We start from the raw sequence: 57,671 nt of genomic DNA, 5'->3' as shown, positions 1-57,671 counted from the left end.
GACAACGTGGTTATCTATGAAGGCGAGCTGGAATCCCTGCGTCGCTTCAAAGATGACGTTAACGAAGTCCGTAACGGCATGGAATGTGGTATCGGCGTTAAGAACTACAACGACGTTCGCGTTGGCGATATGATCGAAGTGTTCGAGATTATCGAGATCCAACGTACTATCGCTTAATCTTCGTCGTCTTTTGGGCCGCAATTTGCAGCCCAAAATCCTTAGAAGATGATTAGGTGTAGGCCGGGTAAGCGAAGCGCCACCCGGCAAGAAATTTAAAAAGGGGCTGATAGCCCCTTTTTTGTCTTTATTCTGGAGAATTTATTATGGCGAAAGAATTTGGTCGCCCGCAGCGTGTCGCGCAAGAGATGCAGAAAGAGATCGCACTCATCCTGCAACGCGAAATCAAAGACCCGCGTGTTGGTATGATGACCACCGTATCGGGCGTTGAGATGTCTCGTGATCTGGCATATGCCAAAGTATTCGTGACTTTCCTCAACGATCAGGACGAAGCTGCTGTGAAAAACGGCATCAAAGCACTGCAGGAAGCCTCTGGTTTTATCCGCTCTCTGCTGGGTAAAGCAATGCGTCTGCGTATCGTGCCTGAGCTGACCTTCTTCTACGACAACTCGTTGGTTGAAGGGATGCGCATGTCCAACCTGGTGACCAGCGTGGTGAAACATGACGATGAGCGTCGTGTGAACCCAGCGGACGACAGCAAGGAGGACTGATGAGTCGTCCTCGTCGTCGTGGTCGCGACATTCACGGTGTCCTGCTGCTGGATAAGCCGCAGGGCATGTCCAGCAATGATGTACTGCAAAAAGTAAAACGCATCTACAATGCCAATCGCGCGGGACATACCGGCGCACTGGATCCGCTGGCGACAGGCATGCTGCCAATCTGCCTCGGTGAAGCGACTAAGTTTTCACAGTATTTGCTGGATTCTGACAAACGCTATCGTGTGGTTGCCCGTCTGGGCCAGCGTACAGACACTTCCGATGCCGATGGGCAAATCGTGCAGGAACGTCCGGTAACCTTCACCGCAGAACAACTGGCGAGCGCGCTGGAAACTTTCCGCGGCGATATCGAGCAGATCCCGTCAATGTATTCGGCGCTGAAGTATCAGGGTAAGAAGCTGTACGAATATGCGCGTCAGGGTATTGAAGTGCCGCGTGAAGCGCGACCGATTACCGTCTATGAGCTGCTGTTTATCCGTCACGAAGGTAACGAACTGGAGCTGGAAGTTCACTGTTCCAAAGGCACCTATATTCGCACCATTGTTGACGATCTCGGTGAGAAGTTGGGCTGCGGCGCGCACGTCACGTATCTGCGTCGTTTGACGGTCAGCAAGTATCCGGTGGATCGAATGGTGACGCTGGAACATCTGCGTGAGCTGGTTGAACAGGCCGAGCAGCAGAACATTCCGGCGGCACAGCTGCTTGATCCTTTGCTGATGCCAATGGACAGTCCTGCATCGGACTATCCTGTTGTTAATTTGCCTTTAACATCCTCGGTTTACTTTAAAAACGGTAACCCGGTACGGACATCAGGCGCGCCGCTGGAAGGGCTGGTCCGCGTGACGGAAGGCGATGACGGCAAGTTTATTGGCATGGGGGAGATGGACGATGAAGGTCGTGTCGCCCCCCGTCGCCTGGTGGTTGAGTATCCTGCATAGCGCTCTCTGTCTTGCGATAAAAGGGCGCTGCGAGTAGAATACTGCCGCTTAACGTCGCGTAAATTGTTTAACAATCTACGCGACGTATACACAAAATCATTCGAGCTGCATCAAGGCGGCAAGTCTGAGAATCCTCAGGAGCTTACTTAAGTAAGTGACTGAGGTGAGCGGACGCAGCCAACGCAGAGTCAGTTTGAAGGATAAAGTGTATACACTGGGATAGCTGAATTAGAGATCGGCATCCTTTCATTCTTATCACTTTGGAGTTTTAAAATGTCTCTAAGTACTGAAGCTACCGCTAAAATCGTTTCTGAGTTTGGTCGTGATGCAAACGACACCGGTTCTACCGATGTTCAGGTTGCACTGTTGACTGCACAGATTAACCACCTGCAGGGCCACTTTGCAGAGCACAAAAAAGATCACCACAGCCGTCGTGGTCTGCTGCGCATGGTTTCTCAGCGTCGTAAACTGCTCGACTACCTGAAACGTAAAGATGTTGCACGTTACACCGCGCTGATCGAGCGTCTGGGTCTGCGTCGCTAATTCTTTCGAGTTTCAGAAAGAGGGGGCCTTCATGGCCCCTTTTTTCCAGCAGATGGCAGCAATTCGCTGGAAACTAATGTATTGTTGCTATGAATGATCTTCCGTTGCAGAGGTTCGCGCGGCTAATGAGAGGCTTTACTCATGCTTATGGGTTAGGGTTGTCATTAGTCGCGAGGATGCGCAGAAGATCGGGTATTAACGATGGCGCAAAATGTGCCGTCAAAAAAATAGAGAAAGGATATTATTTTGCTTAATCCGATCGTTCGTAAATTCCAGTACGGTCAACATACCGTTACGCTGGAAACCGGCATGATGGCGCGTCAGGCGACTGCCGCTGTTATGGTTAGCATGGATGACACCGCGGTATTCGTTACCGTTGTTGGCCAGAAAAAAGCGAAACCAGGCCAGGACTTTTTCCCGCTGACCGTTAACTATCAGGAGCGTACCTACGCTGCTGGCCGTATCCCGGGTAGCTTCTTCCGTCGTGAAGGCCGTCCGAGCGAAGGCGAAACCCTGATCGCGCGTCTGATTGACCGCCCGGTTCGCCCGCTGTTCCCGGAAGGCTTCGTGAACGAAGTTCAGGTTATCGCGACCGTTGTTTCCGTTAACCCGCAGGTTAACCCGGACATCGTGGCAATGATTGGTGCATCTGCTGCGCTGACTCTGTCTGGTATTCCATTCAACGGCCCGATCGGTGCTGCACGTGTTGGTTACATCAATGACCAGTACGTACTGAACCCGACTCAGGACGAACTGAAAGAAAGCAAGCTGGACCTGGTTGTTGCGGGTACTGAAGCAGCCGTACTGATGGTTGAATCCGAAGCAGAACTGCTGAGCGAAGATCAGATGCTGGGTGCTGTTGTGTTTGGTCACGAACAGCAGCAGGTTGTGATTCAGGCTATCAACGAGCTGGCGAAAGAAGCTGGCAAACCGCGTTGGGACTGGCAGCCAGAAGCCGTCAACGAAGCGCTGAACGCACGCGTTGCCGCACTGGCAGAAGCTCGCCTGAGCGATGCTTACCGCATCACTGACAAACAAGAGCGTTATGCTCAGGTTGACGTAATCAAATCTGAAACCATCGCGACTCTGGTGGCTGAAGACGAAACCCTGGACGCTAACGAACTGGGTGAAATCCTGCACGCTATCGAGAAAAACGTTGTTCGTAGCCGCGTACTGGCAGGCGAGCCGCGCATCGATGGCCGTGAAAAAGACATGATCCGTGGTCTGGACGTGCGTACTGGCGTTCTGCCGCGTACCCACGGCTCCGCACTGTTCACCCGTGGCGAAACTCAGGCGCTGGTTACTGCGACCCTGGGCACCACTCGTGATGCGCAGAACCTTGACGAACTGATGGGCGAGCGCACTGACAACTTCCTGTTCCACTACAACTTCCCTCCGTACTGCGTAGGTGAAACCGGTATGGTCGGTTCTCCGAAGCGTCGTGAGATTGGTCACGGCCGTCTGGCGAAACGTGGCGTACTGGCAGTAATGCCGGAACTGGATAAATTCCCGTACACCGTGCGTGTGGTTTCTGAAATCACCGAATCTAACGGTTCTTCTTCCATGGCTTCCGTATGTGGTGCTTCCCTGGCGCTGATGGACGCAGGCGTGCCGATCAAAGCCGCCGTTGCGGGTATCGCGATGGGTCTGGTGAAAGAAGGCGACAACTTTGTTGTTCTGTCTGATATCCTGGGCGACGAAGACCACCTGGGCGATATGGACTTCAAAGTGGCGGGTTCCCGCGACGGTATCTCTGCACTGCAGATGGATATCAAAATTGAAGGTATCACCAAAGAGATCATGCAGGTTGCTCTGAACCAGGCTAAAGGTGCGCGTCTGCACATCCTGGGTGTGATGGAACAAGCGATCAACGCACCGCGTGGCGATATCTCTGAATTTGCTCCGCGTATCCACACCATCAAGATCAGCCCGGACAAGATCAAAGACGTTATCGGTAAAGGCGGTTCTGTTATCCGTGCTCTGACCGAAGAAACCGGCACCACCATTGAAATCGAAGATGATGGTACCGTGAAGATTGCTGCGACCGACGGCGAAAAAGCGAAATATGCTATCCGTCGTATCGAAGAGATCACCGCAGAGATCGAAGTAGGCCGTATCTACAATGGTAAAGTGACCCGTATCGTTGACTTTGGCGCATTCGTTGCCATCGGTGGCGGTAAAGAAGGTCTGGTACACATCTCTCAGATCGCTGATAAGCGCGTTGAGAAAGTGACCGACTACCTGCAGATGGGCCAGGAAGTACCGGTCAAAGTTCTGGAAGTTGATCGCCAGGGCCGTGTACGTCTGAGCATTAAAGAAGCAACTGAGCAGTCTCAGCCTGCAGGCGAACCGGAAGCTCCGGCAAGCCAGGGCGAGTAAGGTTGCCATTGCCCTCCGTGAAAGCGGAGGGCCTTTAACCCGGCAGGATGCCTTGTTAGCAACCGGGGAACCTGGACGTTCATTCAATCGTTGTCTTCGGGAGTGGGAAATGAAGCCTTTTTTGCGCTGGTGTTTCGTTGCGACAGCACTCACGCTGGCTGGATGCAGTAATTCCGCCTGGCGAAAGAGTGAAGTCCTCGCAGTACCATTGCAACCGACTTTGCAGCAGGAAGTGATTCTGGCACGTATGGAACAAATTCTTGCCAGTCGGGCTTTAACCGATGACGAACGCGCACAGCTTTTATATGAGCGCGGAGTGTTGTATGATAGTCTCGGTCTGAGGGCACTGGCGCGAAATGATTTTTCACAAGCGCTGGCAATCCGACCAGATATGCCTGAAGTATTCAATTACTTAGGTATATATTTAACGCAGGCAGGCAATTTTGATGCTGCCTATGAAGCGTTTGATTCTGTACTTGAGCTTGATCCAACTTACAACTACGCGCACTTAAATCGCGGTATCGCATTGTATTACGGCGGTCGCGACAAGTTAGCGCAAGATGATCTGCTAGCGTTTTATCAAGACGATCCCAATGATCCTTTCCGTAGTCTGTGGCTTTATCTTGCCGAGCAGAAGCTCGATGAGAAGCAGGCGAAAGAAGCGTTGAAGCAACGCTTTGAGAAATCGGATAAAGAGCAATGGGGATGGAACATTGTCGAGTTCTACCTGGGCAACATTAGCGAAGCAACGCTGATGGAACGCCTGAAGGCGGACGCAACGGATAACACCTCGCTCGCTGAGCATCTCAGTGAAACCAACTTCTATTTAGGTAAGTACTACCTAAGTCTGGGGGATTTGGACAACGCTACGGCATTGTTCAAACTGGCGGTGGCTAACAACGTTCATAACTTTGTTGAGCACCGATACGCATTGTTGGAATTATCGCTCCTGGGCCAGGACCAAGATGACCTGGCAGAATCGGACCAGCAATAGCTGACGTACACATCAGCCCGTAATCTTTTTTGATTGCCATCACCTTCACGGGTGAGGGCGTTGTTGTTCGTTAATACACCTACTTTGAGCCGGTTCACACTTTTCAATGAAAATTGCAGATCAATTTCATGATGAGTTATGTAGACTGGCCGCCATTAATTTTGAGGCACACGTACTACATGGCTGAATTCGAAACCACTTTTGCAGATCTGGGCCTGAAGGCTCCTATCCTTGAAGCCCTTAACGATCTGGGTTACGAAAAACCATCTCCAATCCAGGCAGAGTGCATTCCGCATCTGCTGGGCGGCCGCGATGTTCTGGGTATGGCCCAGACAGGTAGCGGCAAAACTGCAGCGTTCTCTTTACCGCTGCTCAACAATCTTGATCCTGAGCTGAAGGCACCTCAGATTCTGGTGCTGGCACCGACCCGCGAACTGGCGGTTCAGGTAGCAGAAGCCATGACGGATTTCTCTAAACACATGCGCGGCGTGAATGTGGTTGCCCTGTACGGCGGCCAGCGTTATGACGTGCAATTACGTGCCCTGCGTCAGGGACCACAGATCGTCGTCGGTACGCCGGGCCGTCTGCTGGATCACCTGAAGCGCGGTACTCTGGACCTCTCCAAACTGAGCGGTCTGGTACTGGACGAAGCTGACGAAATGCTGCGTATGGGCTTCATCGAAGACGTTGAAACCATCATGGCGCAGATCCCGGAAGGTCATCAGACCGCTCTGTTCTCTGCAACCATGCCGGAAGCGATTCGTCGTATTACCCGTCGCTTTATGAAAGAGCCGCAGGAAGTACGCATTCAGTCCAGCGTTACCACGCGTCCTGACATCAGCCAGAGCTACTGGACTGTGTGGGGCATGCGTAAAAATGAAGCGCTGGTGCGTTTCCTGGAAGCAGAAGATTTTGATGCGGCGATTATCTTCGTTCGTACCAAAAATGCGACCCTGGAAGTGGCAGAAGCGCTGGAGCGTAGCGGTTATAGCAGCGCTGCACTGAACGGCGACATGAACCAGTCCCTGCGTGAGCAGACTCTGGAACGTCTGAAAGATGGCCGCCTGGATATCCTGATTGCTACCGACGTTGCGGCCCGTGGCCTGGACGTTGAGCGTATCAGCCTGGTTGTTAACTACGACATCCCGATGGATTCCGAGTCTTACGTTCACCGTATCGGCCGTACCGGTCGTGCGGGTCGTGCTGGCCGTGCGCTGCTGTTCGTTGAGAACCGTGAGCGTCGTCTGCTGCGTAACATCGAACGCACCATGAAGCTGACGATTCCGGAAGTAGAACTGCCGAACGCAGAACTGCTGGGCAAACGCCGTCTGGAAAAATTCGCCGCTAAAGTACAGCAGCAGCTGGAAAGCAGCGATCTGGATCAGTACCGTGCTCTGCTGGCGAAAATGCAGCCGGAAGAAGAGCTGGATATCGAAACGCTGGCAGCCGCACTGCTGAAAATGGCTCAGGGCGAACGTCCGCTGATCCTGCCGCCAGATGCACCAATGCGTCCGAAACGCGAATTCCGCGATCGTGATGACCGTGGTCCGCGCGATCGTAACGATCGTGGCCCTCGTGACCGTAATGACCGTGGTGGTGAAGATCGTCCGCGTCGTGAACGTCGTGACGTTGGTGACATGCAGCTGTACCGCATTGAAGTGGGCCGTGATGACGGTGTTGAAGTTCGTCATATCGTTGGCGCGATTGCTAACGAAGGCGATATCAGCAGCCGTTACATCGGTAACATCAAGCTGTTTGCTTCCCACTCCACCATCGAGCTGCCGAAAGGTATGCCGGGCGACGTGCTGCAGCACTTTACCCGTACTCGCATCCTGAACAAGCCGATGAACATGCAGCTGGTTGGCGATGCAGTTCCGCACACCGGTGGTGAGCGTCGTGGTGGTGGCCGTTTCAGCGGCGAGCGTCGTGAAGGCGGTCGTGGCGAAGGTCGTAATTTCAGCGGTGAGCGTCGTGAAGGCGGTCGTGGTGATGGTCGTCGTTTTAGCGGCGAACGTCGTGAAGGCAATCGTGGTCCGCGTCGTGACGATTCTTCTGCTCCGCGTCGTGATGACTCCGCTGGTCGTCGTCGTTTCGGCGGTGACGCATAAGTTTCGCTGCGTAAAGTAATATATACAGCCCCGATCTCAACAATCGGGGCTTTTTTTATTTCATTTGTACTCGTGTACTGGTACAGTGCAGCACATTGAGATGTAGTCACAATATAAATGACTGGAGAGATGGCTAAATGGCAACACTAACCACCACCCAAACGTCACCTTCGCTGCTCGGCGGCGTGGTGATTATCGGCGGCACCATTATTGGCGCGGGGATGTTTTCTCTGCCAGTGGTCATGTCCGGGGCGTGGTTTTTCTGGTCAATGGCGGCGCTGATCTTCACCTGGTTCTGCATGCTGCACTCCGGGCTGATGATCCTTGAAGCTAACCTCAATTACCGCATTGGCTCCAGTTTTGACACCATCACGAAAGATCTGCTGGGTAAAGGTTGGAACGTAGTGAACGGCATCTCGATCGCCTTCGTTCTCTATATCCTGACTTACGCCTATATCTCAGCGAGCGGGTCGATTCTGCATCACACCTTCTCCGAGATGTCGCTGAATGTTCCGGCGCGCGCGGCAGGTCTTGGCTTTGCGCTGCTGGTGGCATTTGTGGTGTGGTTAAGCACCAAAGCGGTTAGCCGCATGACGGCGATTGTGCTGGGCGCAAAGGTGATTACCTTTTTCCTGACCTTCGGCAGTCTGCTGGGGCACGTGCAGCCCGCAACACTGTTTAACGTGGCGCAGAGCAACGCTTCGTATACGCCGTATCTGCTGATGACGCTGCCGTTTTGTCTGGCTTCATTCGGCTATCACGGCAACGTCCCGAGCCTGATGAAGTACTACGGCAAAGATCCGAAGACCATCGTTAAGTGTCTGGTGTACGGCACGCTGCTGGCGCTGGTGCTGTACACCGTATGGTTGCTGGGAACAATGGGCAACATTCCGCGTCCAGAGTTTATCGGTATTGCGCAACAGGGCGGTAACATTGATGTGCTGGTACAGGCGCTGAGCGGCGTACTAAACAGCCGCAGTCTGGATCTGCTGCTGGTGGTGTTCTCCAACTTTGCGGTGGCGAGTTCATTCCTCGGCGTTACGCTCGGTCTGTTTGACTATCTGGCGGATCTGTTTGGCTTTGATGACTCGGCAATGGGACGTTTCAAAACGGCATTGCTGACGTTTGTCCCGCCAATTATCGGTGGCCTGCTATGGCCGAACGGTTTCCTGTACGCCATTGGCTATGCAGGACTCGCAGCAACCATCTGGGCTGCCATTGTTCCGGCGCTGCTGGCACGTAAATCCCGCGAGCGTTTCGGTAGCCCGAAATTCCGTGTCTGGGGCGGTAAGCCGATGATTGCGCTGATCCTGGTGTTCGGTATCGGCAACGCGGTCATCCATATTCTGTCGAGCGTGGATCTGTTACCGGTCTATCAGTAAAACCGTTGCCCGGTGGCGCTGCGCTTACCGGGCCTATGGTATCGTGTAGGCCGGATAAGGCGTAGCCGCCATCAGGCACAAACCGCGCTACCCCAACAATTCCTGCTTCACATCCATCGCCAAATCAAACGAATGTAGACGTGCCTGATGATCAAAAATCTGGCCGTTAACCATAATTTCATCGGCCTGGGTTTCACGCAAAATGGCATCAAGACCGTGACGCACTTTTGCCTTATCACCAACCAGCGACATGCTCAGCGCCTGTTGTACGCCGTACTGTTCTGAAGCGGACCACAGCTGATGCATATTCTCTACCGGCGGTGGTAGCTGGCCCGTTTCGCCACGACGCAGTTTCATAAACGCCTGCTGCATCGAGGTGAAAAGAAACTCGGCGTCGCGATTGCTGTCAGCGGCAATGATGTTGATGCACACCATTGCATACGGCTTTGCCAGCCGCGCTGAGGGTTTGAACTGGGTGCGATACAGATGCAGCGCCTGATGCAGCATATCCGGAGCAAAATGCGAGGCGAAGGCAAACGGCAGGCCGAGCTGGGCCGCCAACTGTGCGCTGTACAGGCTGGAGCCTAATAACCAGACCGGGATCTGCTCGCCGTAGCCGGGAACCGGGCGTACATGGGGGTTAGGATCGCGGGCGTCGAACCAGTCCACCAGTTCAGCGACGTCGCGAGGGAAGTTATCGATATCACCGCTCATATGGCGGCGCAGCGCACGCATCGTTGGCTGATCGCTCCCCGGCGCGCGGCCAAGCCCAAGATCGATGCGTCCCGGATACAGCGTATTCAGGGTACCGAACTGCTCGGCGATCACCAGCGGCGAATGGTTGGGCAGCATCACGCCGCCAGACCCGAGATGCAGCGTGGTGGTATTGGCAGCCAGATAGCCAATCAGCACTGAAGTTGCCGCGCTGGCGATACCGACCATGTTGTGATGTTCTGCCAGCCAGTAGCGGTGGTAGCCGCGCTTTTCGGCCAGTCGGGCGAGATCAAGCGAGTGCGTGAAGGCCTCTTTTGCCGAAGACCCTTCAGGGATTGGCGCCAGATCCAGCACCGAGAACGGAATAGTTTTGTCAGTCATAACGGCTCACTTTGTTACCGGTTAATCTTTTAATACTGCATTAAAATTTGATGACCGTTGTTAACAAAGTGAGCTTTTTTACGCCTGCAGCTCCAGACCAGCCAGTCGCTTCCAATAGCCGTTGCAGTCACTGTGGGCGGCAAGCGGTAATGGAGCACTGCCATTTTCATTGGCACGGAAGGCGTCAAGCATGGCGAATGTCTCTGTCCCCAGCGGGGAAAGGCGCACAATATCAACCAGCCCCTGCATGGATGTCAGCTCGTTACCGAGGTTGTAGACATAGCCGCTCATGGTCTGGATCCCGTTGAGCACAAAGACCTGCTGATTCTCCTGCGACAGCACATCGCGTCCGTTCGGGTATTTGATGCAGCAGGTTTCACATTCGTCTTTTGGACGATCTTCAGAGCGTGCGGTAAAGCATCGGGCGGAGTATGCCAGCGGCAGATGCCCATAGCTCAGTACCTCGACTTCAAACTGATTGCGAATACCCAGCTCATCACACTGGTTGAGCAGGTTTACCAGCCAGTCGCGGGATAACTCTACCGGCATACACCAGCGCACCATGCCCTGCTTGAGCAGAATACGCAGCGTGACGGCGTTGTAGCAGTTGAGCGCGTGCCCGGCGACAAACGGCAGCTTACGCTCGGCGCACATATTCACCACGCCGAGATCGCTGGCTTCCAACAGGAAGTCGCCGTTTTCGACATAGCGCTTCAGCTCTCCCAGTTCAGAGGAAGCCTGCACCAGCGCCAGCGTCGACAGCACCACCTGCTTACCGCTACCGGCGAGAGACTTCGCCATATCCAGCCAGTCGCCCACTTTGGTCGCACGGCGTTTGCTGCATACCGCTTCGCCAAGATAGATAACGTCAGCATGACTGGCGGCGGCCTGCTGGTAAAAATCTTCCAGCGTTTCTTTCGACCAGTAGTAGAGCACGGGTCCTAATGAATATTTCATTGCTTTTCTCACTGCCATTTACGGTGATACGCGCCAAGCGTGGTCTGCGTGCCTTCGGACATTGAACCGAGCGTTTCCATCCACGCGGCCTGCGGGACGTAGTTTTGCGGGTCGGCCATACAGCGGTCGATTGCCTGACGCCACACTTTCGCCACCTGGCTAACGTAAGCCGGGCTGCGCTGGCGACCTTCGATTTTCACCGAGGCAATATTGGCAGCCAGCAGTTCCGGCAGCAGTTCGAGCGTGTTGAGGCTGGTGGGTTCTTCCAGCGCATGGTAGCGCTCGCCATCCACCAGGTAGCGCCCTTTACACAGCGTTGGATACCCGGCGTTTTCGCCATCCTGGTAGCGATCAATCAGCACTTCGTTCAGGCGAGATTCCAGACCCTGTGGGGTCTGCTGCCAGCGCACAAAACGGGCAGGGGAGCAGGCACCGACGGTATTAGGAGATTCGCCCGTCAGGTAAGACGAAAGATAGCAACGGCCTTCCGCCATAATGCACAAGCTGCCAAAGGCGAACACTTCCAGGGGAACTGGTGTGACGCGAGCAAGTTGCTTCACCTGATGAATAGACAGCACGCGCGGCAGAACCACGCGGGCGACGTCAAAGTTGCGATGGTAGAAATTAATCGCCTCTTCATTGGTTGCAGATGCCTGAACAGAGACATGGCGCTCAATATGCGGGTAGCGCTCTGCGGCATACTCAAGCATGGCGAGGTCGGCGAGGATCAGCGCGTCTGCACCCAGTTGCGCTGCCATATCAACGGCACGCTGCCAGCGTGCGTAACCATCCGGGTGCGCAAAGGTGTTAATCGCAATGTGCAGCTTACGGCGATGTTGATGAACGAAACTCACCGCTTCCTGCAATTTTTTCTCGGTAAAATTAAGGCCGGCGAAATGACGGGCGTTGGTATCATCTTTCAGCCCGATGTAGACAGCATCAGCGCCGTTCTCGATGGCCGCCTTAAGCGCCGGGAGGTTTCCGGCAGGGCAGAGCAGCTCCATAATTTATCCTGAACGTTGCGCCATGTAGGGCGCAGAAATGTTAACGAAGAGGGATTTTAGTTAACCTTGCTGAGACAATTTTTGATTTGAGGCAGTTAAAGTCGTATTGGTGACACCAATAAAGAGGTAACAATTTCGTAGCGAATTGTTGATTTATGCCGCTATGTCGTTTATTTGATATGGCAAAATAGCAGGACTATTGAAACAGGGAGTAAAGCTCGTGTTGGATAAACTGCGTTCACGCTTAGTACATTTAGGTCCTTCTCTGATGAGTGTACCGGTTAAACTGACGCCCTTTGCGCTGAAGCGCCAGGTTCTGGAGCAGGTCCTGAGCTGGCAGTTTAGTCAGGCGCTGGCCGATGGGGAGCTGGAGTTTCTCGAAGGTCGCTGGCTGAGCATTCATGTGCGTGACATTGACCTCAAATGGTATACCTCTGTTGAGAACGATAAACTTATCGTCAGCCAGAATGCAGATGCGGATGTGAGTTTTAGCGCCGATGCCAGCGATCTCCTGATGATCGTGGCCCGCAAGCAGGATCCGGATACGCTTTTCTTCCAGCGTCGCCTGGTGATTGAAGGTGATACAGAATTAGGGCTATACGTAAAAAATCTGATGGATGCCATCGAACTGGAGCAGATGCCTAAAGCGTTGCGCGTCATGCTGATGCAGTTGGCGGATTTTGTTGAGGCGGGGATGAAAACGTCGCCAGAAACCAAACAGACCTCGGTAGGTGAGCCATGCTGATTCGAGTTGAGATTCCCATTGATGCCCCTGGTATTGATGCGTTGCTGCGCCGTTCATTTGAGAGCGATGCGGAAGCAAAATTAGTCCACGACCTGCGTGAAGATGGTTTCTTAACGTTGGGTTTGGTTGCTACCGATGATGAAGGTCAGGTAGTGGGTTACGTCGCGTTCAGTCCTGTCGATGTTCAGGGTGAAGATCTGCAATGGGTCGGCATGGCGCCGCTCGCGGTGGATGAAAACTACCGGGGGCAAGGCCTGGCGCGTCAACTGGTCTATGAAGGACTCGATTCCCTGAACGAGTTTGGCTACGCCGCGGTGGTTACGCTGGGCGATCCGGCACTGTACAGCCGCTTTGGCTTTGAGCTGGCAGCGCATCATGACCTGCATTGCCGCTGGCCGGGCACCGAAAGCGCGTTCCAGGTTCATCGCCTGGCGGACGATGCGCTGGAGGGCGTGACGGGCCTGGTGGAATACCACGACCACTTCAATCGTTTTTAACATCCGGGGCTTGCAGGCTGCTCAGTAGAGCCTCAAGCCCTTCGCCTTCTACAAGGCGCTCTTTCTGACGCTTTGTGAGCTGTTTGACGCGATACTCTATGCGCAGGGCCAGCGAACGGTCGCCAACTTGCGCCGCAAATGCCAACGTGAGTTCCCCCTTTCCACGTAGCGCCTTCGCGCCTTTCCCACTTTGATGCTGCTTATAGCGGCGCTGCACATCGGTGGTTATTCCGGTGTATAAGGCGTTGTCAGCGGTACGGATCAGGTACAGATACCAGGGTGTCATTGTCACCATCGACGTGATAATTTTCAGGCCTACAGTATAAAAGAGAACAGAAATGGAAACACTGACTGCGGTGTCTCGCTGGCTGGCAAAACAGCACGTCGTGACCTGGTGCGTACACCACGAAGGTGAATTGTGGTGCGCCAATGCGTTTTACCTGTTTGATGCGCAGAAGATGGCATTCTATGTGCTGACCGAAGATAAAACGCGCCATGCGCAGATGTCGGGACCGTGTGCACCGATTGCCGGCACGGTAAATGGTCAGCCCAAAACGGTCGCCCTGATTCGTGGCGTGCAGTTTAAGGGGGAGATTCGCCGTCTTGAAGGGCAGGAGAGTGAAGCCGCGCGTAACGCCTACAACCGCCGTTTCCCCGTCGCCAGAATGTTGCCAGCGCCCGTGTGGGAGATTCGACTGGATGAAGTCAAATTCACGGACAACACGCTGGGCTTCGGTAAAAAGATGCACTGGCTACGTGATCTATAGTTAAAAGAGTGATTGAAGCGTCAGGGGAAAATAAACGATGAGTCAGGTGTTAATAACCGGTGCAACGGGTCTGGTGGGTGGACATTTATTGCGGATGCTACTGAATGAACCCCGGATCAATGCCATTACGGCGCCGACGCGTCGACCGCTGGCTGATACGGTTGGCATCTATAATCCCCACGATCCGCAGCTAACCGATGCTCTGGCGCAGGTTACCGATCCGGTCGATATTGTCTTTTGTTGTCTGGGAACGACCCGACGTGAAGCGGGCAGCAAAGAAGCATTTATCCACGCTGACTATACGCTGGTAGTGGATACAGCTCTGACGGGGCGTCGGCTGGGGGCACAGCATATGCTGGTGGTGAGTTCGATGGGCGCTAATGCCAATTCACCGTTTTTTTATAACCGGGTGAAAGGTGAAATGGAGCAGGCGCTGATTGCGCAGAATTGGCCTCGGCTGACCATTGCCCGGCCTTCAATGCTACTGGGTGATAGGGACAAACAGCGGGCGAATGAGATGTTTTTAGCGCCGTTGTTCAGGCTGCTGCCGGGTAACTGGAAGTCGATTGAAGCGCGTGATGTTGCGCGGGCAATGTTGGCAGAAGCGCTGGCGCCTGGGCATGAAGGGGTTTCGATCCTGACCTCTTCCGAGTTACGCGAAAGGGCTAAATAAAATGCCGGATGGCGCTGACGCTTATCCGACCTACAAACGATAACGTCCTGTAGGCCGGATAAGACGCTCAGGCGTCGCTATCCGGCATCAGTATTACTTAATAAACGTAAAGGCCGTCGTGACGCGTTTCACGCCGCTTACCCGGCTGGCGATGTCTGCCGCCGCCTTCGCTTCGCGTTCGGTCACCAGACCTAACAGGAACACTTCTCCATTCTCGGTCGTGACTTTCACGTTAGTGGATTTCACCTGATCGCTGGTCAGTAACTGGGAACGTACTTTGGTGGTTATCCAGGTATCGTTGGACGCATCGCCCAGACCGATTGGCTGGCCCTGACGGATCTCATTAAAGACCTCAGTCGTACCTTCTACGCCCATCGCAATCTGTTTTGCTCGTGCAGACAGTTCGCTATTTGGCGACTGACCGACCAGCAGCACTTTACCCTGATATGCGCTCACGTTGATTCGCGCTTCTTTCTTGATCTGGGCATCTTTCGACAACGCCGTATTGACGCGTAATTCCAGGGTTCCATCATCTACCTGGGTGCCGACGCTGCGAGGATCCGTCGCGGCTTTGGTGCCGACAGCAGCAGTTCCGACAACGGCAGCAGCGACACAGCCTTGCAGCAGCAGTGCAGCGATAATCACAGCAAGCGGCGAAAATGCCTTCATGTGTACTCCTTAATCATCCTGGTGAGGGAAAAGCGTGTTATCGATGAGATCGCAAAGGCAGTTGACCGTCAGCATGTGCATTTCCTGAACGCGGGCGCTGTGGTGTGAGGGGATACGGATTTCAACATCCTGCGGCCCCAGTAATCCGGCCAGTTCCCCTCCGTCATACCCGGTCAGCGCGACGATTGTCATGTCGCGTGTCACGGCGGCTTCAACGGCTTTTACGATATCGCGGCTATTACCACGCGTAGAGATTGCCAGCAGAACATCTCCTGCATGTCCCAGCGCACGGACTTGTTTTGCATAAACTTCGTCGTGCAGGCGATCGTTGGCAATCGCAGTTAAGACCACATTATCAGTGTTTAGTGCAATCGCAGGTAAACTTGGGCGTTCTGTTTCAAAACGATTGATCATGCTGGCAGCAAAATGCTGTGCGTTGGCAGCGGACGTCCCATTACCACAACAGAGAATTTTGTTGCCATTGAGCAGGGACTGAACCAGCGTCATGGCGGCACGGGAGATCGCATCCGGAAGTGCTTCAGCCGCAGCTATCTGAGTTTGAATGCTTTCTGTAAAGCAGACTTTAATTCTATCTAACACGCTAATCCTTAAGAACCAGGCTCTGAATCTTCAACTATGAGCGGTCGTTGAACGCGTCCTTAAACCACTCAACATCATTTCCGGTGAAGGCTAACACATCGAACCGGCAATCCACAGTATCAAAACTCCCATTGTGGCGCGCAAGCCACAAGCGGGCGGTCTGTAATAATTTGTGTTGTTTGCTCCGGGTCACACTCGCCGCTGCGCCGCCAAACTGGGCCGAGCGCCGATAGCGGACTTCAACAAAGACGGTGGTGCTGCCTTCACGCATTATCAGGTCGATTTCGCCGCCACGTTCACGCACGTTGGCGGCGATAAAATGCAGTCCCTTGCTTTGCAACCAGTCACGCGCGGTGGATTCCCACGCGTCACCGGTCTGTTTACTCGTTAACTGGCGGGGACGACTTGTCCTTGCTGGTATTTGAGCCATGATAACTTCCTGTTAATCACACAATCCGGCGTTGCGGTTAAGGCCCCGGTGTTGCCGTTAATTTCGAAACCCTGTACCTGACGCATTTGCGAGAAGTGGTTGGCAAGTGACCAGGCATCGACGCCCATCGCATACATACGTGCCAGTGAGTAGTCGTTACGAACCGCGCCAAGCGCCTGCTGCATGAGAGGAGTGTTAGCACCTGCAAGCATCGGTATTTCGCTGTACTGCAAGCCTTCCATCTCCAGACGGAAATCCGGGCCAGCAGTTCCCTGCGCGCTACGGGAGCTGGCGTACAGCGTCGCTCCGCTCTGGCTGCCGTTGCGCATAGCGATCATCGGCTTAATAAAGGCAATTTCTTCCGGCGTCGCCAGAATATACACGGCATCAACACGGCCGCTGCCGCCGGTGATCTGCGCATCGGTGGGCGCAGCCGGAATCGTCAGGCCGCCAATCGTCACGCCAGGTTGCGCAGGTACAGAGGAGGCCACCGGGCTGCCCGTCAGGGAAATTCCCGAGCCGCCGTTGACGCCCATTTTCAGCTCGGCGGTGGAGCCAAACTTCTGCTGCAACACTACGCCGCCGCCCAGCTTTTGCCATTCCTGTGCAAAGGCGTTGGCAACGCGATCGCCTAATGAACTCCGAGGGATCAACAACAGCGGCGTCTGTTTTCCTTGATCGCGGATGTGACGCGCGGCGTCGCGCGCTTCATCTTCTGGCGACAAAGCGAAGTAGCAGACGTTCGGCAGGTTTTTCACCGACTCCGGCTGATTAAGTGCCAGCACGTTTAATGGCGTATTGCTTTTCATCAGCTCTTCAACATTGTTCTTCAGCAGTGGGCCAACCACGATGCTGGCGCCATCCTGTTGAACCTGAGTCAGAATTTGGTTCAGAGGCTGTGATGAAGTGTCGTAGATTTTCAGCTCTGCTGATGGATTCGCCGGTGCGCTGGCGGTTGTTGGCTGAGCGGGTGCTGCGGGCTGCGCAGCAGGTGTTTCTGGCTGTGCTGGCGTCTCGTTGGTCAGATCGCTTACTGACGCCTGAGAAGGGCTGGCAACGCCGTCAGTCGTTTGCGGCTGTTCTGTGGTCGTCGCAGATGTTGTATCCACCGCAGGCGCAGCTACAGCAGGGGCCGCTACGGGTTGAGTACCCATATTTTTTGCCGCTTCAAAGCCTTGCTGAATAGTCCGGCCAAATACAGCGGCCTGACCGTTCAGCGGCAGCAGCAGCGCAATTTTGCTGGTGGAGGCGGGCTTAAAGCTCTGGACGTTAACCAACTGCGTTGGCAGTATTTTTGCGCCCGGGTTTTGCGGATAACGTTTCTGCCAGTCCGCAATACCGGCTTTCATCATGTCTGGATCGTTACGGTTATCGAACCAGACGCGCTGGAGATCCAACCAGCCTTGCAGCACGTTTTCATCCGCATTGATGACCAGTGCCTGTGCTTGCTCCTGGGTCATGGATGACAGCGCCTGCCAGGTGGCATCGATGTTTTTCTGCTTAGCATTCGCGGCCAGCAGCGGTTCCTGGGAGATCAGGGCGCGCAGTAGTGTCAACGATGGACGACCCTGGTTGACGTCGATTTGCGCCTGCCAGTATCTGGCCTGCTGGTTTTGATCGAAATCGGCAGGAGTGAGTTTATCCAGCAGGGCCTGAGCGCCAGCGATATCTTTCTGTGCGAGCTTGATCTCGACGGCCAGCAGAGACTGCTCACGACGCTGAGTGTCGTTTAGTTTCTGCGGCAGCTGGTTGAACAGCTCGCTAGCCTGCTGGCTCTTGCCTTCTTTCAGCAGTGCACGAATGGCGAGTAATTGCCAGTTGGTCTTGCTATCATCTGAGCTTTGCTGCATTTGTTGCAGATAAAAGCCGGAATCAGCCTGCGCAGTGCCCTGCATATGGGCTGCACTCTGGTCTGGCGCCTGGGTGCCACAGCCTGCGAAAATCAGTGCTGCCAGAATGACTGGTAGCGCGCGCGCGGCTTTCAAACGAGAAAATGTTGAGGGTACCATACTGTATCCAGTGATATTTTTTTACTCAATGCTCAATATTAAATCGGCAATACGGACGACACAATGAAACAACACGAATCGGCGGATAATTCTCAAGGCCAACTCTTTATTGTACCTACTCCTATAGGAAATTTGGCTGATATTACCCAACGAGCGCTCGAAGTTTTACAAGCCGTTGATTTGATTGCCGCTGAAGACACTCGTCATACAGGATTATTGTTACAACATTTCGCGATTAACGCCCGTTTGTTCGCGTTACACGATCACAATGAGCAACAAAAAGCGGAAACGCTGGTGGCGAAGCTCAAAGAAGGGCAAAACATTGCGCTGGTTTCCGATGCCGGAACGCCGTTGATTAACGATCCTGGCTACCATCTGGTGCGCACCTGTCGCGAAGCGGGGATCCGCGTTGTTCCTCTGCCGGGCCCTTGCGCGGCGATTGCTGCCCTAAGCGCTGCTGGTTTGCCTTCAGACCGCTTTTGCTATGAAGGTTTTCTGCCTGCCAAATCGAAAGGGCGTCGTGATGCGATGAAAGCCATTGAGGCAGAGCCGCGTACGCTTATTTTTTATGAATCTACCCACCGCTTGCTGGATAGCCTGGAAGACATGGTTGCCGTCTGGGGCGAATCCCGTTACGTGGTGCTGGCGCGCGAGCTGACCAAAACCTGGGAAACCATTCACGGCGCACCGGTCGGCGAACTGCTTGCGTGGGTCAAGGAAGATGAAAACCGTCGTAAAGGTGAAATGGTGCTGATTGTCGAAGGGCATAAAGCGCAGGAAGACGATCTCCCTGCCGATGCGCTGCGTACGTTGGCTTTATTACAGGCAGAACTGCCGCTGAAAAAGGCCGCCGCGCTGGCCGCTGAAATCCACGGCGTGAAAAAGAATGCACTGTATAAGCACGCACTGGAACAGCAGGGAGAGTAAGCCCGATTGTTGATGGCCAAACCGACAAGGGTATGGCCATAAGCTAACACAGAGCTTAAGACTGAGCGGCAGTTTCACTGATTAATAAGCGGTTTGCTGACCCGCATACAGTGATTTTACTTCGCACGACTTCTTTCATCGCATCCATACCGACCCGCATGTAATAGCGAGGATCGTTGCCCTGCGGATTTTCCGCAAACCACGCTTTGACCGCATCGGCAAAAGCGATTTTCAGTTCAGTAGCGACGTTAACTTTGCACACGCCAAGCTCGATCGTGCGGCGGACGTATTCGTCAGGAACATCGCTTGCGCCATGTAGTACCAGCGGAATATCCACCACTTCACGAATTTCACCCAGCCGTTGGAAATCGATTTTGGGCGTTTTGGTATATAAACCGTGTGCTGTGCCGATGGCAACAGCAAGGCTATCTACGCCAGTACGCTCAACAAACCGTTTAGCTTCTTGGGGATCGGTGAGGAAGGCGCTTTCTGCATCCACGCTCATATCATCTTCTACGCCACCGAGGCGACCCAGCTCAGCTTCCACGCTGCAATCTTTGGCATGGCAAAAATCCACAACGGATTTCACCAGCTTCACGTTTTCTTCAAATGGAAAGTGGCTGCCGTCAATCATTGCGCTGCGCACTCCTGCATTCACTTTACGACGGATATCGTCCAGCGACTCATGGTGATCGAGGTGCAGCGCCAGCGGTATACCGTAGCTGGTGGAATAAGCGCTGCACAGCGCGTAGATCTCTTCCAGCGCGATATGCTTAAAGGTGCCTGGTGTTCCGGCAAGGATCACTGGCGATTGCATTTCATAGCACACCTCAAGGATCGCCTGGATCGTCTCGGCGTTATGAATGTTAAAGGCGGGTACGGCATAGCCCTTTTTTTGGGCATCCAGCAGGAGGTATTTCGTGGAAATAATGCTCATAAAACGATCCTTTTAGGCGTTCCAGGGATGAATAACAACGCCCTGTACAACGCGGTTCACAGTGCCGCTGGCAGAAGGCGTATCCGGTGTATTGCCGATATTGATGGATTGCGTCAAAGCAAAGACCTGGGCGTAGATCAGGAAGCAGAATGCCAATTCCATATCGATGAAAGAGCGTGCTGGTGGCAGCAGAATATGTGGGCCAGCTTCAATCGCCTCATGGGTTTGTGCTGCAATCGCGACAACCCGCAATGCCTGCCGATCGCGGCGTAACTCTGCCAGCAGATCGAGATCGTATTGACGTGTATAGGGATGGCTGGAAACAAAGACCACTACCAGCGTTTCATTATCAACCAGCGACTTTGGACCGTGACGAAAGCCTGTAGGGGAGTCATAGAATGCGGCCAGTTTGCCTGCTGTCAGTTCCAGGACTTTCAGTGCCGATTCCCGCGCAGCTCCCTGTAATCCACCGCTACCGAGGTAAACGATCCGTTTCCAGGGTTCATTGCCAAATACGCCGTCGCTGAAATCACCCAGTGAAGTCAGAATCGCCTGGCACCGATCGGCCACGTCGCGGAAGGTCTGACTGTTGATTTTTTCCGGGGCGAATACTGCCAGGCAGCTGGCCATCATGGTGGTAATGCTGCTGGTCATGGCGAAACCACGGTCATGTGTCTCTGCGGGCATCAACAGAGCAAAGGCATTGTCGCTTGCGACTGCGTTTTGATAGAGGCTACCTGCTTCGTTGCAGGTGATTGGCAGGTGATAGCACTCAGGTACAAACTGATTAGCCAGTTCCACTGCCGCAACACTTTCAGGGCTGTTTCCTGAGCGAGCGAAAGAAATGAGCAGCAGCGGATGTGCGGGATTCAGGTAATCCATCGGATTAGTGACCAGATCGGTGGTTGGCACAGCGCTGATGTTTTTACCGGTATAGCTTGCCAGCCAGGGGGCGATGATGTCGCCAATGAATGCTGATGTTCCGGCCCCAGTCAGTATGATCCGCAGATCGTTTTTGCGCAGTAATGGTGCGAGAAAGCTGTCAATGGCAGAGCGAATGTTGTCGATATTCGTAAGGGAACGGATCCAACTGGCAGGTTGTTGACGGATCTCTTCTTCGGTCCAGGTGCCCGTTACCGCGGTAACAGGGGTATAGGTTTCTGGCATAACTTAAGTCCTTAGTCTTGTAAATTCCACATAAGACGCTGGCGAGAATGTCGCTATCTTTCGTTTCGTTTCACTTGTTCATCTTGTCGATTGATTAAAATCTATAGGAAAGAAATCGAAAGAGCAATGATCCAAAATGAAATAAAACGAAATTTGTGATCGTGAGAACGAAAGTGGCGATTATCTTATTGATCTATAAGAAGTACGCTTGTTGAATGATGGTTAGGTATTTACTCAAGCGAAAGGAAAAGAAAGGCCTTGCGATCGAAGATCGCAGGCCAACACGAGACAAAATGAAAGGTCAAAGGGGGAGAGCCTGACCCTGAATCCAGATCTGTTGTAAATGCAGCCCGCTATTAAGCGCGATCGCGTCGGCACGTTTTCCCACTGCTAACGATCCCAGGTGGCGATCGATACCCAACAGACGTGCGGGGTGGAGAGAGGCCATATGAATTGCCTCTTCTGCCGTTATCCCGGTGAGCTCGACCATATTACGTACGGCGGCATCAACCGAGAGCGTGCTACCAGCCAGACCACCGGAAGCGGTACGCACAATACCACTGTGCATTTCCACTTCCTCACCGCAGAGCGTATATCGCCCGTCTGGCATTCCTGCAGCCTGCATGGCATCGGTGATCAGCACCAGCCTGTCTTTGGCGCAACAGCAGCAGAGCTTCATGGCCGCTGGGTGGACATGGTGTCCGTCAGCGATAAGTTCCAGCCAGGCGCGAGGGTCGGTTAACCCTGCGCCAACCATTCCTGGCTCCCGATGATGTAAGCCGGTCATACCGTTATAGCAGTGCACCAGTCCGTCAGCACCGGCGTCAAAGGCCGCGTGGGTTTGTTCCCAGGTAGCAGCGCTGTGTCCCAGCATCACCCGTACGTTGCGCTGCTTCAGATGTTCGATGGCCTGTAATGCACCGGGTTTTTCTGGTGCCAGCGCAACGACGCGCAATGTTTGCTGGGAAATCGCAATCAGTTCATCCAGTTCACTGAGTTCCAGTTCCCTGAAAAGCTCAGGCGGGTGCGCCCCTTTGTTCTGCGGCGTAAAGTACGGGCCTTCAAGATAACTGCCCAGCACCTGTGCGCCGGGTCCTCCGGAATGGTAACGATGGGCGATACGCTCAAGCGCCTTGCGAATATCTGGTAGTGGAGCGGTGACGGTAGTGGGTAGCCAGTTGGCTACCCCTTCACGTGCTTTGTGCATCGCCAGTTTGTCGAGCGTATCTGGTGCTTCATCCATCACATCGACGCCCGCACCGCCGTGCACGTGGATATCAATGTAAGCCGGACAAAGCAGGTCTGCATCGTGGACCATAACGCCAGAGGGGATTGGCTCTATTTCTGCAATGATGCCGTCTTCAATGTGTATTTGATGATCGTCCAGCCAGCCCCGTTCGGTCAGTAGACGTCTGGCGCGAAGTAGCTGTCTCATATCCCTTCCTCAACGGGCTTTTCCTCACGACAGCGTCCCAGTTCGTCCACCAGGCTAGTTAAACCACGATGCCCGCACTCCAGCGCCTGCAAGCGAAATGCTTCGCTGGTCAGGCCATCGCGCTCCAGCACCATTTCCAGCAGTAGTTGCAGATTAGTGCCAGTGATCACCTCGGTGCCTTGCCTTTGCATGGCCAGGGTGGAAGCGACGCGAAATGGTGTCCCGCCTAACAGGTCTGTCAGAAACACGATGTCTTGCTGCGCATCCAGTTCACTCACCGCCTGTTCAAGCTGCGATGTGAGTAAGGCGGTGGTTGAGGTTTCCGGAAAGTCGATGGCGATGAACTGTGATTGTTCACCCAGAATCTGTTTCATCGCTTTTTCCATTCCGCTGGCAAACCCGCCATGACCCGTCAAAATAATACCTAACATCTACAACCCCTTATGTTTACAGGAAGTGACAGAACTTACCTACGACGCCGAGCACCACGGTAATGGCGATAAGGCGCAGAGGACTCCAGCCACGGCGGACCAGCCAGAACATGGTTAATGTGTAGACCAGCGGTAAAAAAGCAGGCATCAGCTTGTCTATCACATCTGTTTGCAGTTTCACCACTGCATCGCCAGCAGTGATTTCCAGCGTAGTGCTCAGGCGAACATAGGTCGCTACCAGCGCGCCGATCACCGTCATCCCAACGATGGATGCCGCATGTCCAACCTTTTTGGTGTTAGCTTTAATAAGCGGGATGGCAGCAACGCCCATTCGATAAGCATAGTGTGCCAGCCCAAAGCGCAGACCAAGATGAACCACGTTGAACATAACAATAAAGACAACAGCGCCAAGAATAGAGCCTTGCAGCGCCAGGCTGGCCCCGATACCGCCGCAAATAGGCAGTAACGTTAACCAGAACATGGCATCACCGATACCGCCAAGTGGCGCACCCACGGCAATCTTGGTGCTTTGAATACTGTTCACATCCTGCTTGGAGCGTTCCATCGCCAGGATAATCCCGATAACAAACGTGACCAGGAATGGGTGCGTGTTGAAGAAGCCCATATGGCCTTTCATCGAACGCGCCAGATCGCGCTTATTGGTGTGGATCTTTTTCAGAGCAGGTAACAGGCCGTACAGCCATCCTGATGCCTGCATACGTTCGTAGTTAAAAGAGGCCTGCAACAGCATTGAACGCCAGGCAACACGGTTGATATCTTTTTTCGTCAGCTCGGCACCGATATTCTGGTCTTCGTAGACGTTTTCATTGGTGCCGGACAGCAGCGTTTCTTCGGTTTCGGAAACGTTCGGCAGAGCCGTTTGATTAGATGCCATCTTCGAATTCCTCTTTTTGTGCTGCGGGAGCTGTAGGTTCAGGTGATTTACGCAGAAAATCGATCAGCGCCATTGCCAGTGCTGCGGCGGCGATTGCCAGCACAGGGAGTTTGAGCCAGGCTGCGGCGACAAAACCCAGGATGAAGTAGGGGATATAGACGTTTTTCATCATGATTTTCAGCAGTACGGCGAAGCCGATAGCTGGCATGATGCCGCCTGCCACGCCGAGGCCGTCAATCAGACGCGTCGGCAGAACATCTATCGCGGTTTTGGCATGTTCCGCGCCAAAGTAAATTGGCAGGAACGCGCATAAAAAGTAGAAGGTCCCCAGCGCGAGCAACGCCAGATAGTTGACCCGCTCAATCCCGGCTGTATCGGCATTCGCTGCCATGCGATCGCAGCGAGCCATCACCCCGGACATCACAGAGAACAGGAAGGTAATCCCCATCTGTACTGCTACGGCGAACGGTACCGCCACACCTACGGCAACTTCAGGTTTCACTCCGGTCGTTATGGCAAACGTGGTTCCCACGATAGTGCCGATAATCACGTTTGGCGGCTGAGCTCCTGCCAGTGGGGCCAGACCCATCCACACCAGTTCCAGCGTACCACCTGTTAAAATACCGGTATGCAGATCGCCCAGAATCAGGCCGACCAGCGGCCCGAGAACAACCGGGCGGTGCATGTGCGTTAACCCGTTGAACATATCCAGGCCTGCAATAAAGGCGAGAATACCCAACGCAAAAGCCTGCAACAGACTGATTTCCATTGTGAATCCCTCAGAGAAGTTTATAGAGGTCCTGGGCGGGTTCTGTTGGAACGCCCTGAACGAAGCATTCCACTCCAGCGGCTTTGAGCCCGTTGAACGCCGTAATATCGGCAGCGTCTACAGAAACCGTTTTGGCGATTTGTTGTTTGCCGTTGGCGTAGTGCATATTGCCAACGTTGATACGGTTAACAGGAACACCGCCTTCGACCAGACGGAAGAAATCCGCAGGCGATTTGCAGACCAGCAGAATTTTCTGGCGATCGGCGGCACGGTGAATATTGTCGATCACCTTTTGTAGTGACCAGAAACGTACGGCGATCCCTTCTGCAAGTACCATTTCCATCAGGTTTTGCTGCACTGGATCTTCAGCCACCTCATCATTAGCGACCAGCACCAGGTTTGCCCCCGCAAACCCGACCCATTGCACACCGACCTGACCGTGAATCAGACGTTCATCAATGCGACTTAATACAATGTTTGGCATGGTATTTTTCTCTTTTTTGTTATGCGTTACGAGCTGGAGCACCCAAGCAGGCGCAGTGATATTGCTGCAGTATGTCCTGAATATGGTTAATGATGAGTTCTCGCGGCGTGGCGCTGAGATCTCCCTCGCGCACTTTTACGTACTGCAAGGGTAAATACTGGCTAATCAGCGGCAGTGGAATGGGGTCATCCGCCAGGTTACGTACCAGACGTTCGAATGCTTCATCAATCTGGCTGTCCGGCCAGTAGTAACGAACCCGATCGGAGTAGCTGTATCCGCGAGCCAGACGGCGTGCGTTGCCATCACCGTGATAGTGGCTCTGCCAGTACTCTGGGCGATCAAGCATCACGCTTTCCAGCACATGTCGTAGGCCTGAACAAGCTTTTGCAGGCAGTAATTCTTCTTCAATGGCGGCTAATGAAAACAGCGCTTCGCGCAGAGCGAAGGTCAGCGCAGGTCCCACTTTCAGGATAGCGAAGTGATCTATCACCAGTTGGCGCAAGGACTGTGGCGTTTGGTAATCGGTAGAATGCGCTTCAAACACGAGTGTGTCGTAGTCTTCCACCATTTTGCTGAGTGCCACAGCTTTCTGTGGTTGATAATCAATGATGTGTGTGTGGTCGAATTCAACGCCAGGTTGCACCACCAGGGCGATAATACGCGGCCAGATACCTTCCAGACCGTGCTTTTCAAAGGCGTGATAGTGAGCCTGAAGCGTTGCGCGTGCGGCATCGGGCGTTGTTACCGCCAGGTCGGTTAACGTTTCGTGAGCGCCACCTGGAACCGGCACTTCTGTGCCAATCACATAGACCAGGTCAGACTCGCCAAAATGTGCCATACAGGTTTCTTCGGCGACTTTTGCCAGACGTGCGGTGCGCTCAGCGACAATTTCATCCGTCAGTGGAACCGGGTCGTTAGCACAAGACATGCTGCAATCGAGGTGGATTTTTTTAAAGCCTGCGGCGACATAGCTCTTGATCAGATCGTCTGCATTGGCCATTGCCTGTTCCGCAGGCAGATTTTGCCAACGGTTTGGCCCGAGATGGTCTCCGCCGAGAATCAGCATATCCTGAGAAAAATCAAGCGAGTCGGCTAAACGGCAGACAAAACTGCGAAAATCGGCTGGTGTCATACCCGTATAGCCGCCAAACTGGTCAACCTGATTAGAGGTTGCTTCGATCAACAGCGGTGTATGGTATGCATGGGCGTAGCGTATTGCGGCTTCCAATACGATTGGATGCGCGGAACAAACGGCATAAATCCCGTTTGCCTTCCCCCGTTTATGCTGCTCGACCATTTTAGTTAGATGTTTCACTTTCCTCTCCAGGTCAGATTACTGCGACATCAATCTTTCGTTTTGTTTCATTTAATACTGCATCATGGTGTTATAAAAATAAAACGAAAGATAATAGTTTTCCGATCTGTTTCACAAAAGAAACACAATGAAAGGTTTCAGCGTAAGTTCGTCCGGCTCTTCCCTGCTTGCGGGGCTTGCATTCGCGCAAAAGAAAGGCGTTAATAGACAAAACGAAATAAAACGAAAGGTTTAACTAAAGGATTTCTTATGAGTAACACCGAGTCCTCTGCAGACAAGCGCGTTATTGGCACCAGCGAAAGACGTGAGCAGATCATCCAGCGGTTACGGCAGCAGGGAAGCGTTCAGGTTAACGATCTTTCCTTATTTTTTGGCGTCTCCACGGTCACTATTCGCAACGACCTCGCCTTTCTGGAAAAGCAGGGGATTGCTGTACGTGCCTATGGCGGAGCGCTAATATGCGAGAGCAATGCGCCTGTTGTGGAGCCTTCTGTAGAAGATAAGAGTTCACTTAATACGGCAGTAAAACGCAGTATTGCCAGAGCCGCCGCAGAGTTAATTCAACCGGGACACCGCGTGATTCTTGACTCCGGCACCACGACCTATGAAATTGCCCGCCTAATGCGCCAGCATACCAATGTCATTGCTATGACCAACGGCATGAATGTCGCCAATGCGCTACTGGAAGCCGAAGGGGTTGAGCTGCTGATGACCGGCGGTCATTTGCGTCGTCAGTCACAATCGTTTTATGGCGATCAGGCTGAGCAGTCGCTACAAAATTATCACTTCGACATGCTGTTTCTTGGCGTTGATGCTATCGATTTAGAGCGTGGTGTTAGCACGCACAACGAAGATGAGGCGCGTCTCAACCGCCGGATGTGTGAAGTGGCTGAACGTATCATTGTCGTTACCGACTCGACGAAGTTTAACCGCTCCAGCCTGCATAAGATTATTGATACCCAGAGGATCCACACCATCATTGTTGATGAAGGCATCCCAGAGGAGAGCTTGCAGGAACTACGCCGCAGCGGTGTTGAAGTGATCATTGTTGAGTAGTCCCGCTCTAAAATTCAAAAATGTGATCCCTTTCAATTAAACAAAAACAAACCATAAGCGAGCTTTTTTAGTAGCTCGCTTTCGTTTTTTTGCATGCTTCCCGTCTCTTTCTCGCATCTTACTCGCTTTTAACCTTTTCATTTTTTCGGTTTTCTTCGTTTCGATTTGCTAAAACGAAAGAAAATAGTCAATTTTTGTTAAATTCAACGCTGGGCCAGTGCGCACAAATTCACCTTATTGCTTCTGATGTAATATATTCAAAAGAAAACGAAAGTGCTAAAGCGCTAAAACAAAACAACATGAATATTTGATGGAGCAATAGAAATGCTGGATAACTTAAGACGTCGCGAGCAAATAATTGATCTGCTATGCGATCAGGGTAGCGTTCGTGTCGAGCCACTGAGCGTCCATTTTGGTGTGTCATCGGTTACGATCCGCAACGACTTACGTTATCTGGAACAGAAGGGATGTGTCATGCGCTCCTACGGCGGGGCGGTTCTCAATCAGCACTTTGCCCTTGACCGGCCTTTGCAGGATAAGGACCGACTGAATCGCGATGTGAAAACGCGTATTGCCGAAAAAGCGGCCAGCTTTGTGAAAGATGGTGACACGTTAATCCTCGATTCCGGTTCGACCACCACGCTCATTCCTCCCATGTTAAAAAATCGCCGCGATCTGGTGGTGATGACCAATGCGCTCAACATTGCATGGGAACTGGCGAATTTTGAGCGCGTAGACGTCATGATTCTGGGAGGGAATGTCAGGCAAAGCGTCTATTCATTGTATGGCCCTTCAGCAGAACACCAGCTTAGACAATACCGGTTTGATAAGCTTTTCTTAGGCGTTGACGGATTCTGCCTGGAAGCGGGAATTACCACGCCACATCCGGGAGAAGCACATCTGAATCAGGTAATGTGTGAAGTTGCGCAGGAGGTCACGGTAGTCGCTGACTCCAGCAAGTTTGGCCGCAAAAGTTTCTGTATGATTAGCGAAATCAGCGGGATTGACCGGGTGATTACCGACAGCGGGATCCCAGAAAATTACCACCGGACGTTAATCCAGCTTGGGGTGGATGTGGTGATTGCGGATGAATAACTGAAACTGCTGGCGAGTTTCCCCCGCCAGCAGTTTTTTAGTGGGTCTGCGTACCCTGTTCAACCAGCAGCAATGCGGCACCGCGAACCCCGCTGGATGAGCCATGGATGGCCGGGAATACGCGGGCAGGTTCTAATCCCGGGAACAAATAACGTGACATGGCCTGCGGCAGCAACGTATAAATTTCTTCGATGTTGGAAACCCCACCGCCGAGAACAAAAGCATCGACATCCAGAATCAACTGCAATTGCGCCAGCGTACAACCCAACATATCAATCCATGCTTCTATGGTAGTAACGGCGCTGGCATTGCCATGACGATAATGCTCCAGCAGGGTCTCCATTTTGAGTTGTTCTCCGCTGAAGTGTTTGTGGAGCCACAGTAAACCGGGGCCGGATTGATAGCGTTCCAGACACCCTTGTAAGCCACAACCGCACTTCAGTTCCGGTAAATGATAACGACGCATAAACGTTGCCGGAAGCGGTAAATGGCCAAACTCACTGGCCATTCGGTTGCGACCCCTATACAGCTGACCGTCAATGACTAACCCTCCACCCATGCCGGTGCCAATAATGGCACCAAAAATTCTGGAGAACTGGCGAGCCTGCTGGGTATGGGCTTCCGAGAGCGCAAAGCAGCAGCAGTCATTGTCCAGCTCAACCGAACGATTGAGGCGGTGGGCCAGATCGTTCATCACCAGGCGTCCAGTAAGGCAAGGCACGTTAGATGACAGTAATTTTCCGGTATGTCTGTCCATAAGACCGGGCATGCCGATGCCAATTTTTCCTTGCGTTCCAGTCGCCCAGTCGGCGGTATCAATAAGTGAAGTAAAGGTCGAAAGAAAGAGTTCATAATCCTGGACTGGCGTGGCGACGCGCTTGCGCCAGCAAACCTGCATTTCCTTATCAAAAGCGACAATTTCAGTTTTGGTTCCACCAATATCAACACCGTAAAACATGCCTCATCTCCTCCGGCTTCACAGCGTAACCAGACTGTTTTCCTTGCGAGCGCGTTCTGCGGCAAAGACCATTAAGTGACTTTCCAGTGACTCATCCGGGCCAGAAAGGATCATATTTTGATCGTTGGCCATCACTGCATGGATAAAGCGATCCATCAGGTAGTAATCGCCACCACCATGTCCCCCCATCTGGGTTTGTGTTCCAGCGGCGATCTCCTCGATCTGATGCACAGTTTCTTTGTCTGTCAGGAAATCAAACACCCGGATCTGCTCGCCATCACCTTCCAGATAACCTCTGGTGCCAAACAGGCGCGTTTTTCGATCTTCCATTTTGGTAAACGCGGTCATGGTAAAGGTCACTGTCTGCTGGTGGGCAAAACGTAAGTTAACAACCTGATGATCCACCACATCATTATCACAACGATAAACGCAGCGACCATAAGGCCCATCGCGCAGCGCCTGGCGGACATTTTCTTCGCTGGGATCTGCAGTCAGCACCCGACGGAAGTGGGGAGTGCATTTGTGGTTTTCACCCAGATAAATTTTGCAGGCAGACCAGGGGCAGGTTGCTTCAACCTGACAATCAAGGCAGCGGTCGGCGGCGCCAGCAGGCTGATTCTCTTTCACAAAGTGGCTCAGGCTGCCAAATGATCCTACGTCCTTGCAGTTGTCGCCCATGATGTAGCGGATCCAGTCCAAATCATGACAGGATTTCTGTAATAACATAAATGACGATTCTGCTTCATTGCGCCAGTTACCACGTACAAACGAGTGCGCCTGATGCCAGTAACCTACGGGTTCGAGATGCTGCATGCTGACAATATCGCCAATTACGCCATCATCAAGCAGTGATTTCAGCTTTTGCGTATAGCGGGTGTACCGCAGGACGTGCGCGACGGCCAGTAATACGTTGTTGCGTTTAACCGCATCAATAATGATCCGGCAATCTTCTGGCGTAGGGGCGAGCGGTTTTTCCAGCAGAATGTGATAGCCGAGATTGGCAAACGCCACGGCAGGATCTTTGTGCATATTATCCTGTGTGCAAATAAGTACTACGTCGGCCATTTTGGGTTGGGCCGCAGCCTCTTGCCAGTCGCAAAATACGTTATTTGGAGCAATCTTATGCTGTGCGACAAACTGCTGGCGATACGCCTCTCTGGGCTCAGCAACGCCTACTACCTGCATTCTGTCTGGATGTTCAAGCGCATAGCGAGCATATATTTCTCCGCGCGCACCAGCCCCTACCACTAATACGGTCACTTTATTCGCACACATATAAACCTCTCATTTTTCACTTAGCCTGAATAACGGTCAGGCCAAATTTTCTTCATGTTTTTTATCAAACAAAAAGGCGGCTTCCAGATTAAATTTCACTTTGATAGATTCGCCGGGAAGAGGGGCCCAGTCGGGTGAAGAGTTAATACGTAAGATCATATGTTGCTCACCAATATTAAAATGCAGAAGGTCTTCGTTGCCCATCCTTTCTACGTTGGTAATGTGCGCATCGAACGCAGAGACGTCATGCTGCGAGGCTAACTGAATGGCCTCTGACCGGATGCCGAACCAGACGCTGGAGTGCGGGTATTGCTCCAGTAGGTTACTCAAGCGTGTATTTAATGGCAGGATTAAATTTTCAGCCAGGCGCAGACCACGAGTGCCGGGTTCAATATCAAGCAGCATAATATTCATTGCCGGATTACCAATAAAACCAGCAACAAATTTATTCCTGGGGTGATGGTAGATATTTCCTGGGGTATCCACCTGCATAATACGACCGCCATTAAGGACGCAAATCCTGTCTCCCATCGTCATTGCTTCAATCTGATCGTGCGTGACGTACACCATGGTTGCGCTCACGCCTTCTTGACGCAGTTGTCGATGCAGTTCTGTCAGCCGCACGCGCATTGAAACACGCAGCTTTGCATCCAGGTTGGAAAGCGGCTCATCAAACAAAAAAACGTCTGGCTTACGCACGATGGCCCTGCCAACGGCAACGCGCTGACATTGACCGCCCGAAAGTTGGCCGGGCTTTTTATCGAGTAATGTCTCTATTTCCAGCTTGTGTGCAGCTTCCCGTACGCGGATATCAATCTCTTCTTTGCTCATTTTCCCTAACAGACTGAATGCCATATTTTTATAAATCGTCATGTGGGGATAGAGGGCATAATTCTGGAAGACCATGGCAACGCCTCGCTCCTTTGGTAGCAGGTCGTTGACGCACTTCTCTCCGATTGCGATATGACCATGAGTGATATCTTCCAGACCTGCAATCATGCGCAGCAGCGTTGATTTGGCGCAGCCTGATGGCCCGACAAACACCATGAATTCGCCATCGTGGATTTCAAGATCAACGCCATGGATCGCCTGAAAGCCATTGGGATAGACTTTGCTTACTGCCTGTAATTGAATACCTGACATAACACTGCCCCTTATCCTTTAATTCCGGCACCAGCGATGCCGCGAATAAAATAGCGCTGGAAGAAGATATAAAGTAACAACATCGGGATAATCGCCAGCAATGCGCCCGCCATTAACATCGGATATTCCACGCCTGAGCGTCCGGAAAGTGAGGCTAACCCCACCGGTAATGTCATTTTATCCATGGAGGTGTTGACGATCAGCGGCCACATTAAGTTATTCCAGCTCCACAATCCGTTAATAATGACGCAGGCAATCAGCCCTGGTTTAATTAATGGCAGCATAATTTTGAAGAAAATAGTCAGATGGTTATACCCATCCATAATGGCTGCCTCTTCCAGTTCTTTAGGTACTGACAGAAAAAACTGACGCAATAAAAAGGCGCTATATATGCTGAATAAACCCGGTAGCACCAGTCCAGGAATTGAGTTCAGCAAACCGATTTTTTCAACGGTTAAAAACTGTGGGATTAAAAAGATCTGACCGGGCACCATCAGAATTGAAATACACAGCATAAACAGGACATCTCGCCCTTTAAAACGCAGTCGGGAGAAACCGTACGCTGCCATTGCCGCAATCAGCGTCTGCAAAATGACGATGACCAGCGTGGAGACGATCGAGTTAAAGTAAAAGCTACCAAAAGGCATTTCATGCAAGATTTTACCGTAAGCCTGAAACCCTGGGTTGGCAGGTAGCAGGATCGGCGGAAAGGCGATGCTTTCTGCCTGGGTTTTAAAAGAGGTGATGATCATCCAGATGAAGGGAACCACAGTTACCAGCGTCGCGAGGATCATCAAGCCGTAAATTAGCCATTTTTCACGTTTAGTCATGAACATCGTGGTTGCCTCACTGTGCTTTAAGTCGTTTACCAATCCATATTTGCAGCAGCGTCAGGACCATCGTGATAACGAAAATCACCACGGCGATCGCTGAGGCATACCCTTTTTCATGGTAGATAAAGGCGTATTTATAGAAGAGATAGGCGATAGTCATCGTCTGATCGTCCACCATGGATGAACTGCCAAACAGCAGATAAACCACATCGAAAATTTGCAGCGTTTCGATAAAAGAGATCACCAGTACGAAAAACAGCGTGGGGATCATTAGCGGTAAGGTAATAGACCAGAACCCACGCAATTTGCTGATGCCATCCAGCGACATCGCTTCATAAATTTGTTTGGGGATCCCCTGTAATCCAGCGAGCAGAATGATCATCTTCAGCGCAATAGCCGACCAGATGATAACCAACGAGGCGCTCAGGCGGACGACATCGGGATCGGATAACCAACCGATGGCCGGAAGATCGAAAAAGGCCAGGATCTGATTAATTAAGCCGAAGTTTCGGTTCATCAACCACTGCCAGACCATAGCAATGGCCGCAGGCATAGTGACAGCGGGCAGAAATAATAGCGTGCGAAACAACCACTGACCGCGAATCGCCTGATTCAGGCCAATTGCGAGCAGTAATGACAAAACGGTGATTATCGGTACGCAAATAAAAACATAGGCCAAGGTGTTATATATTGCTGAACGAAACTCATCATCGCTGAATAAATTAATATAGTTATCTAAGCTGATCGTCGTCCAGATCTGAAACTCGCCCAGGTCGGTGAAACTATAAAAAACGTTTTGGAAGAATGGAGTAAAGTAAAAAACAATTAACCCCGCCAGTAACGGCATAATCATTATCCATCCCCAGAAGCGTTCTTCTTTTTCCAGCTTGGTCAGGGATTTTTTTTGCGCCTCTCTGGCCGGTAATTGTGGGGATGCAGCTTCATCTGAATAGCTCATACAGACTCCGGGATGCTCACTGTGCAACCAAAATATATTGCGCGGGCGAAAGCGAGAGGGAGCATGGCTCCCTCAGGATTATTTCTGCATTTCTCGTTCAACGCGTTTAGCAACACCAGGCATGACTTTCTCTGGGTCAGTACCCGTCCACACTTTTTTCAAGCCATCATTCAGGATGCTATTCCACTTAGCGGTATTGGAGCCTGCGGTTGGATATTTATGTGAGAAAGCCAACGAATCGATATAGGCTGAAACATCAATATCCTTAAAGCCTTCAGCCCACTCTTTGGCCACTTTTTGGTTAGCCGGGATCACGACTTTTCCCGTCGCCAGAGTCTGCTGCGCATGCTCAGAGCTCATGAATTCAATGAACTTCCACGCCGCATCTTTATGCTGACTTTTGGCTGACATAGCAAATGCCAGACTATGGGATACACCTGCCTGCTCTGCCATTTTTGGCATTGGCACTACGCCGATGTGATCCTTAATCAGCTCATTTTGAGAGAAGGGTAATGCCCACCATGAGCCTGCGTAGACCATGGCTACCCGGTTTGACTGGAAGACGTCTGAGGCTTCCATCTCGCCTGGCGGTTGGATTAGTCCCGCGTTCAGCATGCCTTGAACATCGCGATAGACGGCGATAGCTTTGTCATTGGCAACATCCGTTTTGCCCTCAGGTAGTACAATCTTATCCCCGGCCTGTAATAGCAGGTTAAAGTAACTATCCTGTCCGCTGCTGAATTCCATTGCCAGTGGATAAGACTGTTTATCCAGCCCTTTACGCAACTGCTCTGATTTTTGTTTTAAATCGTCCCATGTCCAGTTTTTATCGGGATAGCTCACACCAGCCTGATCGAACATTTTTTTATTGTACCAGACGGCAATTGCATCAATATCCCTTGGGATGGCATATTGTTGCGACTGGTATTGGTAGGCATCGACTGAGCTTTTAACAAAATCATCCAGTTTCGGCGCTGATTTATCTTTCAGATAATTACTCAGTGGTTCCAGCATGCCATTTTTCACATATTGCTGGAAATTAGGCATGTTCATCCAGAATACATCCGGTGCTACATTTCCACCGACTGCTGAACTGAGTTTGATAAAATACTGGTCATAAGGAGTTAGTTCAATTTCGACCTTAATTCCGGGGTTGTCTTTTTCAAATTCATTAACGAGCTGTTGTTCGCCAGGGAGTTGATTGCGGTCCCATAACGTGTAGCGTAATTTAACAGGCTTTGCGTCCGACTGGCCTTCAGCACTCGCGAAGACAGGAGTTGCCAGTAAACAGGAAATAAGACAAGCCAATGCGACATTATTTTTATTCAGGGTATACATAACTTCCCTCTTTATTCAGGTCAGAATGCTTATGAGGTAAATTACAGCAGCCTATGAATAATCTGTTTTACACCGGAGAAAGTCAAAGCAGTAAAAAAGAGGGGATTATCGCATTAAAACAAGGTCGTCTTTCGGTAGGTTTCTCTTTTATCAAAACGAAAATATAACGTAAAACAATGGTGGTATTATTTCTTTTAATTTCATATCGTTAGGTTCATTTGGCAGGTTTGAATCGAAAAAAACAGATGTTTAAAAAAACCTCTTAAAATGCGAACGTTATCACTTTATTTGTTGAAGCATCGACATTAAAAACGGGGACAAATCCCCGTTTTTTCGTTGGCTTTCGTTTCGATAATCAGGTCACTGGCGCCGGGTTAAACACCGCCAGCTGGTTATGCAGTCCCCACTGATCTGAGAAGGTTTTCTTACGTCCGCTGGCGACGTCGAGAATAAACTCGAACAGTTTCAGACCCACGTCTTCAATGGTTTCTTCTCCGGTAGCGATGGTACCGGCGTTGATGTCCATCAGGTCAAACCAACGATTGGCCAGCTCAGTACGCGTCGCCATTTTTATCACCGGCACGGCCATCAGGCCGTACGGCGTACCGCGACCGGTGGTAAAGACTTGTACTGTGATCCCGGAAGCAACCTGTTGCGTACCGCAGACAAAATCGCTGGCGGGGGTGGCAGCGTAAATCAGGCCACGTTTGGTTGGACGCTGGCCCGGCGACAAGACTTCGACAATCGCGCTCTTGCCCGACTTCGCAATAGAACCCAGTGCTTTTTCCACCACGTTTGCCAGACCGCCTTTCTTGTTGCCCGGTGATGGGTTGGCGCTCCGGTCAGTCTTGCCCATATCCAGGTAGTTATCGTACCAGGCCATCTCTTCGAGCAGGCGTTTACCCACCTCTTCGTTAATCGCGCGCGGGGTCAGAAGGTGGATGGCATCGCGCACTTCGGTGACTTCGGAGAACATCACGGTGGCGCCGCAGCGCACTAACAGGTCGGAAGCATAACCTACCGCTGGATTGGCCGTCACGCCGGAAAACGCATCGCTGCCGCCGCACTGCATGCCGACCACCAGTTCTGATGCCGGGCAGGTTTCACGCTGGCGCTGATTGAGCTTTGCCAGATGGCGTTCGGCCACTTGCAAAATATCGGCAACCATTGATTGAAAGCCGACGTGTTTTTCATCCTGCAGGCTGACGATGCTGGCGCTGTCGACCGGAATGCTTTTTACATCGTGCGTACCTTCCAGCAGGCGCTCTGGCTGCAGTTTTTCACAGCCGAGGCCAATGACCATTACCTCACCGCCAAAGTTAGGGTTCAGCGCAATATTATGAATAGTTCGAATGGGCACGATGGCGGCTGGAGCGTTAATCGCCACGCCGCAACCGTACAGATGATTGAGCCCCACCACACCGTCAACATTCGGGTATTTGGGCAGCAGATCGCGTTCAATGATTTTCACCACATAGTCCACCACGCCCGCCACGCAGTGCACGCTGGTGGAGATGCCGAGCAGATTCTTGGTGCCAACGCTACCGTCAGCATTGCGGTAACCTTCGAAGGTATAACCCTCGAGAGGCGGCAGCGGCTCAGGCACTTTAGTTGCCAACGGCAGCGTCTCCAGCGGCGGAGCCTTGGGCAGCTCAACCATTGATTCATCAATCCAGCTGCCGCGTGGGATGTCGCGAATGGCATAGCCTATCACTTCGCCATAACGCACGATTTCGCCATGAGCAGGAATATCCAATAGCGCCACTTTATGACCCTGGGGAATATGTTCAATGAGTTCCAGTCCGTCCGGAAAACGCGTTCCGGCTTTCAGACCATTGTCATTGACAATTATCGCCACATTATCTGTTTCGTGAACTTTAATATAAAACGCCGTTGGCGATTCTTGTCTAATTTCGATGTCGGCCATTGTCCAGTATTCTCCAACAAGTGGTGATAATAGTGTGGATATTTATATTTTGAATCTCATTTTCAGTAATAAAGATTCGGTATCGTGAAATAAGAATGTCAGGAGTTTATCGTGAAGAATGTGACAATGATCACTTAAACTCAGCAAGACCGCACCAGCAGGGGTAGCAATACGTAAATGTGTGGATTAGCGCCCATGCATGTGTGCATATGCCCAAAACATTATTTCCATAACGCATATTTAATGAGCGCATGCACAATGATTAACGTTGCACTGCTGATTATACTAAATCACGGTTTCATAGCGTCTGATAAATTATTATAAGTTTTTATTATCGGTAATTTATCACCAGGGATATCTGCCAAATAATAATAAAAACTTTTATGTACCCGAGGTAATTAGAATGATACTGGATACAGTTGTCGAGAAAAAGAAAGGTACGCACACCCGTTACTTAATATTGCTAATAATATTTATTGTTACCGCCGTTAACTATGCGGACCGTGCCACGCTATCTATTGCCGGCACGGAAGTGGCGAAAGAGTTGCAGCTCAGTGCCATCTCAATGGGTTACATTTTCTCCGCCTTCGGTTGGGCTTACCTGTTGATGCAAATCCCTGGCGGCTGGCTGCTGGATAAGTTCGGTTCGAAGAAAGTCTACACTTACAGTCTGTTCTTCTGGTCGCTGTTTACTTTTCTGCAGGGTTTTGTCGACATGTTCCCGCTGGCTTGGGCGGGTATTTCAATGTTCATCATGCGCTTTATGCTGGGCTTCTCGGAAGCGCCGTCCTTCCCGGCGAACGCCCGTATTGTGGCGGCCTGGTTCCCGACGAAAGAGCGCGGTACGGCATCTGCGATTTTTAACTCCGCACAATATTTCTCTCTGGCGCTGTTTTCGCCGCTGCTGGGCTGGCTGACCTTTGCCTGGGGCTGGGAGCACGTATTTACCGTGATGGGCGTTATCGGTTTTGTGCTCACCGGCCTGTGGGTAAAGTTTATTCATAACCCAACCGATCACCCGCGTATGTCGCAGGAAGAGCTGAAGTTTATCTCTGAAAACGGCGCGGTCGTGGATATGGACCATAAAAAGCCCGGCGATGTGAAATCAGGTGGTCCTAAACTGCATTATATCAAGCAGTTGCTGACAAACCGCATGATGCTTGGCGTGTTCTTCGGACAGTATTTTATCAACACTATCACCTGGTTTTTCCTTACCTGGTTCCCGATTTACCTGGTACAGGAAAAAGGCATGTCGATCCTGAAAGTCGGTCTGGTGGCGTCGATTCCTGCGCTGTGCGGATTTGCCGGTGGCGTGCTCGGCGGTGTGTTCTCTGATTATCTGATTAAACGTGGCTTCAGCATCACCCTGGCACGTAAGCTGCCGATTGTGCTCGGAATGTTGCTCGCGTCGACCATTATTCTGTGTAACTACACCGATAACACCACTCTGGTGGTTGCGCTGATGGCGCTGGCGTTCTTCGGCAAAGGCTTCGGCGCGCTGGGTTGGCCGGTGATTTCCGATACCGCGCCGAAAGAAATCGTTGGTCTGTGCGGTGGGGTATTTAACGTATTTGGCAACGTAGCCTCTATCGTCACCCCGCTGGTGATTGGTTATCTGGTGAGCGAGCTGCACTCATTTAATGCTGCGCTGATGTTTGTAGGGTGTTCGGCGCTGATGGCAATGGTTTGCTACCTGTTTATTGTCGGTGACATTAAACGTATGGAATTGCAGAAATAAACAAAGGTATAGGCGATGAATAACACGATTTTCCCGAATAAGTTTAAAGCGGCCCTCGCGGCGCAACAGATTCAGATTGGCTGCTGGTCTGCATTGGCCAGCCCAATCAGTACCGAAGTTTTAGGCCTGGCGGGTTTTGACTGGCTGGTACTGGACGGCGAACACGCGCCAAACGATATCTCGACGTTTATCCCGCAATTGATGGCGCTGAAAGGCAGCGCCAGCGCGCCGGTCGTACGCGTGCCGACCAACGAGCCGGTGATTATCAAGCGCCTGCTGGATATTGGGTTTTACAACTTCCTGATCCCGTTCGTTGAGACACAAGAAGAGGCGGTGAACGCCGTGGCGTCGACCCGCTATCCGCCGGAAGGTATTCGCGGCGTGTCCGTCTCCCATCGCGCCAATATGTTTGGCACCGTACCGGACTACTTTGCGCAATCGAATAAGAACATCACCATCATCGTGCAGATCGAAAGTCAGCAGGGCGTTGATAACGTTGACGCCATCGCGGCGACCGAAGGTGTAGACGGTGTCTTCGTCGGCCCAAGCGATCTGGCTGCGGCGCTAGGCCATCTCGGCAATGCGTCACATCCTGATGTGCAGAAAGCTATCCAGCACATTTTTGCCCGCGCGAAAGCACATGGCAAACCAAGCGGAATTCTGGCGCCGGTAGAGGCGGATGCGCGTCGTTATCTGGAATGGGGCGCGACCTTTGTTGCTGTTGGCAGCGACCTTGGCGTGTTCCGTTCAGCCACGCAGAAACTGGCTGATTCTTTTAAGAAATAACCACCATCGACAGTAGAGAGAGATAAAGACATGACAATGAAAGTTGGTTTTATTGGCCTCGGTATTATGGGTAAACCAATGAGTAAAAACCTCCTCAAGGCAGGTTACTCGTTGGTGGTTGCTGACCGTAACCCGGAATCCATTGCGGAAGTCATTGCCGCTGGTGCAGAAACCGCCGCCACGGCGAAAGATATTGCTGAGCAGTGCGACGTGATCATCACCATGTTGCCGAACTCGCCGCATGTTAAGGAAGTGGCGCTGGGTGACGGCGGTATTATTGAAGGGGCGAAACCGGGCACAGTGCTTATCGACATGAGCTCCATTGCACCGTTGGCCAGCCGTGAAATTAGCGACGCGCTGAAAGCGAAAGGCGTGGATATGCTGGATGCGCCGGTCAGCGGCGGCGAGCCAAAAGCGATTGATGGTACGTTGTCGGTAATGGTCGGCGGCGATAAAGCGATTTTCGACAAGTATTACGATCTGCTGAAAGCGATGGCTGGCTCAGTGGTACATACCGGCGACATTGGCGCGGGTAACGTCACTAAGCTGGCGAACCAGGTGATTGTAGCGCTGAACATTGCGGCGATGTCTGAAGCGCTGACGCTGGCGACCAAGGCGGGTGTGAACCCGGATCTGGTGTATCAGGCGATCCGTGGCGGACTGGCCGGAAGCACCGTGCTGGACGCGAAAGCGCCGATGGTCATGGACCGCAACTTTAAGCCAGGTTTCCGTATTGACCTGCATATCAAAGATTTGGCGAATGCGCTGGACACTTCTCATGGGGTCGGCGCGCAGTTGCCGCTGACTGCTGCAGTCATGGAGATGATGCAGGCGCTTCGCGCAGATGGGCTGGGCACCGCCGATCACAGCGCGCTCGCATGCTACTACGAAAAACTGGCGAAAGTGGAAGTCACACGCTAACAAGAAGGGCGCGGATGTGCGCCCTGTATTTCTTGCCTTGCGCGGCACAGTCAGGCTACATAACTATGAAAATCGTAATTGCCCCAGACTCTTATAAAGAAAGTCTATCTGCCACTGAGGTCGCTCAGGCAATAGAAAAAGGATTTCGGGAAATATTTCCCGATGCGCAATATGTTTCAGTTCCGGTGGCCGACGGCGGCGAAGGAACGGTCGAAGCCATGATTGCCGCCACGCAAGGGAGTGAATATTCCGCGTGGGTAACGGGGCCGCTGGGCGAAAAAGTGAATGCCTGCTGGGGCATGTCCGGAGATGGTAAAACTGCGTTTATCGAAATGGCGGCAGCCAGTGGTCTGGCGTTAGTACCTCCTGATAAGCGTAACCCGTTAGTCACCACGTCACGTGGTACCGGGGAATTGATTTTGCAGGCGCTGGATAGCGGGGCGCAGAGCATTATTATCGGCATTGGCGGTAGTGCAACCAACGACGGCGGCGCGGGTATGGTGCAGGCTCTGGGCGCGAAACTTTGCGACGCTAACGGGACAGAGATTGGCTACGGGGGCGGCAGTCTGATGAGCCTCAACAGCATCGACATTTCCGGTTTGGATCCGCGATTAAAAACCTGCTCCATTCGCGTGGCCTGCGATGTGGCCAATCCGCTCACAGGTGATACTGGCGCTTCGCGCATCTTCGGCCCGCAGAAAGGGGCGACGGAAGAACGCATTCTCGAACTGGACCGAAATTTGTCTCACTACGCCGACATCATTAAAAAATCGCTGCGGGTAGACGTGAAGGATGTTCCCGGGGCGGGGGCTGCCGGTGGTATGGGCGCCGCGTTAATGGCATTTTTAGGCGCGGAGCTGCGCAGTGGGATAGAGATTGTGACTCAGGCCCTCAATCTGGAAGAGCATATTCACGACTGTACGCTGGTGGTGACCGGCGAAGGACGCATCGACAGCCAGAGTATTCACGGCAAAGTGCCGGTTGGCGTGGCGAATGTCGCGAAGAAATACCACAAACCGGTAATTGGTATTGGCGGCAGCCTGACGCGCGATGTGGAAGTGGTGCATCAATATGGTATCGATGCGGTGTTTAGCGTATTGACCAGCATCAGCACGCTGGAAGAGGCCTTCCGTGGGGCATTTGATAATATTTATCGCGCCTCAAGAAACATCGCCGCTACGTTGGCGATAGGAATGCGCAGTGCGGGGTGACATTACCCCGCAAACCCTCTATACTGCGCGCCGAAGCTGACCAGACAGTCGCCGCTTCGTCGTCGTCCTCTTCGGGGGAGACGGGCGGAGGGGAGGAAAGTCCGGGCTCCATAGGGCAGGGTGCCAGGTAACGCCTGGGGGGGAAACCCACGACCAGTGCAACAGAGAGCAAACCGCCGATGGCCCACGTAAGTGGGATCAGGTAAGGGTGAAAGGGTGCGGTAAGAGCGCACCGCGCGGCTGGTAACAGTCCGTGGCACGGTAAACTCCACCCGGAGCAAGGCCAAATAGGGGTTCACAAGGTACGGCCCGTACTGAACCCGGGTAGGCTGCTTGAGCCAGTGAGCGATTGCTGGCCTAGATGAATGACTGTCCACGACAGAACCCGGCTTATCGGTCAGCTTCAACTCATTCAAAAACAATACGTTGGTGTGTCTCAGGCCTTAATAGGTGAAAATGTGACACAGACTGTGATACAGACGAGGCACACCAACGGCTGTTCCATCCCGAATATCCTAAAGCGTGGCAACCGTTACAGCCTTCATTTTAGACTGCCTTCAGGCGGTTTCTTTCGTGTGTCGCTGGGCTGCGATTCAGCCAGTAGAGCAAGATTTATATCTTCCCGTCTCTCGATGTTCATTTCTTTTGTAAAATCGTCCAAGATGGATCCAGCCCAACTATTGGACATAGTGCAGAAAATGAAAAAGTTAGAACAAGACGATATTGATCGTTATTTGCTTAAAATTCAGGCAGGTTTTTACGCCGCAGCAAAAAAAATTCCCACAACTGTACGTAGTACCCTGCGAGAATCCGGTTCATTGGCTCGTGAAAAACGTAATGCGTGTGATTTTGGATTACTACTTGATGGAACCTTTAAACAAGATGTTGAACCGCTGTCGACAGATTCAGTCATAGAGCAACTTGGTAGCCAGTTTGATCTTACGGGCATGGAGGATGAAATCGATTATTTGGCCTCAGAGTACGACCTTCTCTTGAGACATTACTGCGATGCACATATAGCCTTTATGGAGCAACGGCATTCTGATTATCGCCAGATCGTTAACTCTATGCGACCTGACAATTATAACGTTTCCATCTCAGAGGATAAGCCTGAAAAACCATTGCCCTCTAAACTGACCCTATCTGAGGCATGGAAAGGTTTTGTAAAATTTAAGTCGGGCTGGACTCCTAAAATTCGGCAGGGGAATGAAAAATACTATGAAGTGATAGAGGCAGTTTTGGGGGCTGACACTCAAGTTTCTGACATTGCTCGACGCGATATTAAAAGCCTGCTTGAGGTAGTTGAAGGTTTACCTCGTCAGAATAAGAAGCCTTATAACCGAATGACTATTGAGCAATGTTTGGACTTGGATGAAGTTCCAGAAGCAGATCTGGTTTCAACCAAAACGGTCAGAGATTATCTGAAGTTGTGTCAGGGACTGTTTTCGACCTACCTGACTAAAGAAGTGGATATTCTTGAATCATCACCGACACTTAATGTCTCGTTCCAAGCTAAAAGCCGCAGCTATGGTTATTACACCGGAGCAGAAATGCGAAAATTGGTATGTCACTTCGCGACTTTGGATGGTTGGAAAAAATGGGTTTTTTTGCTACTGGCATATACTGGCGCTCGTCGCTCTGAAATCGCAAAACTGAAAGTTTCTGATGTGCGGTTGGACGAGGACAGTCAGAGACATTACATAATGATTGGGGATAGTAAAACTGAGGCGGGGATTCGGCAGGTTCCTATCTCACAACGTTTGATCAATATGGGTTTTTTGGATTATTTAGATAGCAAAAAGGCAGATACCAATTTGTTCCCCGAAATCACTAATACAAGTCAGGTAACGCGGCTTTTTCATGCGATACGTGAACAATTGGGTATTGATTATCTTGATGATTATAAAAATAGACGTATTGTGCATAGCTTACGTCACACTTTCGTAACTGAGATTCAGGCAAAGCACACCCTCACACTTGTTCAGCAAACGATAGGTCACGAACATTCAAACCAAGGACAAACCAAGGTTTACACGGGCAAGATGAAAGTTTCGGATTTGCTTCCAGTTGTTGATAGTGTTGACTGGTTTTAGTGATAGTCATTCTAATTCAATGGGTTTGCTGAGCCGTAGCTAAGCGCTTATCGACAGGAAAGCACAATGTCGGGGTATCGCAAAAGCGGAAAAATTGCAGAAGCAAACCTGAAAAATACCGCAGATTAAAATAATCTTTGCACTGCTATTTGTTTTGAGTTATTGTTATTTTGGGTTTCTATATCCCATGTAAACTTTCTTCGAAAAAAATTTATCCATCTTTTTTACCATTAGCCTTTGTCTGATGGGGTTTGTGCTACCCGTAATTGCTTCGTTTTACGGTGGTCAGATGGTAATAACTTATACGTGTGTGCATGTACGCGAGGGTTTGTTTATATAAATAACTTATGGGGGTGTTGTGTCAGAAGGAGGATCTATTCAGTCAATGCTCACACAGGCTACGCCTTACACAACCAAAGTTCATACACACGGGCGTTACAGGGTCATCACAGGTGATGTTTTCATTCATCATGGTTACGCCTACCCGATCAACGCCACCGACCAATCTGGTGTTCGCCTTGATATCCTTACCCCTATAGCAGAACAGCTTGATGCAATACTGTCCATCTACAGCCGGGTTTACTTCTCTCGCTTCGATTTACGCTTACCTGAGAATACCCCAATAGACACAGGCAACAGGTGGGTAAGCGACCTGTTTAAAAAACTACGTGAACGCCTGAGGGCTAAATTAAACAGGCCTGAGGGATTGGCAGAACCGATCCTCAACTTTGCTTATGGCTGGGTACGGGAGCAAGAGAAAGCAAAACAGGTGCATTACCATTGCTGGATTGCCCTCCCGCATCGACAGGTCAGACGCCTTGGGACACCCACAAGTGGCATTGCCGGAAGCATTGTTGAAATCTGGATGGGTCTGACGGGCGGTAAAGCAGCGCTGGTGGAGCTGCCAAAGGCAACGGAAAGATATCCGAATTATTACATTATCGAAAGAAATAAGCCGAAAACGCTCGAGGGGCCTTTTCTGTGGGTATCGTATCTGGCGAAAGAGCGTGGAAAGTATCAGACCGGAAATGGGGATCGGGTCCACTCAACATCAAAATTGAGCAATAAAAACCATAATTGCTAAATCCTTCGTGTAACGCTCTCTACGGCCTTCAAGTTAGGAAGTAGTACCTACGCATTACCCACACTACAAAAAACGCTCACGATAGCGCTCATTGCGTTTAACAATGCCTTCTCTCATATACTACGGCTTGACTTTTAAATATAGCACTCCATCACTATCTTTTCCAGGTGGATTTAAGCTGGTGTGCGGCTCCGCTGGATTTACTGTCGCCGGAATATTTCGGATTAATTGACCCGAAAATAGCCATAATTAAGCCTCACGCGCTGGCAGGGCAGCATCTGAATCTGAGTGAAGACAGGTTAAATCTTACGCCTCTTTGATGTTCCAGTTTCGTTTGATAGTCGGGAGACTTAAATTCAATGCTAACGCCGCTTTGGACTGGCTCAGCCCCTTAGCTCTGGCTTCCTGTACACGCTGAAGGGTATCTGACGCAACCGGACGGCCTAACTTCTTCCCTTCCTTCCTGGCTCTTACTAAACCCTCTTTTGTGCGTTCAATGATGCGGGATTTTTCGAACTCTGCAAACGCAGAAAACATTTGCAGCATCAACTTCCCTTCCGCGCTGGAAAGGTTACGCACAGGCAGATCCAGTGAAACAACATCAATCCCTTTATCTACCAGCATCGTAATGGTTTGCTGCACGTCGATGTTGTCCCTTCCCAGGCGGTCCAGTTTCAATACTACAAGCTGATCCCCAGCCTCCAGTTTATGAGTCACCATATCAGCAAAGCCTTTGCGCTGCATTGCCTGTACTCCCCCTGACACGGTTTCTGATATCACCCTGCTATCATTCACTGCATAGCCAGCCTGACGAATCGCCATAATCTGGTTTTCTGTTGACTGTTCGCTGGTGGACACACGGCAATATGCAAATGTACGGCTCATAATCGCTCCCCTGATTGGTATCAAAAACGGTATCATAATTAACTAATGGTATCATAATGTCAATATGCTAATTTAATGACACCAATTTAAGGTAGGGTTTACTGGTGTTATAAAACGTTCGATTGTTGATACTAACTAGGTTAATGCCATTGACCCGCATGATATTTGTAAAAGATCGAGAGTTATCTTCGGAAGCTTGTGGAACCTGCTTGACCGATCTGGCAATCGCTTAGCAATTTTTTGTGAGATAGCAAAAGAGAGCAAGACTTGATGAAAAAAGTCACATAATTGGTTATGTACTGTTAGCAGCCCTTAGTCTGCTAAAAACCAAATAAAAACAATAGATTGATGAAAATAAAAAAAAGATAAAGTTTAGGCCAAAGTGGTCGATAACTTGAATGACACAGGTAAGCCTGGCTTATACACCAAAAGGAAAATCTTATGGCACAAGTTATCAATACCAACAGCCTGTCGCTGTTGACTCAGAACAACCTGAACAAATCTCAGTCTTCCCTGAGCTCTGCTATCGAGCGTCTGTCCTCTGGTCTGCGCATCAACAGCGCTAAAGACGACGCAGCAGGTCAGGCGATTGCTAACCGCTTTACTTCGAACATCAAAGGTCTGACTCAGGCTTCTCGTAACGCCAATGACGGTATCTCCATCGCACAGACGACTGAAGGTGCACTGAACGAAATCAACAATAATCTGCAGCGTGTACGTGAACTGGCTGTTCAATCTCAGAATGGGACAAACTCTGATTCAGATGTTCAATCCATTCAAGAGGAAATTCAACAACGTTTAGCTGAAATTGACCGGGTTTCTGGTCAAACTCAATTTAACGGCGTTAAGGTATTAACATCAGACTCAAAACTTAGCATCCAAGTTGGCGCTAATGATGGAGAGAAGATTGATATCGATTTGAAGAAAATTGACACAGGTACTCTCGGCTTAGCAAACTTCTCTGTTGATTCAAAATTTGATTCAACAAGCACTAAAACCGTTGCTAATGGCGGTGATATCGTTCTGTCCTCTAAAACTATTAAAGCAGAAATCCAGATTGATAGTCATAGTGCTGATCCAAAAGCGGCAGACGGTTTGTATGCATTGAAGGATGGTACCGGATATGCAGTAAAAGATAAAGACGGTGCATATCACGCTGCTGTTAAAAATGCTGATGGTAAGGTCACTTGGGATTCAAGTGATACTTCTGTGACAGCAACTGATGTTGACCAAACCACAAAGGTTACAGAATTCAAGGAAGTAGATAAAAAGGTTGCAGCAAATACATCTGGACTTGCTGCTAACCAAACATTTAAATCTTACAAAAAAGATAATGGCGAACTTGGATATGTGGTTGAAAACGCTGATGGCACTTTTAACCGTGCTAACGTCGATTCAAAAACGGGTGTTGTTTCTGTAGGAACTAAAATTTCCACAAGCCCTGATGTTTTAGCAACTATCGATAATGCTTTGAAGATTGTTGACTCTCAACGTAGCTCTTTAGGTGCCATCCAGAACCGTTTCGATTCGGCCATCACTAACTTGGGTAACACAGTGAACAACCTGTCTTCTGCACGTAGCCGTATCGAAGACTCCGACTACGCGACCGAAGTGTCTAACATGTCTCGTGCACAGATCCTGCAACAAGCGGGTACTTCTGTTCTGGCACAAGCAAACCAGACGACCCAGAACGTACTGTCTCTTCTGCGTTAATATAGTTTATAGTGCTAAGCCCCGTGATTGCGGGGCTTTTTTATTTAATATGCATTAGGTACAACTGTTATGAATGATATCTCATATGGTCGAGAAGCGGAAAAATGGCCCCGTGAATATTCTATGCTTGCTCGAAGGATACAATTTCTACGATTCAATGATTATCCAGTGAAGCTGGTAAGTGGCAATGGACAATCAATAATTGGTTATATTTCAAAGTTTAACCAGAAAGAAAATATGATCTTGGCATCTGATGAAGCTAAGGGAAGCAATAGGATTGAGGTAAAACTTGAGTTTCTCGCATCACTCGAAGAATTACCGGTTGGCGAAAATTTAACCACAAGACTTATTGCTGCTGATGTTTTTAATGTTCAGCCATGTGATCCAACAAGGAAAGACTTTTTCTCTATCTGCAATAAGTGTTTCAAACAAGGGGTGGGTATAAAAGTACATATGCTAGATGGGCGCATTCTGATAGGGGAAACAACTGGTGTTAATGCTTGTCAAGTTGGAATGATTAGACCTAATGGCAACCATATGCAGATCATGTTTGACTGGGTTAGCAGAATAACCTCTTCAGATTACTCTGATTAAACTTTCATATTATCAGTTGGTTATCAGTGTTTTTAAAAGGATATTTGGTCAAGAGACTGAATAACTAATTCGAAAAATATGGATTCGTTTAGCTGATCTTGCACCTTGTTTTGTTTTCAACATGACGTTACGAAAGGAGGCCGCTAGATGCAGCCCCTGAGATGCGTCACCGGAAATCTTTCTTTGAAAATTTGTACGTTACATCGTCAGAGTCCGCGTGTAACTCTTTCACTGTGAGTTCGTCATCTCGAACCATAAACACCACATTAAATTCAACATTACCAGTGCCCCGCCAACGGTTAGAACTTTGACCTGATTCTTTCCAAATCACGTTGTCATCAGATAATTTACAGTCGAATGAAAAACGCTGGTTATCCGAAGGGCGGATGTATGAAACATTAAACACCCCAGCCGTTTTCGTTTTGGCTACTTGAGTTTTACCCACATTCTTACCAAACATACCTGCAATTGCTGCCCTACAGACTTGAGATTGAGTGAATGGTGTAGTTGATGCTGGCATAAGGTTCACCGACGCAGCTTTCTTTACCTTTACAGCTTCAGGCGCAACAAATGGCTGACTTGTTGGGGCATCGTTGCTAGCTACATCATTCGAGTAATAGGAGTTCCCCGTATTCTCGCTACCTCCGCCACTACATCCTTTATAAATCGCGATCGCGATGATACCTAAAAAAATGAATCCTCTCACGGGAGACTGATATGGTTTTTTAACACCACATCCTGGACACACTTTCGCTTCTGAAGAAACCTTCTGACCACACTCTCTGCAAGACCTCATTGTCATGATACAAGTCCTTAATCATTAACTTCGACGGTATACCGCCCGCCTTTGTCCTTAATTACATACTGATAGACTTCATCGCAGAACACAGTGACTGAGCCACCAAAAGCCGCAGGGAAGACACCATTCACTTTGTCACATTGATAACCAGCATCACGAACAACAGCCTGACTTTCTGATTTCAGTTCAGGCGAGCCATCTTCCGCCAGTACACTATTGCATATACCAAGCCCCAGAAATATCGCAAAAATCTTCTTCAAAACAGTCTCCTTAGCTGGAAAGAGTTAGTACACCATGGGCAAATACATGGATGCATGTTAATTACTTTAATCGATCGAAATTATAAAATCGATCGGTAAAATTGATCATTGTGGTTACTATAATCATCTGAACGAGAGAAGGCTACTAAGTAGCCATGATTGGTGAGCAACGGCATTGAGGGGTTAAAGATGAAAGGTACAGTATTGATATTATGCGGTTTGTTGTTACCGTTTAGCGCTAATGCGGGTCGAATAACGATGAGCAACCCGGAACAGTCAATTACGAAGAGTGGTCGCACTTTGTGCGTCTACTCCAATAGCATTTACACGTTTACCTACGTCACGAAATCGAAACATTGCCCGTACAGCAAAAGCTTCGACACGACTGATAGCGAGTAAATTTCAGGGCTATCGTTGTGATACAAAGTGGGATACAGTCTGTGATACAAGACAACGCAAACGCTACAGATGCCTGACGTATGGTTGATTTTTCCTGACTTATCGGTCAGCTTCACTCTTTATAAAACCCCGCTTCGGCGGGGTTTTTGCTTTCCGGGTAGGCCAGATGAATGACTGTCCACGACGCTATACTCAAAAGAACGCGGCTTATCGGTCAGCTTCACTCTTTATAAAACCCCGCTTCGGCGGGGTTTTTGCTTTCCGTATAGGCCAGATGAATGACTGTCCACGACGCTATGCTCAAAAGAACGCGGCTTATCGGTCAGCTTCACTCTTTATGAAACCCCGCTTTGATGGGTTTTTTGCTTTCTGGGCAGGTTGTTATGCCTGATGGCGCTGCGCTTATCAGGCCTACAGGTATGGCTGGAACGGGTTTTGTAGGCCGGATAAGGTGTTTACACCGCCATCCGGCAGACGTTATACCTGTCGCGTTACGCTTGGTTTAACACGACTCTGGCGTTTATTTTCTCTTCATCTACTCTTTATTTGACCTTTATTTATGCGCTGAACGTCTTTTATTTGAGGGAATGCGTTGTGGGGTATTTTCGTTTTTGTGATGGCTAGCACAAAACGCTGCGCGATACGTTTTTATCGAGAATAATCGAACGCAATCGATCGCCATCACAAAATTACGCGCTAATAAAGTGTACAAAATTAGTGTTAATGTAATGTTGCATATGATGATTATTTGTATTGTCTAGATTGAATTTTAATAAACGCAATGTTTCTTTACAAACAAATATGGCGAAAAAATGTGATGCATGGCGTTATTTAATCACCACAAACGGTAAAATATAATTATATTTGATAAATTACTCATTAAATTTAAGTGTCATTCTGCCCGATAATTGCGCTGTAATTGATTGAAATATAGCCTTTCCTGGTTTTTAGAAATAACAGATAAAATGGCGATGTTATAGCCATAAAAAATCGTTATCCCCCCATCTTTTTTTGATTAAAGTCAGGGTAAAGTGAGATATGTATTTCATATCCATATGATTTATAAGTGGTTTCATTTTTTATAATAGTCTTACAAAATGTAAGTCAAGGGGATTTGTGAGGGGTAGCACATATCCTTGTTTGCTTAATTTGGTACACTTCCTGCCGTCAACAAAGTAATTAACGCAGGTCGATATGAATACTATTACACTCCCTAAAACACAGCACTTAGTGGTCTTTCAGGAAGTCATTAGAAGCGGTTCTATCGGCTCAGCTGCAAAAGAATTAGGTTTAACTCAACCCGCTGTCAGTAAAATCATCAACGATGTTGAGGCTTATTTTGGTATTGAGTTAGTTGTGCGTAAAAATACTGGTGTGACATTGACTCAGGCAGGTCAGGTGATGCTCTCATGGTCTGAATCAATTACCCGTGAAATGAAAAACATGGTTGATGAGATGAACAGCATGACGAGCAATGCGGTCGTTGATGTGTCGTTTGGTTTTCCTTCACTGATTGCCTTCACCATCATGTCCGGCATGATTAAAAAATTCAAAGAGGTATTCCCGAAAGCACAGGTTTCTATGTATGAAGCTCAGCTCTCCTCGTTCTTACCGGCAATCCGTGACGGGCGTCTGGATTTTGCCATCGGTACGCTGAGCGATGAGATGAAACTGCACGATCTGCATGTGGAGCCGCTCTTTGAGTCAGACTTTATCCTGGTTGCCAGCAAGTCCCGAACATGCACCGGCATCACCTCGCTGAGCGCGTTGAAAAACGAACAGTGGGTGTTGCCACAAACGAATATGGGGTACTACAGCGAACTTCTTACCACGTTACAGAATAATGGCATCAGCAGTGAAAACATCGTTAATACTGACTCCGTCGTCACCATTTATAATCTTGTTCTCAATGCTGATTTCTTAACAGTAATTCCCTGCGATATGACCACACCGTTTGGCTCAAACCAGTTTATTACTATCCCGGTACAAGAAACCTTACCCGTCGCGCGTTATGCCGCCGTTTGGTCGAAAAATTATCGAATTAAAAAAGCAGCATCTATTTTGGTGGAATTAGCCAAAGAGTATTCATCATATAATTGTCGGAGACGAAGGCAATTAATTGAAATTGATTAAAGATTGAAATTGTTTTAACAAAAAATAAACGCCATCTGTCTATATCTGACAATGGTCACGGCTATCTATTTACTTTAATACCCTAGTAAGAGGTTCTAATGCACATTACATACGATCTCCCAGTTGCAATTGAAGATATCCTCGAAGCGAAAAAAAGACTGGCGGGGAAAATTTATAAAACGGGAATGCCTCGCTCTAACTATTTTAGTGAACGTTGCAAAGGGGAAATTTTCCTCAAGTTTGAAAACATGCAGCGTACCGGTTCATTTAAAATCCGTGGCGCTTTTAACAAGCTCAGTTCCTTAACAGAAGCAGAAAGAATGAAGGGCGTGGTGGCTTGCTCTGCAGGTAACCATGCGCAAGGGGTTTCTCTCTCCTGCGCCATGCTCGGTATCGACGGCAAAGTGGTAATGCCGAAAGGCGCACCGAAGTCTAAAGTAGCGGCAACCTGCGATTATTCCGCGGAAGTTGTGCTGCATGGCGACAACTTCAACGACACCATCGCTAAGGTTAGCGAGATTGTGGAAACGGAAGGCCGTATCTTTATTCCACCATATGATGACCCGAAAGTTATTGCTGGTCAGGGCACTATTGGTCTGGAAATTCTGGAAGATCTGTACGATGTCGATAACGTGATTGTGCCAATTGGCGGTGGTGGACTGATTGCGGGTATTGCGGTGGCAATTAAATCTATTAACCCGACCATTAAAATTATTGGCGTGCAGTCTGAAAACGTTCACGGCATGGCGGCTTCTTTCCACGCTGGAGAAATAACCACGCACCGAACGACCGGCACCCTGGCGGATGGTTGTGACGTCTCTCGCCCGGGTACTTTAACGTATGAAATCGTTCGTGAGTTGGTGGATGACATTGTCCTGGTCAGCGAAGATGAAATTCGCAACAGCATGGTGGCATTAATTCAGCGAAATAAAGTTGTAACTGAAGGTGCCGGTGCGCTGGCATGCGCAGCATTATTAAGCGGGAAATTAGATAGCTATATCCAGAACAGAAAAACAGTCAGCATTATTTCTGGCGGTAATATCGACCTTTCTCGTGTATCTCAAATTACTGGTTTAGTTGACGCTTAATATACTTCGTTGAGGATAGGATATGAGTACTACTGATAGCATTGTATCCAGCCAGACAAAACAGTCGTCCTGGCGCAAATCGGACACCACCTGGACACTGGGTTTATTTGGTACAGCCATCGGCGCTGGGGTGCTGTTCTTCCCTATCCGCGCAGGTTTTGGCGGACTGATCCCCATTCTGATCATGCTGGTGTTAGCATACCCCATCGCGTTCTATTGCCACCGTGCGCTGGCACGCCTGTGTCTTTCCGGTTCTAATCCTTCCGGTAACATCACAGAAACGGTTGAAGAGCACTTTGGTAAAACGGGCGGCGTGGTTATCACGTTCCTCTACTTCTTTGCGATTTGTCCGCTGCTGTGGATTTATGGCGTCACCATTACCAACACCTTTATGACCTTCTGGGAAAACCAGCTGCAAATGCCAGCATTGAACCGTGGCTTTGTGGCGCTGTTCCTGTTGCTGCTGATGGCATTCGTCATCTGGTTTGGTAAAGATCTGATGGTTAAAGTGATGAGCTACCTGGTATGGCCGTTCATTGCCAGCCTGGTGCTTATCTCTCTGTCACTGATTCCTTACTGGAACTCAGCGGTTATCGATCAGGTTGATATCAGCAATATCGCTCTGACTGGCCATGACGGCATCCTGGTTACCGTATGGCTGGGTATTTCCATCATGGTGTTCTCTTTCAACTTCTCGCCAATCGTTTCTTCCTTCGTGGTCTCTAAACGCGAAGAGTATGAGAAAGATTTCGGTCGCGAATTTACCGAGCAGAAATGTTCTAAAATCATCTCCCGCGCCAGTATGCTGATGGTTGCAGTGGTAATGTTCTTCGCCTTTAGCTGCCTGTTCACGCTGTCTCCGGCAAACATGGCGGATGCGAAAGCGCAGAACATTCCAGTACTGTCTTATCTGGCGAACCACTTCGCTTCACTGTCCGGGACGAAGTCCACCTTCGCGACCGTTCTGGAATACGGTGCTTCTATTATCGCCCTGGTTGCTATCTTCAAATCGTTCTTCGGCCACTACCTGGGTACGCTGGAAGGTCTGAACGGTCTGGTGCTGAAGTTTGGTTACAAAGGCGATAAGACCAAAGTTTCCGCCGGCAAACTGAACACCATCAGCATGATCTTCATCATGGGCTCCACCTGGGTTGTGGCTTACGCCAACCCGAACATCCTGGACCTTATTGAAGCAATGGGCGCGCCGATTATTGCCTCTCTGCTCTGCCTGCTGCCGATGTATGCCATCCGTAAAGCGCCATCACTTGCGAAATACCGTGGCCGTCTGGATAACGTGTTTGTTACCGTGATTGGTCTGCTGACCATCCTGAACATTGTCTACAAACTGTTTTAATCCTTAAGCTCAGGATGAGCGGAGTAGTGAAATGAATGAGTTTCCGGTAGTACTGGTTATTAACTGTGGTTCGTCTTCCATTAAATTCTCAGTGCTGGATGCAGCTAACTGTGAAGTTTTAATGGCGGGAATCGCGGACGGTATTAACTCTGAAAATGCGTTCATAGCAATTAATGGAGGAGAGCCAGCTAAGCTGGCTCACCACAGCTACGAAGACGCATTGAAAGCAATTGCCGTTGAACTAGAGAAACGTAATTTAATGGACAGCGTGGCCTTAATTGGCCACCGCATTGCCCACGGCGGAAATATCTTTACCGAATCAGCAATTATTACTGACGAAGTTATCGATAATATCCGCCGGGTATCGCCGCTAGCACCGTTACATAATTATGCGAACCTGAGTGGGATCGAATCTGCTCAGCACCTTTTCCCTGGCCGGCAGCAGGTTGCGGTATTTGATACCAGCTTCCACCAGACGATGGCCCCTGAAGCCTATTTGTACGGTTTACCGTGGAAATATTTCGAAGAGTTGGGCGTTCGTCGTTACGGCTTCCACGGCACGTCGCATCGCTATGTTTCTCAGCAAGCGCATGACCTTCTTGACCTGCAGAGTGATGACTCGGGTCTGGTTGTGGCTCACCTGGGGAACGGTGCGTCAATCTGTGCGGTGCGTAACGGGCAGAGCGTTGATACCTCAATGGGCATGACGCCGCTGGAAGGGTTGATGATGGGGACACGCAGCGGCGACGTCGATTTCGGCGCGATGGCGTGGATTGCCAGCGAAACCAACCAGACGCTGAGCGACCTTGAGCGCGTAGTGAATAAAGAGTCCGGTTTACTGGGTATTTCCGGTTTGTCTTCTGACTTACGTACGTTAGAAAAAGCCTGGCACGAGGGACATGAGCGTGCGCAGCTGGCGATTAAAACGTTTGTGCATCGTATCGCGCGTCATATCGCCGGCCATGCTGCATCGCTGCATCGTCTTGATGGGATTATTTTCACCGGTGGCATAGGTGAGAACTCGGTATTAATTCGTCGTCTGGTTATTGAGCACCTTGCTGTTTTAGGCGTGAATATCGACAACGAAATGAATAGTCTGCCAAATTCCCATGGCGAAAGAATTATCTCAAATAAAGATGCTCGTGTTGTTTGTGCGGTAATTCCCACAAACGAAGAGAAAATGATTGCACGTGATGCCATTGCATTAGGCAAAATTAATACATCAGTAGAATTTGCATAATTAATTTTCAGCAGAGAGATTATTTTTCATGAAGGTAAATATCGATACCAGCGATATGCTGTATGCCGAAGCCTGGAATGGCTTTAAAGGTACGGACTGGAAAGAAGAAATTAATGTCCGTGATTTTATTCAGCACAACTATACGCCTTATGAAGGGGATGAATCTTTCCTCGCCGAAGCAACGCCTGCGACCACTGCATTGTGGGAAAAAGTTATGGCGGGCATCCGTATTGAAAACTCGACGCACGCGCCGGTTGATTTCGATACCAATATTGCTACCACGATAACCGCGCATGATGCGGGTTATATTGAACAAGAACTGGAAAAAATCGTTGGTCTGCAAACGGATAAGCCGCTCAAGCGCGCTCTGCATCCGTTTGGCGGCATCAACATGATCAAAAGCTCTTTTGATGCTTATGGTCGTGAGATGGATGCTGATTTTGAATACCAGTTTACTGAACTGCGTAAAACCCATAACCAGGGCGTATTCGACGCCTACTCTCCGGATATGCTGCGCTGCCGTAAATCCGGCGTGCTGACCGGTCTGCCGGACGGCTATGGCCGTGGCCGTATTATCGGTGACTATCGCCGCGTGGCGCTGTACGGTATCCGCTACCTGGTGCGCGAGCGTGAACTGCAGTTTGCCGATCTCCAGTCGAACCTGGAGTGGGGCCAGAATCTTGAAGCCACGATTCGCCTGCGTGAAGAGCTGTCTGAGCACCGTCGCGCTCTGCTGCAAATGCAGGAAATGGCGGCGAAGTATGGCTGCGATATCTCCCGCCCGGCACGTAATGCGCAGGAAGCGGTGCAGTGGGTGTACTTTGCTTACCTGGCTGCGGTGAAATCGCAGAACGGCGGCGCGATGTCGCTGGGCCGTACCGCATCGTTCCTCGACATCTACATTGAGCGCGATTTCAAAGCGGGGATTTTAAACGAGCAGCAGGCGCAGGAGCTGATCGACCACTTCATTATGAAGATCCGTATGGTGCGCTTCCTGCGTACGCCGGAATTCGACACCCTGTTCTCAGGCGACCCTATCTGGGCGACCGAAGTTATCGGTGGTATGGGGCTTGATGGCCGCACGCTGGTGACGAAGAACTCGTTCCGCTATCTGCATACGCTGCACACCATGGGCCCGGCACCAGAGCCGAACCTGACGGTGCTGTGGTCTGAACAGCTACCAATCGCCTTCAAAAAATACGCCGCCCAGGTGTCGATCATTACCTCGTCTTTACAGTACGAAAACGACGATTTGATGCGTGCCGACTTTGACAGCGATGACTATGCCATTGCCTGCTGCGTCAGCCCGATGGTTATCGGCAAACAAATGCAGTTCTTCGGGGCGCGTGCCAACCTCGCCAAAACGTTGCTGTACGCAATCAACGGCGGTGTGGATGAGAAGCTGAAAATCCAGGTCGGGCCGAAAACGGCACCGCTGATGGATGACGTGCTGGACTACGACACGGTGATGGAGAGCCTGGACCACTTTATGGACTGGCTGGCCGTGCAGTACATCAGCGCGCTGAACATCATCCACTACATGCACGACAAGTACAGCTACGAAGCATCGCTGATGGCGCTGCACGATCGTGATGTCTATCGCACGATGGCCTGTGGTATGGCGGGTCTGTCCGTGGCGGCGGATTCTCTGTCGGCTATCAAATATGCTCGCGTGAAACCGATTCGCGATGAAAACGGTCTGGCGATTGATTTTGAAATCGAAGGAGACTATCCGCAATACGGCAACAACGACGAGCGCGTAGACAGTATTGCCTGCGATCTGGTCGAGCGCTTTATGAAGAAAATTAAAGTGTTGCCAACCTACCGTAACGCGGTGCCGACGCAGTCCATTCTCACCATCACCTCCAACGTGGTGTACGGACAGAAAACTGGTAACACGCCGGAC

Annotated in this window: 56 protein-coding genes and 1 other RNA gene (2 of these 57 cut by a window edge); 31 read left to right on the top strand and 26 right to left on the bottom strand. The window is 50.6% G+C overall.

The genetic code is table 11. The annotated features are described in order from the left end of the window. The 9 genes from infB to mtr form a co-directional block, all read left to right on the top strand. On the top strand, positions 1 to 177 hold the 3' end of the coding sequence (gene infB / locus WN16_RS00555) for a translation initiation factor IF-2 (RefSeq protein WP_003844847.1). The gene continues 2,514 nt to the left of window position 1, outside the view; the window shows 177 of its 2,691 coding nt (coding positions 2,515-2,691); its start codon lies beyond the left edge, outside the window; its stop codon occupies positions 175 to 177. Positions 178 to 323: 146 nt separating this feature from the next. Then, on the top strand, positions 324 to 728 hold the full coding sequence (gene rbfA / locus WN16_RS00550; RefSeq protein ID WP_003024988.1) for a 30S ribosome-binding factor RbfA: 405 nt from the start codon (positions 324 to 326) through the stop codon (positions 726 to 728). Continuing rightward, positions 728 to 1,672 (top strand): tRNA pseudouridine(55) synthase TruB, encoded by a 945-nt coding sequence (gene truB / locus WN16_RS00545; RefSeq protein ID WP_003024986.1) that lies wholly within the window; start codon positions 728 to 730, stop codon positions 1,670 to 1,672. Before rbfA ends, truB begins: the two co-directional genes overlap by 1 nt. A gap of 273 nt (positions 1,673 to 1,945) precedes the next feature. After that, a complete protein-coding gene (gene rpsO, locus WN16_RS00540; RefSeq protein ID WP_000059465.1) occupies positions 1,946 to 2,215 on the top strand; it encodes a 30S ribosomal protein S15 in 270 nt (89 codons plus the stop codon). A 246-nt stretch (positions 2,216 to 2,461) separates the two neighbouring features. Further along, positions 2,462 to 4,594 carry a polyribonucleotide nucleotidyltransferase gene (pnp, locus tag WN16_RS00535; RefSeq protein ID WP_003024984.1) on the top strand — a complete coding sequence of 711 codons (2,133 nt, stop codon included), beginning with the start codon at positions 2,462 to 2,464 and terminating at the stop codon, positions 4,592 to 4,594. Positions 4,595 to 4,703: 109 nt separating this feature from the next. After that, a complete protein-coding gene (nlpI, locus tag WN16_RS00530; RefSeq protein WP_003024982.1) occupies positions 4,704 to 5,588 on the top strand; it encodes a lipoprotein NlpI in 885 nt (294 codons plus the stop codon). Between the two features lie 106 nt (positions 5,589 to 5,694). Beyond that, a complete protein-coding gene (gene yrbN, locus WN16_RS00525; RefSeq protein ID WP_010723222.1) occupies positions 5,695 to 5,775 on the top strand; it encodes a protein YrbN in 81 nt (26 codons plus the stop codon). Then, on the top strand, positions 5,768 to 7,696 hold the full coding sequence (locus WN16_RS00520; protein ID WP_016151048.1) for a DEAD/DEAH family ATP-dependent RNA helicase: 1,929 nt from the start codon (positions 5,768 to 5,770) through the stop codon (positions 7,694 to 7,696). Before yrbN ends, WN16_RS00520 begins: the two co-directional genes overlap by 8 nt. A 137-nt stretch (positions 7,697 to 7,833) precedes the next feature. Then, positions 7,834 to 9,078, top strand: coding sequence for a tryptophan permease (mtr, locus tag WN16_RS00515; RefSeq protein ID WP_032950309.1), 1,245 nt, complete (start codon positions 7,834 to 7,836; stop codon positions 9,076 to 9,078). Between the two features lie 87 nt (positions 9,079 to 9,165). On the opposite strand, the gene WN16_RS00510 is transcribed toward mtr, so the two are convergent. The 3 genes from WN16_RS00510 to WN16_RS00500 form a co-directional block, all read right to left on the bottom strand. Then, complete coding sequence (locus tag WN16_RS00510; RefSeq protein ID WP_032950308.1) at positions 9,166 to 10,173, bottom strand: LLM class flavin-dependent oxidoreductase; 1,008 nt, start codon at positions 10,171 to 10,173, stop codon at positions 9,166 to 9,168. 78 nt (positions 10,174 to 10,251) lie between these two features. Further along, positions 10,252 to 11,148: a U32 family peptidase gene (locus WN16_RS00505; RefSeq protein WP_044701313.1), complete on the bottom strand. Its 897-nt coding sequence runs from the start codon at positions 11,146 to 11,148 to the stop codon at positions 10,252 to 10,254. Continuing rightward, positions 11,139 to 12,134 (bottom strand): peptidase U32 family protein, encoded by a 996-nt coding sequence (locus tag WN16_RS00500; protein ID WP_003839981.1) that lies wholly within the window; start codon positions 12,132 to 12,134, stop codon positions 11,139 to 11,141. Before WN16_RS00500 ends, WN16_RS00505 begins: the two co-directional genes overlap by 10 nt. Before the next feature lie 220 nt (positions 12,135 to 12,354). Here WN16_RS00500 and WN16_RS00495 point away from each other — a divergent pair, with 220 nt between their 5' ends. Both WN16_RS00495 and WN16_RS00490 read left to right on the top strand, forming a co-directional pair. After that, complete coding sequence (locus WN16_RS00495) at positions 12,355 to 12,879, top strand: SCP2 domain-containing protein (RefSeq protein WP_003024968.1); 525 nt, start codon at positions 12,355 to 12,357, stop codon at positions 12,877 to 12,879. Beyond that, positions 12,873 to 13,376 carry an N-acetyltransferase gene (locus tag WN16_RS00490; RefSeq protein ID WP_003844854.1) on the top strand — a complete coding sequence of 168 codons (504 nt, stop codon included), beginning with the start codon at positions 12,873 to 12,875 and terminating at the stop codon, positions 13,374 to 13,376. Before WN16_RS00495 ends, WN16_RS00490 begins: the two co-directional genes overlap by 7 nt. On the opposite strand, the gene WN16_RS00485 is transcribed toward WN16_RS00490, so the two are convergent. Continuing rightward, complete coding sequence (locus WN16_RS00485; protein WP_088169154.1) at positions 13,363 to 13,671, bottom strand: GIY-YIG nuclease family protein; 309 nt, start codon at positions 13,669 to 13,671, stop codon at positions 13,363 to 13,365. The two genes, WN16_RS00490 and WN16_RS00485, sit on opposite strands and share 14 nt — an antisense overlap. A gap of 43 nt (positions 13,672 to 13,714) precedes the next feature. Here WN16_RS00485 and WN16_RS00480 point away from each other — a divergent pair, with 43 nt between their 5' ends. Beyond that, positions 13,715 to 14,143 (top strand): YhbP family protein, encoded by a 429-nt coding sequence (locus WN16_RS00480; RefSeq protein WP_003839984.1) that lies wholly within the window; start codon positions 13,715 to 13,717, stop codon positions 14,141 to 14,143. A gap of 37 nt (positions 14,144 to 14,180) precedes the next feature. Beyond that, positions 14,181 to 14,816 carry an NAD(P)H-binding protein gene (locus WN16_RS00475; protein WP_003024957.1) on the top strand — a complete coding sequence of 212 codons (636 nt, stop codon included), beginning with the start codon at positions 14,181 to 14,183 and terminating at the stop codon, positions 14,814 to 14,816. A gap of 93 nt (positions 14,817 to 14,909) precedes the next feature. On the opposite strand, the gene dolP is transcribed toward WN16_RS00475, so the two are convergent. Genes dolP through WN16_RS00455 form a run of 4 tightly spaced genes read right to left on the bottom strand, consistent with a single transcriptional unit; the run spans position 14,910 to position 18,524 of the window. Next, complete coding sequence (gene dolP / locus WN16_RS00470) at positions 14,910 to 15,485, bottom strand: division/outer membrane stress-associated lipid-binding lipoprotein (protein WP_044701311.1); 576 nt, start codon at positions 15,483 to 15,485, stop codon at positions 14,910 to 14,912. A gap of 9 nt (positions 15,486 to 15,494) precedes the next feature. After that, positions 15,495 to 16,085, bottom strand: a complete 591-nt coding sequence (diaA, locus tag WN16_RS00465; protein WP_003024948.1) for a DnaA initiator-associating protein DiaA — start codon at positions 16,083 to 16,085, stop codon at positions 15,495 to 15,497. A gap of 34 nt (positions 16,086 to 16,119) precedes the next feature. After that, positions 16,120 to 16,515 carry a YraN family protein gene (locus WN16_RS00460; protein ID WP_003024946.1) on the bottom strand — a complete coding sequence of 132 codons (396 nt, stop codon included), beginning with the start codon at positions 16,513 to 16,515 and terminating at the stop codon, positions 16,120 to 16,122. After that, positions 16,473 to 18,524 carry a penicillin-binding protein activator gene (locus tag WN16_RS00455; RefSeq protein WP_044701309.1) on the bottom strand — a complete coding sequence of 684 codons (2,052 nt, stop codon included), beginning with the start codon at positions 18,522 to 18,524 and terminating at the stop codon, positions 16,473 to 16,475. The genes WN16_RS00460 and WN16_RS00455 overlap by 43 nt, the downstream gene beginning before the upstream one ends. Before the next feature lie 63 nt (positions 18,525 to 18,587). Here WN16_RS00455 and rsmI point away from each other — a divergent pair, with 63 nt between their 5' ends. Continuing rightward, a complete protein-coding gene (rsmI, locus tag WN16_RS00450; RefSeq protein ID WP_003024942.1) occupies positions 18,588 to 19,451 on the top strand; it encodes a 16S rRNA (cytidine(1402)-2'-O)-methyltransferase in 864 nt (287 codons plus the stop codon). A 55-nt stretch (positions 19,452 to 19,506) separates the two neighbouring features. Here the strand turns inward: rsmI and kbaY are convergent, their stop codons facing one another. From kbaY to kbaZ, 8 genes are all read right to left on the bottom strand, one after another. Further along, a complete protein-coding gene (gene kbaY, locus WN16_RS00445; protein ID WP_003839989.1) occupies positions 19,507 to 20,388 on the bottom strand; it encodes a tagatose-bisphosphate aldolase subunit KbaY in 882 nt (293 codons plus the stop codon). A 12-nt stretch (positions 20,389 to 20,400) separates the two neighbouring features. Beyond that, on the bottom strand, positions 20,401 to 21,555 hold the full coding sequence (locus WN16_RS00440; protein ID WP_003839993.1) for an AgaS family sugar isomerase: 1,155 nt from the start codon (positions 21,553 to 21,555) through the stop codon (positions 20,401 to 20,403). 301 nt (positions 21,556 to 21,856) lie between these two features. Next, positions 21,857 to 22,990: an N-acetylglucosamine-6-phosphate deacetylase gene (nagA, locus tag WN16_RS00435; protein ID WP_044701308.1), complete on the bottom strand. Its 1,134-nt coding sequence runs from the start codon at positions 22,988 to 22,990 to the stop codon at positions 21,857 to 21,859. Continuing rightward, positions 22,987 to 23,421: a PTS galactosamine/N-acetylgalactosamine transporter subunit IIA gene (agaF, locus tag WN16_RS00430; protein WP_003024930.1), complete on the bottom strand. Its 435-nt coding sequence runs from the start codon at positions 23,419 to 23,421 to the stop codon at positions 22,987 to 22,989. The genes nagA and agaF overlap by 4 nt, the downstream gene beginning before the upstream one ends. 16 nt (positions 23,422 to 23,437) lie before the next feature. Then, positions 23,438 to 24,316, bottom strand: a complete 879-nt coding sequence (gene agaE / locus WN16_RS00425; protein ID WP_003024929.1) for a PTS N-acetylgalactosamine transporter subunit IID — start codon at positions 24,314 to 24,316, stop codon at positions 23,438 to 23,440. Beyond that, on the bottom strand, positions 24,306 to 25,085 hold the full coding sequence (gene agaW / locus WN16_RS00420) for a PTS N-acetylgalactosamine transporter subunit IIC (protein ID WP_003839998.1): 780 nt from the start codon (positions 25,083 to 25,085) through the stop codon (positions 24,306 to 24,308). Before agaW ends, agaE begins: the two co-directional genes overlap by 11 nt. Positions 25,086 to 25,095: 10 nt before the next feature. Beyond that, positions 25,096 to 25,569 carry a PTS N-acetylgalactosamine transporter subunit IIB gene (gene agaV / locus WN16_RS00415; RefSeq protein WP_003024925.1) on the bottom strand — a complete coding sequence of 158 codons (474 nt, stop codon included), beginning with the start codon at positions 25,567 to 25,569 and terminating at the stop codon, positions 25,096 to 25,098. Between the two features lie 19 nt (positions 25,570 to 25,588). Continuing rightward, positions 25,589 to 26,866, bottom strand: coding sequence for a tagatose-bisphosphate aldolase subunit KbaZ (kbaZ, locus tag WN16_RS00410; protein ID WP_044701305.1), 1,278 nt, complete (start codon positions 26,864 to 26,866; stop codon positions 25,589 to 25,591). A gap of 267 nt (positions 26,867 to 27,133) precedes the next feature. Here kbaZ and WN16_RS00405 point away from each other — a divergent pair, with 267 nt between their 5' ends. Together WN16_RS00405 and agaR are read left to right on the top strand one after the other, a co-directional pair. Continuing rightward, the gene (locus tag WN16_RS00405; protein ID WP_003024922.1) at positions 27,134 to 27,940 is read left to right on the top strand and encodes a DeoR family transcriptional regulator; all 807 of its coding nucleotides are present in this window, start codon (positions 27,134 to 27,136) and stop codon (positions 27,938 to 27,940) included. Between the two features lie 324 nt (positions 27,941 to 28,264). Further along, complete coding sequence (gene agaR / locus WN16_RS00400) at positions 28,265 to 29,035, top strand: transcriptional repressor AgaR (RefSeq protein ID WP_003024920.1); 771 nt, start codon at positions 28,265 to 28,267, stop codon at positions 29,033 to 29,035. 37 nt (positions 29,036 to 29,072) lie between these two features. Here the strand turns inward: agaR and WN16_RS00395 are convergent, their stop codons facing one another. From WN16_RS00395 to garD, 7 genes are all read right to left on the bottom strand, one after another. After that, entirely contained in the window at positions 29,073 to 29,993 is a 921-nt protein-coding gene (locus WN16_RS00395; RefSeq protein WP_044701304.1) for an ROK family protein, read from the bottom strand. Between the two features lie 18 nt (positions 29,994 to 30,011). Then, positions 30,012 to 31,268 carry a Gfo/Idh/MocA family oxidoreductase gene (locus tag WN16_RS00390; protein ID WP_003840006.1) on the bottom strand — a complete coding sequence of 419 codons (1,257 nt, stop codon included), beginning with the start codon at positions 31,266 to 31,268 and terminating at the stop codon, positions 30,012 to 30,014. Between the two features lie 36 nt (positions 31,269 to 31,304). Next, positions 31,305 to 32,411: a sn-glycerol-3-phosphate ABC transporter ATP-binding protein UgpC gene (gene ugpC / locus WN16_RS00385; RefSeq protein WP_044701301.1), complete on the bottom strand. Its 1,107-nt coding sequence runs from the start codon at positions 32,409 to 32,411 to the stop codon at positions 31,305 to 31,307. Between the two features lie 11 nt (positions 32,412 to 32,422). Continuing rightward, positions 32,423 to 33,247: a carbohydrate ABC transporter permease gene (locus tag WN16_RS00380; protein WP_003024907.1), complete on the bottom strand. Its 825-nt coding sequence runs from the start codon at positions 33,245 to 33,247 to the stop codon at positions 32,423 to 32,425. A gap of 10 nt (positions 33,248 to 33,257) precedes the next feature. Further along, entirely contained in the window at positions 33,258 to 34,202 is a 945-nt protein-coding gene (locus WN16_RS00375; RefSeq protein WP_003840012.1) for a sugar ABC transporter permease, read from the bottom strand. A 78-nt stretch (positions 34,203 to 34,280) separates the two neighbouring features. Continuing rightward, positions 34,281 to 35,540 carry a sugar ABC transporter substrate-binding protein gene (locus WN16_RS00370; RefSeq protein WP_044701300.1) on the bottom strand — a complete coding sequence of 420 codons (1,260 nt, stop codon included), beginning with the start codon at positions 35,538 to 35,540 and terminating at the stop codon, positions 34,281 to 34,283. Positions 35,541 to 35,895: 355 nt separating this feature from the next. Next, a complete protein-coding gene (gene garD / locus WN16_RS00365) occupies positions 35,896 to 37,467 on the bottom strand; it encodes a galactarate dehydratase (protein ID WP_044701298.1) in 1,572 nt (523 codons plus the stop codon). A gap of 403 nt (positions 37,468 to 37,870) precedes the next feature. On the opposite strand from garD, the gene garP reads away from it, so the two are divergent. The 7 genes from garP (at position 37,871) to WN16_RS00330 (ending at position 45,300) form a co-directional block, all read left to right on the top strand. After that, positions 37,871 to 39,205, top strand: coding sequence for a galactarate/glucarate/glycerate transporter GarP (gene garP, locus WN16_RS00360; protein WP_003024898.1), 1,335 nt, complete (start codon positions 37,871 to 37,873; stop codon positions 39,203 to 39,205). 15 nt (positions 39,206 to 39,220) lie between these two features. Beyond that, the gene (gene garL, locus WN16_RS00355) at positions 39,221 to 39,991 is read left to right on the top strand and encodes a 2-dehydro-3-deoxyglucarate aldolase (protein WP_003840018.1); all 771 of its coding nucleotides are present in this window, start codon (positions 39,221 to 39,223) and stop codon (positions 39,989 to 39,991) included. A 30-nt stretch (positions 39,992 to 40,021) separates the two neighbouring features. Next, positions 40,022 to 40,912 carry a 2-hydroxy-3-oxopropionate reductase gene (gene garR / locus WN16_RS00350; protein WP_044701295.1) on the top strand — a complete coding sequence of 297 codons (891 nt, stop codon included), beginning with the start codon at positions 40,022 to 40,024 and terminating at the stop codon, positions 40,910 to 40,912. 65 nt (positions 40,913 to 40,977) lie between these two features. Further along, positions 40,978 to 42,123, top strand: a complete 1,146-nt coding sequence (garK, locus tag WN16_RS00345) for a glycerate 2-kinase (protein ID WP_044701293.1) — start codon at positions 40,978 to 40,980, stop codon at positions 42,121 to 42,123. A 32-nt stretch (positions 42,124 to 42,155) separates the two neighbouring features. After that, an RNA gene (gene rnpB / locus WN16_RS00340) (RNase P RNA component class A) lies at positions 42,156 to 42,532 on the top strand. Between the two features lie 289 nt (positions 42,533 to 42,821). Next, the gene (locus WN16_RS00335; protein ID WP_224771327.1) at positions 42,822 to 44,216 is read left to right on the top strand and encodes a tyrosine-type recombinase/integrase; all 1,395 of its coding nucleotides are present in this window, start codon (positions 42,822 to 42,824) and stop codon (positions 44,214 to 44,216) included. 385 nt (positions 44,217 to 44,601) lie between these two features. Then, positions 44,602 to 45,300, top strand: coding sequence for an inovirus-type Gp2 protein (locus WN16_RS00330; protein ID WP_044701292.1), 699 nt, complete (start codon positions 44,602 to 44,604; stop codon positions 45,298 to 45,300). A gap of 306 nt (positions 45,301 to 45,606) precedes the next feature. On the opposite strand, the gene WN16_RS00325 is transcribed toward WN16_RS00330, so the two are convergent. Then, complete coding sequence (locus WN16_RS00325) at positions 45,607 to 46,185, bottom strand: recombinase family protein (protein WP_044701290.1); 579 nt, start codon at positions 46,183 to 46,185, stop codon at positions 45,607 to 45,609. 441 nt (positions 46,186 to 46,626) lie between these two features. Between WN16_RS00325 and WN16_RS00320 the strand changes: the two genes are divergently transcribed. Both WN16_RS00320 and WN16_RS00315 read left to right on the top strand, forming a co-directional pair. Continuing rightward, complete coding sequence (locus WN16_RS00320) at positions 46,627 to 47,898, top strand: flagellin FliC (RefSeq protein ID WP_000079831.1); 1,272 nt, start codon at positions 46,627 to 46,629, stop codon at positions 47,896 to 47,898. A gap of 69 nt (positions 47,899 to 47,967) precedes the next feature. Next, positions 47,968 to 48,492 (top strand): phase 1 flagellin transcriptional repressor, encoded by a 525-nt coding sequence (locus WN16_RS00315; RefSeq protein ID WP_001447310.1) that lies wholly within the window; start codon positions 47,968 to 47,970, stop codon positions 48,490 to 48,492. Positions 48,493 to 48,658: 166 nt separating this feature from the next. Here WN16_RS00315 and WN16_RS00310 read toward each other — a convergent pair whose 3' ends face one another. Next, the gene (locus WN16_RS00310) at positions 48,659 to 49,294 is read right to left on the bottom strand and encodes a hypothetical protein (RefSeq protein WP_205883926.1); all 636 of its coding nucleotides are present in this window, start codon (positions 49,292 to 49,294) and stop codon (positions 48,659 to 48,661) included. Between the two features lie 11 nt (positions 49,295 to 49,305). Further along, complete coding sequence (locus WN16_RS00305; protein ID WP_000717902.1) at positions 49,306 to 49,551, bottom strand: hypothetical protein; 246 nt, start codon at positions 49,549 to 49,551, stop codon at positions 49,306 to 49,308. A gap of 189 nt (positions 49,552 to 49,740) precedes the next feature. Here WN16_RS00305 and WN16_RS24455 point away from each other — a divergent pair, with 189 nt between their 5' ends. The 6 genes from WN16_RS24455 to pflB all read left to right on the top strand — a co-directional run. After that, entirely contained in the window at positions 49,741 to 49,950 is a 210-nt protein-coding gene (locus tag WN16_RS24455; RefSeq protein ID WP_016151030.1) for a hypothetical protein, read from the top strand. A gap of 1,194 nt (positions 49,951 to 51,144) precedes the next feature. Beyond that, entirely contained in the window at positions 51,145 to 52,083 is a 939-nt protein-coding gene (gene tdcA, locus WN16_RS00295; RefSeq protein ID WP_003024882.1) for a transcriptional regulator TdcA, read from the top strand. 98 nt (positions 52,084 to 52,181) lie between these two features. Next, the gene (gene tdcB / locus WN16_RS00290) at positions 52,182 to 53,171 is read left to right on the top strand and encodes a bifunctional threonine ammonia-lyase/L-serine ammonia-lyase TdcB (protein WP_003024877.1); all 990 of its coding nucleotides are present in this window, start codon (positions 52,182 to 52,184) and stop codon (positions 53,169 to 53,171) included. A gap of 22 nt (positions 53,172 to 53,193) precedes the next feature. Then, the gene (tdcC, locus tag WN16_RS00285) at positions 53,194 to 54,525 is read left to right on the top strand and encodes a threonine/serine transporter TdcC (RefSeq protein ID WP_003024875.1); all 1,332 of its coding nucleotides are present in this window, start codon (positions 53,194 to 53,196) and stop codon (positions 54,523 to 54,525) included. 31 nt (positions 54,526 to 54,556) lie between these two features. Then, positions 54,557 to 55,765: a propionate kinase gene (gene tdcD, locus WN16_RS00280; RefSeq protein WP_032950289.1), complete on the top strand. Its 1,209-nt coding sequence runs from the start codon at positions 54,557 to 54,559 to the stop codon at positions 55,763 to 55,765. Positions 55,766 to 55,793: 28 nt separating this feature from the next. After that, a protein-coding gene (gene pflB / locus WN16_RS00275) for a formate C-acetyltransferase (RefSeq protein WP_003024871.1) crosses the window boundary here: on the top strand, positions 55,794 to 57,671 show its 5' portion. Its footprint extends 417 nt past the window's final position; only the first 1,878 of its 2,295 coding nucleotides appear in the window; the start codon lies at positions 55,794 to 55,796; its stop codon lies off the right edge, out of view.

Origin of the sequence: Citrobacter sp. ABFQG, assembly GCF_004322975.1 — a bacterium.
GTDB classification, from domain to species: Bacteria; Pseudomonadota; Gammaproteobacteria; order Enterobacterales; family Enterobacteriaceae; genus Citrobacter; species Citrobacter freundii.
The sequence above is the reverse complement of the archived record's forward strand: the minus strand, read 5'-3'. Positions and strand labels throughout refer to the sequence as shown.

Coding starts and splice junctions, on each gene's coding strand:
- kbaZ (WP_044701305.1), bottom strand. CDS start 26,866: ATGGTCGAGCAGCATAAACGGGGGAAGGCAAACGGGATTTATGCCGTT.
- yrbN (WP_010723222.1), top strand. CDS start 5,695: ATGAAAATTGCAGATCAATTTCATGATGAGTTATGTAGACTGGCCGCC.
- WN16_RS00370 (WP_044701300.1), bottom strand. CDS start 35,540: ATGTATACCCTGAATAAAAATAATGTCGCATTGGCTTGTCTTATTTCC.
- WN16_RS00330 (WP_044701292.1), top strand. CDS start 44,602: ATGCTCACACAGGCTACGCCTTACACAACCAAAGTTCATACACACGGG.
- tdcD (WP_032950289.1), top strand. CDS start 54,557: ATGAATGAGTTTCCGGTAGTACTGGTTATTAACTGTGGTTCGTCTTCC.
- WN16_RS00460 (WP_003024946.1), bottom strand. CDS start 16,515: ATGGCTCAAATACCAGCAAGGACAAGTCGTCCCCGCCAGTTAACGAGT.
- WN16_RS00505 (WP_044701313.1), bottom strand. CDS start 11,148: ATGGCAGTGAGAAAAGCAATGAAATATTCATTAGGACCCGTGCTCTAC.
- agaE (WP_003024929.1), bottom strand. CDS start 24,316: ATGGCATCTAATCAAACGGCTCTGCCGAACGTTTCCGAAACCGAAGAA.
- WN16_RS00380 (WP_003024907.1), bottom strand. CDS start 33,247: ATGTTCATGACTAAACGTGAAAAATGGCTAATTTACGGCTTGATGATC.
- ugpC (WP_044701301.1), bottom strand. CDS start 32,411: ATGTCAGGTATTCAATTACAGGCAGTAAGCAAAGTCTATCCCAATGGC.
- WN16_RS00510 (WP_032950308.1), bottom strand. CDS start 10,173: ATGACTGACAAAACTATTCCGTTCTCGGTGCTGGATCTGGCGCCAATC.
- WN16_RS00325 (WP_044701290.1), bottom strand. CDS start 46,185: ATGAGCCGTACATTTGCATATTGCCGTGTGTCCACCAGCGAACAGTCA.
- agaV (WP_003024925.1), bottom strand. CDS start 25,569: ATGCCAAACATTGTATTAAGTCGCATTGATGAACGTCTGATTCACGGT.
- garD (WP_044701298.1), bottom strand. CDS start 37,467: ATGGCCGACATCGAAATTAGACAAGAATCGCCAACGGCGTTTTATATT.
- garP (WP_003024898.1), top strand. CDS start 37,871: ATGATACTGGATACAGTTGTCGAGAAAAAGAAAGGTACGCACACCCGT.
- WN16_RS00310 (WP_205883926.1), bottom strand. CDS start 49,294: ATGACAATGAGGTCTTGCAGAGAGTGTGGTCAGAAGGTTTCTTCAGAA.
- WN16_RS24455 (WP_016151030.1), top strand. CDS start 49,741: ATGAAAGGTACAGTATTGATATTATGCGGTTTGTTGTTACCGTTTAGC.
- WN16_RS00520 (WP_016151048.1), top strand. CDS start 5,768: ATGGCTGAATTCGAAACCACTTTTGCAGATCTGGGCCTGAAGGCTCCT.
- garR (WP_044701295.1), top strand. CDS start 40,022: ATGACAATGAAAGTTGGTTTTATTGGCCTCGGTATTATGGGTAAACCA.
- tdcC (WP_003024875.1), top strand. CDS start 53,194: ATGAGTACTACTGATAGCATTGTATCCAGCCAGACAAAACAGTCGTCC.
- WN16_RS00395 (WP_044701304.1), bottom strand. CDS start 29,993: ATGTTTTACGGTGTTGATATTGGTGGAACCAAAACTGAAATTGTCGCT.
- rpsO (WP_000059465.1), top strand. CDS start 1,946: ATGTCTCTAAGTACTGAAGCTACCGCTAAAATCGTTTCTGAGTTTGGT.
- WN16_RS00490 (WP_003844854.1), top strand. CDS start 12,873: ATGCTGATTCGAGTTGAGATTCCCATTGATGCCCCTGGTATTGATGCG.
- WN16_RS00440 (WP_003839993.1), bottom strand. CDS start 21,555: ATGCCAGAAACCTATACCCCTGTTACCGCGGTAACGGGCACCTGGACC.
- WN16_RS00475 (WP_003024957.1), top strand. CDS start 14,181: ATGAGTCAGGTGTTAATAACCGGTGCAACGGGTCTGGTGGGTGGACAT.
- WN16_RS00480 (WP_003839984.1), top strand. CDS start 13,715: ATGGAAACACTGACTGCGGTGTCTCGCTGGCTGGCAAAACAGCACGTC.
- tdcA (WP_003024882.1), top strand. CDS start 51,145: ATGAATACTATTACACTCCCTAAAACACAGCACTTAGTGGTCTTTCAG.
- WN16_RS00405 (WP_003024922.1), top strand. CDS start 27,134: ATGAGTAACACCGAGTCCTCTGCAGACAAGCGCGTTATTGGCACCAGC.
- nlpI (WP_003024982.1), top strand. CDS start 4,704: ATGAAGCCTTTTTTGCGCTGGTGTTTCGTTGCGACAGCACTCACGCTG.
- kbaY (WP_003839989.1), bottom strand. CDS start 20,388: ATGAGCATTATTTCCACGAAATACCTCCTGCTGGATGCCCAAAAAAAG.
- agaF (WP_003024930.1), bottom strand. CDS start 23,421: ATGTTAGGTATTATTTTGACGGGTCATGGCGGGTTTGCCAGCGGAATG.
- WN16_RS00320 (WP_000079831.1), top strand. CDS start 46,627: ATGGCACAAGTTATCAATACCAACAGCCTGTCGCTGTTGACTCAGAAC.
- WN16_RS00500 (WP_003839981.1), bottom strand. CDS start 12,134: ATGGAGCTGCTCTGCCCTGCCGGAAACCTCCCGGCGCTTAAGGCGGCC.
- dolP (WP_044701311.1), bottom strand. CDS start 15,485: ATGAAGGCATTTTCGCCGCTTGCTGTGATTATCGCTGCACTGCTGCTG.
- WN16_RS00335 (WP_224771327.1), top strand. CDS start 42,822: ATGAAAAAGTTAGAACAAGACGATATTGATCGTTATTTGCTTAAAATT.
- rbfA (WP_003024988.1), top strand. CDS start 324: ATGGCGAAAGAATTTGGTCGCCCGCAGCGTGTCGCGCAAGAGATGCAG.
- WN16_RS00375 (WP_003840012.1), bottom strand. CDS start 34,202: ATGAGCTATTCAGATGAAGCTGCATCCCCACAATTACCGGCCAGAGAG.
- WN16_RS00315 (WP_001447310.1), top strand. CDS start 47,968: ATGAATGATATCTCATATGGTCGAGAAGCGGAAAAATGGCCCCGTGAA.
- garK (WP_044701293.1), top strand. CDS start 40,978: ATGAAAATCGTAATTGCCCCAGACTCTTATAAAGAAAGTCTATCTGCC.
- WN16_RS00390 (WP_003840006.1), bottom strand. CDS start 31,268: ATGTGTGCGAATAAAGTGACCGTATTAGTGGTAGGGGCTGGTGCGCGC.
- mtr (WP_032950309.1), top strand. CDS start 7,834: ATGGCAACACTAACCACCACCCAAACGTCACCTTCGCTGCTCGGCGGC.
- garL (WP_003840018.1), top strand. CDS start 39,221: ATGAATAACACGATTTTCCCGAATAAGTTTAAAGCGGCCCTCGCGGCG.
- agaW (WP_003839998.1), bottom strand. CDS start 25,085: ATGGAAATCAGTCTGTTGCAGGCTTTTGCGTTGGGTATTCTCGCCTTT.
- WN16_RS00485 (WP_088169154.1), bottom strand. CDS start 13,671: ATGGTGACAATGACACCCTGGTATCTGTACCTGATCCGTACCGCTGAC.
- truB (WP_003024986.1), top strand. CDS start 728: ATGAGTCGTCCTCGTCGTCGTGGTCGCGACATTCACGGTGTCCTGCTG.
- rsmI (WP_003024942.1), top strand. CDS start 18,588: ATGAAACAACACGAATCGGCGGATAATTCTCAAGGCCAACTCTTTATT.
- WN16_RS00455 (WP_044701309.1), bottom strand. CDS start 18,524: ATGGTACCCTCAACATTTTCTCGTTTGAAAGCCGCGCGCGCGCTACCA.
- tdcB (WP_003024877.1), top strand. CDS start 52,182: ATGCACATTACATACGATCTCCCAGTTGCAATTGAAGATATCCTCGAA.
- agaR (WP_003024920.1), top strand. CDS start 28,265: ATGCTGGATAACTTAAGACGTCGCGAGCAAATAATTGATCTGCTATGC.
- nagA (WP_044701308.1), bottom strand. CDS start 22,990: ATGAGACAGCTACTTCGCGCCAGACGTCTACTGACCGAACGGGGCTGG.